Annotated in this window: 49 protein-coding genes; 28 read left to right on the forward strand and 21 right to left on the reverse strand. The window is 37.9% G+C overall.

Annotated features, from left to right (window positions below):
- A partial coding sequence (locus tag ACTBZY_RS06045) for a BamA/TamA family outer membrane protein (RefSeq protein WP_463045448.1) occupies nt 1–753 on the forward strand: 753 nt, incomplete at its 5' end.
- A 21-nt stretch (nt 754–774) separates the two neighbouring features.
- Here ACTBZY_RS06045 and ACTBZY_RS06050 read toward each other — a convergent pair.
- Nucleotides 775–1,641, reverse strand: coding sequence for an AraC family transcriptional regulator (locus tag ACTBZY_RS06050; RefSeq protein WP_463045449.1), 867 nt, complete (start codon nt 1,639–1,641; stop codon nt 775–777).
- 173 nt (nt 1,642–1,814) lie between these two features.
- Between ACTBZY_RS06050 and ACTBZY_RS06055 the strand changes: the two genes are divergently transcribed.
- A complete protein-coding gene (locus ACTBZY_RS06055; RefSeq protein WP_463045450.1) occupies nt 1,815–2,828 on the forward strand; it encodes a zinc-binding alcohol dehydrogenase family protein in 1,014 nt (337 codons plus the stop codon).
- Nucleotides 2,829–3,059: 231 nt separating this feature from the next.
- Here ACTBZY_RS06055 and ACTBZY_RS06060 read toward each other — a convergent pair whose 3' ends face one another.
- Together ACTBZY_RS06060 and ACTBZY_RS06065 are read right to left on the reverse strand one after the other, a co-directional pair.
- The gene (locus tag ACTBZY_RS06060) at nt 3,060–4,127 is read right to left on the reverse strand and encodes a branched-chain amino acid aminotransferase (RefSeq protein WP_463045451.1); all 1,068 of its coding nucleotides are present in this window, start codon (nt 4,125–4,127) and stop codon (nt 3,060–3,062) included.
- 214 nt (nt 4,128–4,341) lie between these two features.
- Complete coding sequence (locus ACTBZY_RS06065; RefSeq protein WP_463045452.1) at nt 4,342–5,796, reverse strand: S41 family peptidase; 1,455 nt, start codon at nt 5,794–5,796, stop codon at nt 4,342–4,344.
- Nucleotides 5,797–6,105: 309 nt separating this feature from the next.
- On the opposite strand from ACTBZY_RS06065, the gene ACTBZY_RS06070 reads away from it, so the two are divergent.
- Genes ACTBZY_RS06070 through ACTBZY_RS06100 form a run of 7 tightly spaced genes read left to right on the forward strand, consistent with a single transcriptional unit; the run spans nt 6,106 to nt 12,921 of the window.
- Entirely contained in the window at nt 6,106–7,434 is a 1,329-nt protein-coding gene (locus ACTBZY_RS06070) for a Na(+)-translocating NADH-quinone reductase subunit A (protein WP_463045453.1), read from the forward strand.
- 20 nt (nt 7,435–7,454) lie between these two features.
- Nucleotides 7,455–8,609 (forward strand): NADH:ubiquinone reductase (Na(+)-transporting) subunit B, encoded by a 1,155-nt coding sequence (locus ACTBZY_RS06075; RefSeq protein ID WP_463045454.1) that lies wholly within the window; start codon nt 7,455–7,457, stop codon nt 8,607–8,609.
- Nucleotides 8,602–9,309, forward strand: a complete 708-nt coding sequence (nqrC, locus tag ACTBZY_RS06080; RefSeq protein ID WP_463045455.1) for an NADH:ubiquinone reductase (Na(+)-transporting) subunit C — start codon at nt 8,602–8,604, stop codon at nt 9,307–9,309. Before ACTBZY_RS06075 ends, nqrC begins: the two co-directional genes overlap by 8 nt.
- A 1-nt stretch (nt 9,310) precedes the next feature.
- On the forward strand, nt 9,311–9,976 hold the full coding sequence (locus tag ACTBZY_RS06085) for an NADH:ubiquinone reductase (Na(+)-transporting) subunit D (protein WP_463045456.1): 666 nt from the start codon (nt 9,311–9,313) through the stop codon (nt 9,974–9,976).
- A gap of 14 nt (nt 9,977–9,990) precedes the next feature.
- Nucleotides 9,991–10,605 carry an NADH:ubiquinone reductase (Na(+)-transporting) subunit E gene (gene nqrE / locus ACTBZY_RS06090; protein WP_463045457.1) on the forward strand — a complete coding sequence of 205 codons (615 nt, stop codon included), beginning with the start codon at nt 9,991–9,993 and terminating at the stop codon, nt 10,603–10,605.
- Nucleotides 10,606–10,616: 11 nt separating this feature from the next.
- Nucleotides 10,617–11,921 (forward strand): NADH:ubiquinone reductase (Na(+)-transporting) subunit F, encoded by a 1,305-nt coding sequence (gene nqrF / locus ACTBZY_RS06095; RefSeq protein ID WP_463045458.1) that lies wholly within the window; start codon nt 10,617–10,619, stop codon nt 11,919–11,921.
- Nucleotides 11,887–12,921, forward strand: a complete 1,035-nt coding sequence (locus ACTBZY_RS06100; protein ID WP_463045459.1) for an FAD:protein FMN transferase — start codon at nt 11,887–11,889, stop codon at nt 12,919–12,921. Before nqrF ends, ACTBZY_RS06100 begins: the two co-directional genes overlap by 35 nt.
- Here the strand turns inward: ACTBZY_RS06100 and ACTBZY_RS06105 are convergent.
- Complete coding sequence (locus ACTBZY_RS06105; RefSeq protein WP_463045460.1) at nt 12,918–13,106, reverse strand: hypothetical protein; 189 nt, start codon at nt 13,104–13,106, stop codon at nt 12,918–12,920. The genes ACTBZY_RS06100 and ACTBZY_RS06105 overlap by 4 nt on opposite strands.
- A gap of 114 nt (nt 13,107–13,220) precedes the next feature.
- Here ACTBZY_RS06105 and ACTBZY_RS06110 point away from each other — a divergent pair, with 114 nt between their 5' ends.
- The 3 genes from ACTBZY_RS06110 to ACTBZY_RS06120 are packed head-to-tail and all read left to right on the forward strand — an operon-like array spanning nt 13,221 to nt 14,316.
- Nucleotides 13,221–13,670 (forward strand): CBS domain-containing protein, encoded by a 450-nt coding sequence (locus tag ACTBZY_RS06110; protein ID WP_463045461.1) that lies wholly within the window; start codon nt 13,221–13,223, stop codon nt 13,668–13,670.
- Between the two features lie 8 nt (nt 13,671–13,678).
- Nucleotides 13,679–14,176 (forward strand): SixA phosphatase family protein, encoded by a 498-nt coding sequence (locus tag ACTBZY_RS06115; RefSeq protein ID WP_463045462.1) that lies wholly within the window; start codon nt 13,679–13,681, stop codon nt 14,174–14,176.
- A 2-nt stretch (nt 14,177–14,178) separates the two neighbouring features.
- The gene (locus ACTBZY_RS06120; protein WP_463045463.1) at nt 14,179–14,316 is read left to right on the forward strand and encodes a hypothetical protein; all 138 of its coding nucleotides are present in this window, start codon (nt 14,179–14,181) and stop codon (nt 14,314–14,316) included.
- Here ACTBZY_RS06120 and ACTBZY_RS06125 read toward each other — a convergent pair whose 3' ends face one another.
- The 4 genes from ACTBZY_RS06125 to tsaD form a co-directional block, all read right to left on the reverse strand.
- A complete protein-coding gene (locus ACTBZY_RS06125) occupies nt 14,317–15,144 on the reverse strand; it encodes an endonuclease/exonuclease/phosphatase family protein (protein ID WP_463045464.1) in 828 nt (275 codons plus the stop codon).
- 56 nt (nt 15,145–15,200) lie between these two features.
- The gene (locus ACTBZY_RS06130) at nt 15,201–15,704 is read right to left on the reverse strand and encodes a GbsR/MarR family transcriptional regulator (protein WP_463045465.1); all 504 of its coding nucleotides are present in this window, start codon (nt 15,702–15,704) and stop codon (nt 15,201–15,203) included.
- Nucleotides 15,705–15,902: 198 nt separating this feature from the next.
- Nucleotides 15,903–18,257, reverse strand: a complete 2,355-nt coding sequence (locus ACTBZY_RS06135; RefSeq protein ID WP_463045466.1) for a transglycosylase domain-containing protein — start codon at nt 18,255–18,257, stop codon at nt 15,903–15,905.
- A 237-nt stretch (nt 18,258–18,494) separates the two neighbouring features.
- Nucleotides 18,495–19,505 carry a tRNA (adenosine(37)-N6)-threonylcarbamoyltransferase complex transferase subunit TsaD gene (gene tsaD, locus ACTBZY_RS06140; protein WP_463045467.1) on the reverse strand — a complete coding sequence of 337 codons (1,011 nt, stop codon included), beginning with the start codon at nt 19,503–19,505 and terminating at the stop codon, nt 18,495–18,497.
- A 47-nt stretch (nt 19,506–19,552) separates the two neighbouring features.
- On the opposite strand from tsaD, the gene ACTBZY_RS06145 reads away from it, so the two are divergent.
- Complete coding sequence (locus ACTBZY_RS06145; RefSeq protein WP_463045468.1) at nt 19,553–24,166, forward strand: translocation/assembly module TamB domain-containing protein; 4,614 nt, start codon at nt 19,553–19,555, stop codon at nt 24,164–24,166.
- Nucleotides 24,167–24,176: 10 nt separating this feature from the next.
- Here ACTBZY_RS06145 and ACTBZY_RS06150 read toward each other — a convergent pair whose 3' ends face one another.
- Together ACTBZY_RS06150 and ACTBZY_RS06155 are read right to left on the reverse strand one after the other, a co-directional pair.
- A complete protein-coding gene (locus ACTBZY_RS06150) occupies nt 24,177–26,381 on the reverse strand; it encodes a carbohydrate binding family 9 domain-containing protein (RefSeq protein ID WP_463045469.1) in 2,205 nt (734 codons plus the stop codon).
- A gap of 121 nt (nt 26,382–26,502) precedes the next feature.
- Nucleotides 26,503–26,859, reverse strand: coding sequence for a hypothetical protein (locus ACTBZY_RS06155; RefSeq protein ID WP_463045470.1), 357 nt, complete (start codon nt 26,857–26,859; stop codon nt 26,503–26,505).
- Between the two features lie 184 nt (nt 26,860–27,043).
- Between ACTBZY_RS06155 and recQ the strand changes: the two genes are divergently transcribed.
- The 4 genes from recQ (at nt 27,044) to ACTBZY_RS06175 (ending at nt 32,782) form a co-directional block, all read left to right on the forward strand.
- Nucleotides 27,044–29,176 (forward strand): DNA helicase RecQ, encoded by a 2,133-nt coding sequence (recQ, locus tag ACTBZY_RS06160; RefSeq protein ID WP_463045471.1) that lies wholly within the window; start codon nt 27,044–27,046, stop codon nt 29,174–29,176.
- Between the two features lie 94 nt (nt 29,177–29,270).
- Nucleotides 29,271–30,464: a PHP domain-containing protein gene (locus tag ACTBZY_RS06165; RefSeq protein ID WP_463045472.1), complete on the forward strand. Its 1,194-nt coding sequence runs from the start codon at nt 29,271–29,273 to the stop codon at nt 30,462–30,464.
- 171 nt (nt 30,465–30,635) lie between these two features.
- Nucleotides 30,636–31,748, forward strand: coding sequence for an acyltransferase family protein (locus ACTBZY_RS06170; protein WP_463045473.1), 1,113 nt, complete (start codon nt 30,636–30,638; stop codon nt 31,746–31,748).
- 11 nt (nt 31,749–31,759) lie between these two features.
- Complete coding sequence (locus ACTBZY_RS06175) at nt 31,760–32,782, forward strand: serine hydrolase domain-containing protein (RefSeq protein WP_463045474.1); 1,023 nt, start codon at nt 31,760–31,762, stop codon at nt 32,780–32,782.
- 7 nt (nt 32,783–32,789) lie between these two features.
- On the opposite strand, the gene ACTBZY_RS06180 is transcribed toward ACTBZY_RS06175, so the two are convergent.
- Nucleotides 32,790–33,314: a hypothetical protein gene (locus tag ACTBZY_RS06180; RefSeq protein ID WP_463045475.1), complete on the reverse strand. Its 525-nt coding sequence runs from the start codon at nt 33,312–33,314 to the stop codon at nt 32,790–32,792.
- 86 nt (nt 33,315–33,400) lie between these two features.
- A complete protein-coding gene (gene rocD, locus ACTBZY_RS06185; protein WP_463045476.1) occupies nt 33,401–34,636 on the reverse strand; it encodes an ornithine--oxo-acid transaminase in 1,236 nt (411 codons plus the stop codon).
- Between the two features lie 134 nt (nt 34,637–34,770).
- Here rocD and ACTBZY_RS06190 point away from each other — a divergent pair, with 134 nt between their 5' ends.
- From ACTBZY_RS06190 to ppk1, 3 genes are all read left to right on the forward strand, one after another.
- Nucleotides 34,771–35,223 (forward strand): Lrp/AsnC family transcriptional regulator, encoded by a 453-nt coding sequence (locus ACTBZY_RS06190; protein ID WP_463045477.1) that lies wholly within the window; start codon nt 34,771–34,773, stop codon nt 35,221–35,223.
- A gap of 104 nt (nt 35,224–35,327) precedes the next feature.
- Nucleotides 35,328–36,467, forward strand: coding sequence for a cysteine desulfurase family protein (locus ACTBZY_RS06195; RefSeq protein WP_463045478.1), 1,140 nt, complete (start codon nt 35,328–35,330; stop codon nt 36,465–36,467).
- Nucleotides 36,468–36,499: 32 nt separating this feature from the next.
- On the forward strand, nt 36,500–38,752 hold the full coding sequence (gene ppk1, locus ACTBZY_RS06200) for a polyphosphate kinase 1 (RefSeq protein ID WP_463045479.1): 2,253 nt from the start codon (nt 36,500–36,502) through the stop codon (nt 38,750–38,752).
- Here the strand turns inward: ppk1 and ACTBZY_RS06205 are convergent.
- A complete protein-coding gene (locus ACTBZY_RS06205) occupies nt 38,735–39,298 on the reverse strand; it encodes a hypothetical protein (RefSeq protein WP_463045480.1) in 564 nt (187 codons plus the stop codon). The two genes, ppk1 and ACTBZY_RS06205, sit on opposite strands and share 18 nt — an antisense overlap.
- 138 nt (nt 39,299–39,436) lie before the next feature.
- Between ACTBZY_RS06205 and ACTBZY_RS06210 the strand changes: the two genes are divergently transcribed.
- The 6 genes from ACTBZY_RS06210 (at nt 39,437) to ACTBZY_RS06235 (ending at nt 45,914) form a co-directional block, all read left to right on the forward strand.
- Nucleotides 39,437–40,654, forward strand: coding sequence for a NupC/NupG family nucleoside CNT transporter (locus tag ACTBZY_RS06210; protein ID WP_463045481.1), 1,218 nt, complete (start codon nt 39,437–39,439; stop codon nt 40,652–40,654).
- Nucleotides 40,655–40,923: 269 nt separating this feature from the next.
- Complete coding sequence (locus tag ACTBZY_RS06215; RefSeq protein ID WP_463045482.1) at nt 40,924–41,418, forward strand: META domain-containing protein; 495 nt, start codon at nt 40,924–40,926, stop codon at nt 41,416–41,418.
- Between the two features lie 68 nt (nt 41,419–41,486).
- The gene (locus ACTBZY_RS06220) at nt 41,487–42,695 is read left to right on the forward strand and encodes a serpin family protein (RefSeq protein ID WP_463045483.1); all 1,209 of its coding nucleotides are present in this window, start codon (nt 41,487–41,489) and stop codon (nt 42,693–42,695) included.
- Nucleotides 42,692–43,114: a hypothetical protein gene (locus ACTBZY_RS06225; RefSeq protein ID WP_463045484.1), complete on the forward strand. Its 423-nt coding sequence runs from the start codon at nt 42,692–42,694 to the stop codon at nt 43,112–43,114. Before ACTBZY_RS06220 ends, ACTBZY_RS06225 begins: the two co-directional genes overlap by 4 nt.
- An 84-nt stretch (nt 43,115–43,198) precedes the next feature.
- Nucleotides 43,199–44,665, forward strand: a complete 1,467-nt coding sequence (gene guaB / locus ACTBZY_RS06230; protein WP_463045485.1) for an IMP dehydrogenase — start codon at nt 43,199–43,201, stop codon at nt 44,663–44,665.
- A 70-nt stretch (nt 44,666–44,735) separates the two neighbouring features.
- Complete coding sequence (locus ACTBZY_RS06235) at nt 44,736–45,914, forward strand: MFS transporter (protein WP_463045486.1); 1,179 nt, start codon at nt 44,736–44,738, stop codon at nt 45,912–45,914.
- Here the strand turns inward: ACTBZY_RS06235 and ACTBZY_RS06240 are convergent.
- The 6 genes from ACTBZY_RS06240 to ACTBZY_RS06265 form a co-directional block, all read right to left on the reverse strand.
- The gene (locus ACTBZY_RS06240; RefSeq protein ID WP_463045487.1) at nt 45,911–46,429 is read right to left on the reverse strand and encodes a DinB family protein; all 519 of its coding nucleotides are present in this window, start codon (nt 46,427–46,429) and stop codon (nt 45,911–45,913) included. The two genes, ACTBZY_RS06235 and ACTBZY_RS06240, sit on opposite strands and share 4 nt — an antisense overlap.
- Nucleotides 46,410–47,303 carry an alpha/beta hydrolase family protein gene (locus ACTBZY_RS06245; RefSeq protein ID WP_463045488.1) on the reverse strand — a complete coding sequence of 298 codons (894 nt, stop codon included), beginning with the start codon at nt 47,301–47,303 and terminating at the stop codon, nt 46,410–46,412. The genes ACTBZY_RS06240 and ACTBZY_RS06245 overlap by 20 nt, the downstream gene beginning before the upstream one ends.
- Before the next feature lie 27 nt (nt 47,304–47,330).
- Complete coding sequence (locus ACTBZY_RS06250) at nt 47,331–47,888, reverse strand: TetR/AcrR family transcriptional regulator (protein WP_463045489.1); 558 nt, start codon at nt 47,886–47,888, stop codon at nt 47,331–47,333.
- Nucleotides 47,889–48,001: 113 nt separating this feature from the next.
- On the reverse strand, nt 48,002–48,670 hold the full coding sequence (locus ACTBZY_RS06255; RefSeq protein ID WP_463045490.1) for an SGNH/GDSL hydrolase family protein: 669 nt from the start codon (nt 48,668–48,670) through the stop codon (nt 48,002–48,004).
- Nucleotides 48,671–48,685: 15 nt separating this feature from the next.
- Complete coding sequence (locus tag ACTBZY_RS06260) at nt 48,686–49,414, reverse strand: DUF6503 family protein (protein ID WP_463045491.1); 729 nt, start codon at nt 49,412–49,414, stop codon at nt 48,686–48,688.
- A 66-nt stretch (nt 49,415–49,480) separates the two neighbouring features.
- Entirely contained in the window at nt 49,481–50,473 is a 993-nt protein-coding gene (locus tag ACTBZY_RS06265) for a c-type cytochrome (RefSeq protein ID WP_463045492.1), read from the reverse strand.
- A 113-nt stretch (nt 50,474–50,586) separates the two neighbouring features.
- On the opposite strand from ACTBZY_RS06265, the gene pnuC reads away from it, so the two are divergent.
- A complete protein-coding gene (pnuC, locus tag ACTBZY_RS06270) occupies nt 50,587–51,255 on the forward strand; it encodes a nicotinamide riboside transporter PnuC (protein ID WP_463045493.1) in 669 nt (222 codons plus the stop codon).
- On the opposite strand, the gene ACTBZY_RS06275 is transcribed toward pnuC, so the two are convergent.
- Nucleotides 51,252–51,992 carry a glycosyltransferase family 2 protein gene (locus ACTBZY_RS06275; RefSeq protein ID WP_463045494.1) on the reverse strand — a complete coding sequence of 247 codons (741 nt, stop codon included), beginning with the start codon at nt 51,990–51,992 and terminating at the stop codon, nt 51,252–51,254. The genes pnuC and ACTBZY_RS06275 overlap by 4 nt on opposite strands.
- 119 nt (nt 51,993–52,111) lie before the next feature.
- Here ACTBZY_RS06275 and ACTBZY_RS06280 point away from each other — a divergent pair, with 119 nt between their 5' ends.
- Nucleotides 52,112–53,188: a TerC/Alx family metal homeostasis membrane protein gene (locus tag ACTBZY_RS06280; protein ID WP_463045495.1), complete on the forward strand. Its 1,077-nt coding sequence runs from the start codon at nt 52,112–52,114 to the stop codon at nt 53,186–53,188.
- On the opposite strand, the gene ACTBZY_RS06285 is transcribed toward ACTBZY_RS06280, so the two are convergent.
- On the reverse strand, nt 53,130–55,370 hold a 2,241-nt coding region (locus ACTBZY_RS06285; protein ID WP_463045496.1), incomplete at its 5' end, for a DEAD/DEAH box helicase. The two genes, ACTBZY_RS06280 and ACTBZY_RS06285, sit on opposite strands and share 59 nt — an antisense overlap.

Genomic DNA, 55,370 nt, shown 5'->3' on the forward strand with positions numbered 1-55,370 from the left:
AATTACTTCTATTATGGTATTGGAGAGCGTCAAATACCTCAAGAAAAGTATGATGTTAAATTTCCTAAGATTAAACTACTGTTTGGCAAACAGGTTAAGCCTAATCTATATTTAGGAGCCCGTATAAATTATGTTGAATATAGCGTAACGGGCACGGAAGAAAATGGAGAATTGGCAACTGGAAAAATTAATGGGAGTGAGTATAGTAGAACTTCTGCCCTAGGACCTGCTATAATGCGAGATACCCGAGATGCCGTTTTTTACCCCAAAAAGGGGATGTTTGGGGAATTTAGTGTCTTGCCCTCTACCAAGGTTTTTGGGGCGAATAAGGAATTTACACAGACTACATTAGATTTGTCTATATATAATTCACTGTCAAAAAAGTTAGTGTTGGCTACTAATTATTATAGTGTTTTTACTTTTGGTGATGATGTACCTTTTAGTGAGTTGGCTCAGCTTGGTGGGCCTAAAAGAATGAGAGGTATCTATCAAGGTTTTTTTAGAGACAAAAACACTGCCCTACTGCAAGCTGAATTAAGGTGGGAGGTATGGAATTTTATCGGGCTGGCAGGTTTTGGCTCAATGGGTTTTTTAGGAGATAACGACAGTATACTAAGATTAAACTTGCCAAAGTATACCTATGGAGCAGGCTTAAGAATAGCTACAAAAAAGCATTTGAACTTAAGATTAGACTACGGCCTTTCTCCTTATGGAGATGGTAACTTTTACGCTACCATAGGAGAAGCTTTTTAGGAAGCTTTTTGTTTTGGTGGGCTAATGACTCGCACATACTTGTACATCGCCTTTTTTGAAATCTTGGATGGTCATATTATAATTCTTCTTGAAGGTCTTTGACAAATGACTGGAATCGGTGAATCCAAGTTTATAGGCAATTTCCTTGATGGAGTATTGACTATGTTTGAAGTAGTTTTCGGCCAGTTTTAATTTTGACTTGATCACATATTCCTGAAAAGAATAATCGGAGTGTTTTTTGAAGTATTCACTAAAATATGTGGGTGAAACATTAAACTCATTGGAGAGGTTTTCCAGCGTAATCTTTTCCTTGTCGTACAGGTTTTGTTGAATATATCTGATAATCTCGCCAAACTTATAGTCTTTAGTATGACCGGCATCTACATAGCCTTTTTCGATATTCCTTGCCAGAATATTTAAGATACTCACCATTAAACTTTCAATGATAGTGTCAGAGTAGTCATCTTTTGATAAGTATTCATGATGAATTTGTTTGATTAAACTCACCAGAAGTTCTTTTTCTGCTGAGGAGCGAGTTATGATGATATCACCAGCTACTTTATTATAATTAGAAAGCACATAGGAGAGTTTTCTAAACCAATCGCTGTAGTTTCCGTTTAAAGCTTCTTTAGAAAAGTAGAGGTCTGTAAATTTTATGAAGTAGAAAGTAGTCTTCTCTTTAATTTGAAAGAAATGGCAGTCTAATGGAGGTAAAAGGAAAATGTTTCCGCTGTTATATGGAAATCGGACTTCGTTTATACATTGAAGGCCCTCACCTTTGTCTATATAAACAAGCTCAAAAAAGTTATGCTGATGAGGCCTTTTCTCCCAGCTTTCTAGTTCTTGGATATGTATTTCAAAAGGCTTAAGTGTTTGTTCAATCTGCATTTTATGAGATTTTTTGCTTTATTGTAGTGTAAAAGTATGTTTTTTGGTATTGTTTTTCCTAGCGGAAGATGGGAAAGCCTTTATTTGTACCTGCATTCCCTTTTTTGTTACTCGTTTTGGTCAAAAGGAAGCCATTACATTTGTATTAAGATTTAGAAACAAAATATAGAAAAATGAAAGCAATAGGATTTAAGCAGTCGTTACCAATTATCGAAAAAGAGAGTTTTATAGCATTTGAAACAGAAATTCCAGTCGCCAAAGGTTTTGACTTATTGGTTAAAATAGCAGCTATTTCTGTTAACCCGGTAGACTTCAAGATTAGAGAAAGTGCTGCAGTGGATAAAGTACTGGATACACCCAAAGTTATTGGCTGGGATGCGGTAGGAGTTGTAGAATCTGTAGGTGATAAAGCTTCCAGGTTTAAGGTAGGAGATGAGGTGTATTATGCAGGAGATCTGACAAGAAACGGGAGTAATGCCGAGTACCAATTGGTTGACGAAAGAATAGTTGGTTTCAAACCGAAGAGTTTGAGTATTGCAGAAGCTGCCGCCTTGCCATTGACAGGTTTAACCGCTTATGAGTCCCTATTTGATCGTATTAAAGTTAATCCAGAAAAGGATAAAGGAAAGACCGTGTTGATTTTAGCAGGAGCGGGTGGAGTAGGTTCGATCGCCATTCAGTTAGCTAAAAAAGTGGCGGGACTTACGGTTATTGCTACGGCATCAAGACCTGATTCTGAAAAGTGGTGTAATGAAATGGGTGCAGACTTTGTGGTTAATCACCGTAACTTGAAAGAGGAGCTGGAAAAGATTGGGCACGGCCAAGTAGATTATATATTGGACTTTGTGGATATCAACGCTTACTGGGAAACGATAGCTGAAGTTATTAAACCTCAGGGGCATATTGTATCTATTACAGGTAGCAGCGAGCCTCTAAACCTATCTCTGCTTAAGGCCAAAAGTGTCTCTTTTTCTTGGGAGTTGATGTATACACGTTCTATGTTTACAACCGACGATATAGAAAAGCAGCATGAAATCCTTAATCATATAGCAGATTTAATGGATGCTGGAACCTTAAAAACCACTTTAACCACCACCTTGAAAGGGTTCACGGTTGAAAACCTTAAAAAGGCTCATGAAATGCAGGAGTCTGGTAAGACGATTGGTAAAACGGTTATTGAGTATTAAGGGAATTACATTTAACCCGGTTTATGCGTTTGGGGAATCGTTATGAGTAGTTTACGAACTGATATGAAGCAATTTAGCTACGGTACCGATAACTATCGGGAGATTGCCTAATACATACATAAAGCGTGTTTCTAAGAATAGCTATTTAGTAAGGTACGCTATACATAAAGAGAGCCTCCAAACGTAGTTTGGAGGCTCTCCGGCATTTAAAAGGATTTCCTTATTATAGCATTAAACTTTCCAAACCCATCCGTGGGTATCTTCAAGTTTACCTTTTCTTATTCCATCTAGTTTTTCTTTAAGAATGCTAGAGATAGATTTCTCATTAATTTCAGGAAGAGCAAAATCATTTCCTTCATGACCGATTCCAGAAAATGGCGAAACCACCACGGCCGTTCCAGCACCAAATACTTCTGTGACAGAACCATTTTGAATACCTTCTACAATGTCTTTAACGTAAACATCTTGCTCGGAAACCTCATATCCGGCATCTCTGGCAATGGTGATTAAAGAGTCTCTGGTAATTCCCTTAAGAATGGTGGTGCTTGTTTTTGGCGTCAACAATTTGCCATCTTGAACAAAAAAGACGTTCATGGTTCCTGATTCCTCAAACTTAGTATGCGTTTGAGCGTCTGTCCATAATAACTGCGTATAACCTTGCTCTTGGGCTAGTTTAGCTGGATAAAGAGATGCTGCATAGTTTCCAGCACACTTAGCATAACCTACGCCACCTGCTGCGGCTCTAATATATTCTGTTTCTATTTTTACCTTAGGTGGAGTAGAATAATACTTTCCAGCAGGACTCATGATTATCATGAATCTGTAATTAAAAGAAGGTCTTACGCCTAAGTAAACATCAGAGGCAAACATAAAAGGGCGTAAGTAAAGAGAATTGTCCTCGCCTTTAGGAACCCATGCTGCATCTAATTTCAATATCTCGTTCAAGCCACCCATGAAAACATCCTCTGGAACCTGTGCCATGCACATTCTTTCAGCAGAGATGTTAAATCTCTTGAAATTTTCTTCAGGTCTAAACATAACCACTTCATTGTCCACATTCCTAAAAGCTTTCATGCCTTCAAAAATAGACTGACCATAATGTAAAGATGCCAAGGCTGGATTATAAGCAATATTTCCGTAAGGTAGAATTTCAGGTGTCTGCCAGACGCCATCAATACAGTCTGCGACCAGCATGTGGTCAGTAAAGAGTGTTCCAAAGACAATGTTTTCTGGATCTAACTGATTAACACGACTTTGCTGTACTTGCGTTACTTTGAACGCTTGAGCTGCTTCTACCATAATTGAAAATTGTTATAAAATGTAATATGCAAACATTGAAACAAAACTAATGATTCGATTTTGTGATACAATTATTGAGAATATATATTAGAGTATCAAGCGTTTTGCTGAAAATAGTTGTCAAGACAACTAAAATCTGTTTTAACGGTCACATTAATGAAAAAAAGCTTCAATGGTCTTCCAAGTTTACTTCCCCTAAAGGATTGTTTTGAAATTATTTTCTATCCCAAGGGAGTTCCGTAACCCACATCTCTTTTCTATCCAGAATTGGATTGCCATAGATGGCTTCTGGGGAAGCCTCTTGGAAGATTGCAGTAGGCGTCTTCTTTAACTTACTGCTTATTCTTACCATGGTATTTGAGCCTAAAATGTCTGAGAGTGCGGCATATAATAAGGTCTCATCTGGGTTGCCAAATTCCTTATATGGAAGAATTCTATCCTGGATAGCTATATCCACAGCAAAGCCATCTTTTGTGCCATAGTCTGATTGGTTTTTGGCATTGAAAGATTTTAAAACGATAGGCTGAAGACCCCAATTCCACCTCTTCGGGCTTTTATCGTCAGAAAGCGTCAGTGAACCCACATTTTTTCCGGTAGTATGTTCGCCCACGAGAATTACATCCATATAGGGTTTAAGATTATTGATCACTAACTCGCTGGCGGATGCGGAACTATTGGATACTAAAAAATAAACTCGATTAATTGTTCCCGGGTTATTTAAGGTAGCATTAATACTTTTTTTAGTCTTTGAAAAGTAAACATCAAAGCTACTTTTCGGCTTTGCGGCCATTTGCTCAGCATTCCAGACTTGCTTTGTCATTAACTTATCCTCACTTAAATCTTTTACAATTAGCGAGCTAATCATTTCTGCAGAGGAGATGTACCCTCCTGGGTTATATCTAAAATCTACGACCAATTCGTCAATAGCCGCATTCTTAAACTCGCCAAACATGTCATTAACAGCCTTATCGCTAGTCGTCAAAAATTGATTGTAAACGAAGTAGCCGATTTTTTTTCCTCCTAATTCTAGTATTTCGTAGTGCTGTAGGGCCTCGGTTTGAGTGAGCTCTTTGGTGATAGCTTTGGTATTTTTGGAGTCCTCTATGGTGCCATTATTGTAGGTACCCATAGTTAATGTAGCACTTTCGTCATTAAGAGCAGTCTGGTAGTTATCTAGTGTTAAATCCTCGCCGTTTACTTTGATGATAAAATGGCCTCGTTTTATTCCTGCCCTTTCCGCGGCACTATTTTTTAAGGTATAGGTTATCGCAAAAGCCATTCTTGTTCTTGCAGGGTTTGCATAAAAAGTTTTGTACTTAAAGCCATAAAGACTCACCACTCCATTTAGTGAATTGGTAAGATTGGTTGTACTGGCGTCAATCCAGGAAAACCTATCAATATCACCTTTGCCAACTAACAAGGAATTAAAGAAGTCGTTAGGCTCCAAAGAAAGATCCGTTTTTTCCAATGCAAGCATATCACTTTCCCAGAGGTAATAGGACTTCATTTTATTATATATCCAGTCGTTTACCTGCAAATTAGCTAGAAGGGGGTTTTCGTCTACGACGATTTCTTCATCTATTGCTTCTACAGGATCAACCGTCTTTTCTTTACATCCGAATAATAAGGCGATGCCAAGAATTGAGAGTTTAAGTAGGCTATTCCTCATAGTGTAGCTATTTTTTATTATGATAATGACTTGCAATTTAATAACGAACATTCTAAGTCAAAACATACGAATGTCATTCCAAATGGTTTTTTATTCGAATTTACAGCTAAGTGTTTGAATGACAATAGATTTGACCTTATAACGGAGGCTTTGAAATATTGTAATTCAAATTTATTCCATCAGAATGACAAGTTTTATCTTCTGTTTCTTGAAACAATGTGCTTAGGATTTTGCTAATTCCACAAAAAAATTAACTTTGTGGTGTACTCTAAAAAATTGTACTTAACCCAAAGAAAATATTAAGATTTCATGGGAAAATCTATCAGCCTAAAAAGGGGCTACGACATTAAATTATTGGGAGAGGCCTTAAAGGAAATTTCAGAAGTTCCTGTAGCCGAAATTTTTGCAGTAAAACCCACAGACTATTTTGCTATTGTTCCAAAGCTCCTTGTAAAAGTAGGTGACGAAGTTTTAGAAGGTGGAGCTTTATTTCAAGACAAACAGAGACCTGAGATTAATTTCCCATCACCAGTAAGTGGTGAAGTGGTGGAAATAGTTAGAGGAGCAAAAAGGAAGGTTCTAGAGATAAGGATTCTAGCAGATAAGGTTTCTAAACATACCACTGTAAATATCCCTTCGGAATTAACAGTTGAAAATGTTAAGGAGACTTTGTTAAACGCCAATCTATGGTCTTTATTAAGGCAGAGACCCTTTTCAATAATTCCAGATGTTCAAGATCTGCCTAAAGCTATTTTTATCTCGACATTTGATACGGCTCCCTTAGCTCCTGACTTATCCTTTATTGTGGCACAGAATAAAACAGGTTTCGATGCCGGTCTAAAGGTATTGGAAGTGCTTTCAAATGGTAATTTAGAGGTTGGTGTAACACCCGCATCTGATTTATCTATTTTGTCAGGAAATAAAAACGAATTTTCCGGTCCCCACCCTTCAGGAAATGTTGGCATTCAGATACACCATACTAACCCTATTAGAGTGGGAGAGAAAGTTTGGTATATGGATGTTCAGGATGTTATAGTTTTGGGGCAGTTATTTCTGACTGGAATGTATGACCCTACCAGAATTTTGGCTTTTACGGGTTCTGAGGTAGATACACCATCTTATTATAAATTAAAGGTGGGGCAGTCGCTGTCAAAGCTATTTTCAGACCATATCTCTAACGATAACGTAAGGTATATTCAGGGGAATGTTCTGACTGGTGAAACTTCCCATAAGGAAGATTACCTTTCTTTCTATACCTCCCAGCTTACGGTAATCCCAGAAGGGAATAAGGCTGAGTTTTTGGGTTGGTTATTGCCTTCGGCAAAAAAGCTCAGTTTATCGAGAACATATTTTTCTTGGTTAATGCCTAGTAAAAAATATGAAATAGATACCAATACCCATGGAGAAGAAAGGGCTTTTGTAATGAGTGGGGAGTATGAAAAGGTATTGCCTATGAATATTATGCCTGTGCAATTATTGAAAGCCATCATGGTTGGAGATATTGAGAAAATGGAAGCTCTTGGGATTTATGAAGTGTCTGAGGAAGACTTAGCTCTATGTGAGTTCGTCTGTACCTCCAAAATAGATGTTCAACAGTTGGTACGTAGAGGTCTTGACCTGATGCGTGCGGAAGGATAAAATTTAAACTAGCATATTTAGTGAAGATATTACACGATTTTCTAGAGACTATTAAGCCAAATTTTCAAAAGGGAGGTAAGTTGGAAAAATGGCACCCAGCTTTCGAAGCCTTTGAAACATTGGCTTTTGTTCCTGCCACTACCACTAAAAATGGCGTGCACATTAAAGATGCGATGGATATGAAGCGTACCATGATTACCGTGGTAATTGCTTTGATACCTTGTCTACTTTTTGGTATGTGGAATGTAGGTCACCAGCATTATTTAGCCTTCGGAATGGAAGAGGACTTACTGACTAAATTCATGTTTGGATTTTGGAAAGTACTGCCTATTGTAGCGGTGTCTTATTCCGTTGGTTTAGGCGTAGAATTTGTTTTTTCAGTGGTGGCAGGGCATCCCGTAAGCGAGGGGTATTTGGTAACAGGAATGCTTATTCCTTTGACCTTGCCTGTTACCGTTCCGCTTTGGATGGTAGCTTTAGGAGCCGTTTTTTGTACACTTTTAGGGAAAGAGATCTTTGGAGGTACAGGCTTTAACTTTATGAATCCAGCTTTATTGGCTAGGGCATTTATGTTTTTTGCCTTTCCAGCCTTTATGTCTGGCGAAGTTTGGACAGACCTTTCGGCAGAAGAAGGGAAAGTAATTCTAGATGGTTATTCTGGTGCTACTAACTTGGTTCCTTTTGATACCGACTTCTCTGCCATGCAGTCTGCATCAGATATGTTTATGGGTTTTGAACAGGGTTCCATTGGGGAAACTTCGGTTATTGCCTGTCTTATAGGAGCGGCCATTTTGGTTATTACGGGCGTAGGGAGTTTTAGGGTCATGTTGTCGGTTTTTGCTGGCGGTTTTTTAATGGGGCTTTTAATGAATGTTCTGGCTCCTGAGGCAGCTAATCATGCCATGCATATGCCAGCTCTTAATCATTTGTTGGTGGGCGGTTTTGCTTTTGGTGCTGTTTTTATGGCAACAGACCCCGTTACTGCTGCTCATACGGCTAAAGGAAAAATAATTTACGGACTGTTAATCGGGGCTTTTACAGTACTCTTGAGAGTGTTTAATCCGGCTTATCCAGAGGGTATGATGTTGAGTATTTTATTGTTCAATGTTTTTGCACCCTTGATTGACCATCTGGTTGTAGAGTCACACATTAAAAAAAGATTGAAACATGCATAGTAATAAATACACGTTTTTATATGCTATTGGGCTATCCATGCTTACGGCGATTATTTTAGTTTTGACTTCGCAGCAGCTCAAACCTTTACAAGAGGCCAATGTGGCTCTGGACAATAAAAGAAGTGTTTTGAAGTCGGTATTGGTACAATCGGACGACGACAAACTGATAGAAAGTTCCTATGACGGTTCGGTAGTAGAGATTGTTGTTGATAGCGACGGAAATATAATAGAAGGCGTAAATGCAAAGGATGTAGATATGAAGAGGGAGGTTGCTAAAGAGCCTTCTGAAAGAAAGCTTCCCCTTTACATTTATTCAGACGAAAGTGGATCAAAGGCATACATAATACCTATGAGAGGTGTAGGACTTTGGGGACCAATCTGGGGTTACCTTTCCATAGATGGCGATTTTAATACCATCAAAGGTGCGTTTTTTGACCACAAAGGAGAAACGCCTGGTTTGGGGGCTGAGATTACAGAATTACCTTTTCAGGTTCAATTTCAAGGAAAGAAAATATTGGACGAAAATGGCGAGTTCGCATCTGTCAATGTTTTAAAATCTACCATGAAATCTTCACTAGATCCAGAAAATAGAGTGGACGGTATTTCTGGCGGAACCATCACCTCAAATGGCGTTGACGAAATGATTAAAAATTGTGTAGCCCCGTATTTGACTTATTTTAACAAGCTAAAATCAAATTAATATGGCAGAAGTAGCAGAAATAAAAGAAAAGAAAGAGCCATTTTTTTCAAAAAAGAATCTTCAGGTTCTAAGAGACCCCCTTGATGACACCAACCCCGTATCTGTTCAGGTACTTGGGATATGTTCTGCTTTGGCAGTAACTGTTCAGGTGAAACCAGCTATAATTATGACGTTAGGAGTACTTTTTGTAAGTGCTTTTTCTAACCTTATTATTAGTATGCTCAGAAAAAGTATTCCAGGTAGGGTTCGTATTATCGTTCAGCTTATTGTAGTGGCTACACTCGTAACGATTGTTGACCAGGTTTTAAAAGCCTACATGTTTGATGTTAGTAAGAAGCTTGCCGTATTTGTAGGCTTAATTATTACTAACTGTATCATTATGGGTCGTTTAGAGGCTTTTGCCTTAGGACAGAAACCTTGGCCGGCCTTTTTAGATGGTGTGGGCAACGGTTTAGGATATGGCCTTATCTTAATAGCAGTTGGTGTTTTTAGAGAACTTTTTGGAGCTGGAAGTATTCTCGGTTTTCAAATTATTCCAGACTGGGCCTATGATCATGGTTATGTAAATAATGGCTTGATGGTTCTGCCCCCTGCAGCATTATTCTTAATAGGAGTTTATATCTGGATACAGCGTAGTAGAAACCAGAAATTAATTAACGTTTCCTAACTGAAATTAGCATTATGGAAAATCTTTTAAGTCTTTTTGTTAAAGCCATTTTTGTTGAAAATGCAGTGTTTGCATTTTTCTTGGGAATGTGCTCTTTCTTGGCCGTTTCAAAGAAATTGAAGACGGCATTTGGATTAGGTTTGGCTGTTATTTTTGTAATGGTTTTAACCACTCCTTTAAATTATGTTATCCTGAAATATATGCTTGGTGAAGGAGCCCTCGCTTGGATTCACCCTTCCTTGGCAGATGTGGATTTAACGTTCTTGTCATTCATATTATTCATTTCCACCATTGCAGGTGCAGTTCAGTTGGTAGAGATGGCCATTGAGAAATTTGCTCCTGCTCTGTATAGTGCACTGGGTATCTTTTTACCTCTTATTACCGTAAACTGTTCCATTCTTGGTGCCTCTCTTTTTATGCAAGAAAGAGAGTACAACTTTTCAGAGACCTTTGTTTTCTCTATGGGGACGGGTATTGGTTTTTTCTTGGCTATCGTGTTGTTGGCGGCTATTAGAGAGCGTTTGCAATATTCTAAGGTTCCTGCAGCTCTTCAAGGCTTAGGAATAGCCATGATGGTGACAGGGCTTATGGCTCTTGCTTTTTTAAGTTTTTCAGGTATTAAATTGTAAACCTTTTTCTTATGCTACCTATCCTACTTAGTAGTATTGTTGTTTTTGTCTTAGTAGTACTGCTGTTTGTGTTTTTAATACTTACGGCTAAAGCTAAGCTTCTACCTCAAAACGATGTAAAAATTACCATCAATGGAGATAAGGATAACCCTATCATAACCAAATCTGGTGATACGCTCTTAAACGTTTTAGGAGCTAATAATCTCTTTCTGGCTTCGGCTTGTGGTGGCGGTGGAACCTGTGCCATGTGCGTTTGTAATGTTTACAGTGGTGGTGGAGAGGTACTACCAACAGAAACTAACCACTTAAATAGACGTCAAGTTGGAGAGAATCTTCGTTTGGCCTGCCAGGTAAAAGTGAAGGAGGATATGAATATCAGAATTCCTGATGAAGTTTTTGGTGTTAAAAAATGGGAGTGTGAAGTGACCTCAAACTATAATGTAGCCTCATTTATAAAAGAGTTTCAAGTTAAATTACCAGAAGGAGAAAACTTGGATTTTGAAGCAGGAGGATATATTCAAATTGACGTGCCTAAAACGACCGTTGAGTTTAAAGATATTGACATTACGGCTCATCCAAAGTATCATGAAACCCCGGATAAGTTTAAAGAGGAGTGGGATAAGTTTAATCTTTGGCCATTAAAAATGGTCAACGACGAAGAGGTATTTAGAGCGTATTCTATGGCGAATCATCCTGCCGAAGGGAATATGGTTAGTTTAACGATTAGGATTGCTACGCCACCTTGGGATAGAGCTAAAAACACATGGATGGATGTAAATCCAGGACTTTGTTCGTCTTATATTTTTGGAAGAAAGCCAGGCGATAAAGTAACGATTTCTGGACCTTATGGTGAGTTCTTCATTAAAGATACCGAGGCAGAAATGCTTTACATAGGAGGAGGAGCTGGTATGGCACCAATGCGTTCCCATTTATACCATCTTTTTCATACTCTTAAAACCAAGCGTAAGGTCACCTTCTTTTATGGAGGAAGAACCAAGCGTGAGCTGTTTTATATTGAGGAGTTCAGGCAAATTGAAAAGGAATTCCCGAATTTCAAGTTTTGTATCGCTTTGGATAATCCTCAACCAGAAGATAATTGGGTATTGAAAAAGGACATTAACGATCCAGAAGGTGACGGATTTAAAGGTTTTGTTCATAATGTGGTGATCGAAGAATTTTTAAACAAGCATGAAGCTCCAGAAGATTTAGAACTTTACTTTTGTGGACCACCTATGATGAATCAGTCTGTTCTAAAAATGGCGGACGATTGGGGAATACCAGATGAAAACGTATCATTCGATGATTTCGGGGGCTAAAAGTAGCCTTCTTTTAATATTAGTCACCATAGGGTTTATGTCCTGCCAAGCAGAGCATAAGCCCTATTCGGTTTTTCAGGGATATGCACAGGGCAGCACCTTTAGGATTGTTTATGAACCAATTTCCGGCAAAGATTATATAAATGCGGTAGATAGCATTCTACTGGTTATAGATAAGAGTATGTCGCTTTGGGATAGCACATCACTAATAAGGAGGGTGAATGAGTCAGATGATCCAGTGGAGATAGATGAGCATTTTGTCAATGTTTTTAAAAGGTCTATGTTCTTTTATGAAATCAGTGAAGGCAGGTTTGATCCAACACTGGGTCCTTTGATTAGTGCTTGGGGTTTTGCTCGAAAACATGAAAAAGAATTACCTAATCAAGTTCAAATTGATAGTTTGTTGACATTGGTAGGCCTAAATAACTTTAGTTTGAAAGGCAATATATTGACTAAGAAATTGAGGCACTCCGAAATTAACTTTAACGCTATAGCTCAGGGATATACCGTAGATGTGCTTGGAGATTACTTGGAGGAACAGGGAATTACGAACTATCTGGTGGAGGTAGGAGGAGAAACAAAAGCTAAAGGTCTCAATCAGTCCGGAGAGAAATGGAAAGTAGGGATAGAAAATCCAGACTTCAATTCCACTAGTGAAAATAATGCCGTTAAAACGGTAGTGGGACTTTCAGACGCTTCGCTGGTTACTTCAGGAAGTTATAGAAAGTTTATTGAGAAAGATGGTAAGAAATATAGCCATACGTTGGATGGCTTAACGGGAAAACCTGTAACCCACAGTCTTTTGAGTGTAGCAGTGGTGGTGCCAGAAGCCATAGATGCAGACGCTTATGCCACCATGTTTATGGTCATGGGTAAAGAGGCCGCACTGTCTTATGCCAATAAAAATGACATTGCGATTCAGTGTATTTTTGATGAAAATGGAGAAATGAGAACGGAATACTCAAAGAGCTTTAAAAAGCTGGTGATACAAGAAAACTAGTCATTTTTACATTCTTCGTCAGGAAGTTTTCCACATACGCCACATACAGCTCCTTCTTTTTGAAGCATAGGATTGTTATTGGCACATGTCCCTTTAAATCTTCCATTCTTTATAAAAAGTATTCTCACACTAAAAAGGAAAAAGGCGAATAGTACAGCAGCAAGAGTGACTAATAATAATTTCATAAAGTAAATTTAAGTATTTATAACTAGAATAAGATTAAGACTATGCTTGATCTTATTGAGGGTTTTATCTAAATTTAGAAAGAAAAATTAATTATCTAAATAACCTGCATTGAAATGATTACTAAAGTTAAAACACTTCTAGAAGGAAAGGAACTAAAGACGATAGTTTCGGTTTTACCAAGCACCACTGTTATTGAAGCATTATCTATTCTAGAAAAATATAAAATAGGAGCTGTTTTGGTCATGGAGGATGGTGAGCTAAAAGGTATATTCTCTGAACGTGATTATGCTAGAAAAGGTATAATTATGGGAAGAAAAGCCAAAAGTACCTCTATGGCGGAAGTGATGACGGCACATGTAATTACGGCAAGCCACACAGCGGGTATTAGAGAGTGTATGGAGATAATGACGAATCACCATTTTAGACATTTACCGGTTTTAGGTGAAGATGGTAAGGTGGTAGGTGTTTTAAGTATTGGGGATATTGTGAATGGTTTGATTTTAGAACAAAGAAATCATATAGACTTTCTAGAAAATTATATATCGGGCTCTATAGCTGGCTAAGGAATTAGATGACGAAGAGATTATATATTGTGAGGCATGCAGAAGCAGAGGATGGTATGCATAGGGATTTTGAAAGAAATTTGACGGGTAAGGGCATCTCGCAGTCTGCTCGTCTCGGAAGACTTCTGTTAAAGGAAAATGTTGAAATAGAACGTTTTATTTCTAGCCCTGCAAACAGGGCTTATCAAACGGCTAAAGTGCTTCTAGAGCAGTTTAATCTAGATGAAGAAAAGATTGTCACAGATGCCGATCTGTACGGTGGTGGACCTAGAGGATATTTGTCTTCCATAAATAATGTTCCAAATCACTTTAATTCAGTAGCCATTTTTGGTCATAATCCTGATATTACTTTTTTTGCTGAATATTTAACCAGAGACGATGTAGGCGGAAATATGAAAAAGGCCTCCATTGTAGAACTTGAGTTTAAAAACCTTAACTGGAATGAGATTTCCAGCAAATCTGGCGAATTCATAAGAAGAGTTGACGTTAAGAATATTGAGATTTAGTGATGAAAAAGAAAAATATTTTCAAAATAGCCTTCTTGGCTTTTTTAGCTTTGATTTTGCTTCTTTTAGCAGACATGGCAAGGCATACCACTGCCCCGTGGAATAAGAACAAACAAATAGAAAGAGCGATTAAACCTTAATTAGAACTTGACTTTTGCGAGTATTGCGTGATGGTCAGAGGCATATCTGCCATTCCAACTTTCAGAGATGGTGGCATGCTTCAGTACTTGAATTCCTTTATTGACAAAAATGTGGTCTATTTGACTATTCTTTCTTTCTAATGATTCAAAGCCTGTAAAGCTATCCGTTGGCCCAAAATGACCCGTTTTAGAGATGTTATGCGTGTTAAACATGCCGCCGTTGGTTATGGTTAGTATGGGCTCGTCTGTCGGGGTTACATTAAAGTCACCCATAAGAATAACAGGCAATCCTTTTTTCTCAAAGCCCTTGACTATTTCAAGGATGAGCTTTGAACTCTCCACCCTCGCTATTTTACCCATATGATCATAATGGGTATTAATGGTCACAAACTCCTTTTTGTCCTTTTTTCTTTTAAAAACGGCTACGGTAGCTATTCTAGGCAGTGCCGCATCCCAGTCCTTAGAGGGCACAGTAGGGGTGGTAGAAAGCCATGTATTATACCAAGATTTAAGTTCTAATTTATTTGTGTTATAGAATATAGGAGAAAACTCTCCAGCAGATTTTCCATCGTCTCTGCCTACACCTACCCATTTAAGGTTGGATAAACTGTTGGCTAAATATAACACCTGTGGTTCTGTGGCTTCTTGAAGCCCAAGGAGATCGGCTTCGAAATAACTAATGGTTTCTGCTACGTGCTCTTTTCTATTTTCCCATTGGTTTTCGCCATCATTCGGCGTGGCGTACCTAATGTTGAATGTCATCACATTTAAGGATGATTGAGCTATACCCTGTAAGGGCAATAGGATAATAAGTAATCTAAGAAGCATAAAAAAACTGTAAATTGATAGGACAATTTACAGCAAGGAATGGGGCTACGAAACTTTTACTTGAATAATTTTAAGAAATTATTTATCAACCAGGATTCTTCAGCCTTAAGGACGGATTGTACGGTGTTGTTAGTGAAGTTAGTAACCTTGTTTATATCGTCAATTATTTTTAGAACTTCTTTCTTTTCATCGGTATCTGGTTCTAATTGAGCCTGAATTTCTTCCATGGTTTCAATGATAGGCTCTATCTCTCTTCGCTTTCTTTCTTTGGCAATTTGGCGAGCGACTTTCCAGATATCTTTCTCCGCAAGAAAATACTCTTTCCTTTCACCAGGAAGAAGTTGCTTGTTTATCAATCCCCAACTCATTAAATCACGCAAGTTCATATTTACATTACCTCTGGAGATTTTTAATTCTTCCATGATCTGGTCTGCATTCAATGATTTGGGCGAAAGCAATAAAAGGGCGTGAATCTGCGACATGGTTCGGTTTATTCCCCATTGCGTAGCTAGGGTACCCCACGTATGGATAAATTTATCCTTCGCTTCTTGTAATTCCATAAATTGGCTTTAACTGAAAAACTTATAGGTTGCACGTAATACTGAGATTCAAAGTAAGTCAACCTTATTGAATTTTCAAAATTTTCTGAAAATTATTTCGAGTTCCAATTAAAGCTTTTTTAATTCTATTTTAAAACCAAATTCATTTACCCATAAAATGATGATACTTCTGAGGATCAGCGTGTACCGTAAATGGTATTAAAGCATTTCTTCATCATCATCTGCCTTTACTCTTCCTGGTGTGGCAATGCCCGATGAATCCGTAGATCTTCTGAAGGTTTCTCCAGGACTTAAAATACAGTCTCCAGAAATCCTTACGCCCGGTGGAATATTGAAACTGCTCCTCTGGAAGTCCAAGTCTTTATCTGCATATACTTTCTGCATAAAAAGACCCCAAGCCGGAAGTGCCATACGAGCACCCTGGCCATAGGTGATAGACCTAAAGTGAATTGCCCTATCCGAAGCCCCAGACCAAACACCAGCAATAAGATTAGATGTAAGCCCCATAAACCAACCATCAGAGTAATTTGATGTGGTACCTGTTTTACCAGCCACTTCGTTATCATTTAAGACACCATATCTTCCTAATCCAGCAGAGGTTCCTCCGCTCATGGTGGAGCCTTTCATAAGGTGAATCATTTTATAAGCTGATTCAGCACTTAAGACTTCCTTTTGGTCAGGTAAATACTCTCTTATCAGTTCACCATGTTTGTCTTCAATTCTGGTAACAAATAAAGGCTCTGTATACTTACCACCATTGGCGAATACGGCATAGCCGCTAAGCATTTCGTATAAGCTTACTTCACTTACGCCTAAGCATAGAGAAGGGCTGTTGGCTAGTTCGCTTTTTATCCCGAGCTGATGTGCCATCTGTATAACACTAGAAGGTTTAAACTGCTTAATTAACCTTGCACTAACCGAGTTTATAGACTCCCCTAAAGCTCTTCTAAGTGTAACAGAACGGTAAGAGTATTTGCCATCAGAGTTTTTAGGCGTGTAGGTTGTTCCTACGAGGCCATCTTCTGCTCCGAAAGTAACCGGTTCGTCAACCACCTCTTCACAAGTGGAAAATCCATTATCTATGGCTGTTACATAAACAAAGGGTTTAAAGGTTGAACCAGGTTGTCTTTTACTTTGCTCTACGTGATCGTATTTGAAGTGTTTAAAATTAATACCACCAACCCAAGCTTTGATATTTCCGTTTCTTGGATCCATGGCCATAAGTCCCATGTTAAGAAAACGTTTATAATAACGGATGGAGTCCATGTGAGACATGGTAGTGTCTTTTTCCCCTTGCCATGTGAAAAGGGTCATTTCCGTTTTCTTATTCATATCTGCAAAGATCTTGTCTTCGTCTTTGCCATATTTCTTTTTAAGGTCATGGTATATCTGAGTTCTTCTTGCCACGCTTTCAATGAAACCTGGTATCTCCTCATAACCTACCGACGATTCCGCATTTCTACGCTGTACCCAAGGATTTTTCCCTTTCCAGTGGTCGTCAAATAGCTTCTGCTGACTCTCCATATGCTCTTCCATGGCTTCCTCTGCATATTTCTGCATTCTGGAGTCTATGGTCGTATAAATTTTAAACCCTTTGGTATATAGGTCTTCTGGTTTATAGCCGTATTTCTGGATTTCTTTTTTCGCCCAATCCTTCAAGAACTGGCGGAAATAAGGAGCCAGACCGTTATTATGAGAATCTGGAGAGTATTTTAAAACGATTTCTTCTTCTTTTAATTGGTCAAAGTCATCTTTGGCTAATTTGCCATATTTTACCATCTGTGCCAAAACTGTATTTCTTCTTGGTTTAGCATATTCTGGCCTAAACTTAGGGTTGAATCGAGATGGATTCTGAATCATTCCTATGAGTAAGGCAGATTCATTCACTGATAATTCAGAAGGAAGTTTTTGAAAGTATGTTTTAGCTGCAGACTTAATACCATGAGCACCACTACTAAACTCGATGGTGTCAAGATACATTTTCATGATTTCCTTTTTAGTATATCTTCTTTCTAGTTTTACACAGGTAATCCATTCTTTTGTTTTAATGATAAGGGTACGCAAGCCAGGTACGTTATAAAGTATACCTTGGTAAGATTCATCCATTCTTAATCTAAAGAGATTTTTAGCTAGCTGCTGTGTAATGGTACTTCCACCACCTTTGTGGTTCATGGTGAGTACTCCAGTAATTACACGTAACATAGCACGGGCGTCAATACCGCCATGTTTGGTGAATCGCACATCTTCTGTAGAAATAAGAGCGTCAATAATATGTGGAGAAAGCTCTTCAAAGTCTGCAGGGCTTCTATTTTCATAGAAAAATTTACCCAAAACTTTACCATCAGAAGATATAACCTCGGTGGCTATTTCACTTTTTGGGTTATCTAGATCATCTACTGTTGCCATTTTTCCAAAAAGCCAGAATAGATTGAAATTAACGGCTAGAAGGTAAAAAACAAATAAACCTACTGCCCCAAAGAAAGACAGGTAAAAGAGATTAATAAGTTTTTTGAATTTGCCTGCGGCTAAAAAACCGACCTTGGGAATCTTCATATAAGGAAAACGAGTTTAATCGAAAATCAAATTTAATGGTTTATGGCTAAGAACGAATTCTTTTATTCCAAATTTCAAACGAAAACCTTTTACTTCTGTTTCTAGTGCTAAAAAATGAGCTGTAGAGGCTTGATAAACTGTAATTGATTTTTATAAACAAATTAGAACTAGTGGTTTAGCTCAGTAGAATTTAATTTAGCGGTCAGTTTCTTAAATTGATGAATAAATATTAAGTTTTCAGAGTTTGTATCTAGGAAGCGGACTTACAGATTGATCAGAGAATTCTTTCGCTAGAAATTTATAATAAGTGGAAATACTTATCATGGCGGCATTGTCTGTACAGTATTGAAATTGAGGAATAAAAACTTCCCATTTTTCTTTTTTTGCCACTTCTTGAATGTAATTTCTAAGCCCTGAATTTGCGGCTACGCCCCCAGCTATGGCCACCTGATTTACTTTATGAAGCCTAGTTGCTTTTTTTAGTTTTTGAATCAACGTTTTAATAAGAATATGCTGATAGCTAGCACAGATATCGTCAATGTTTTGATCAATAAAGTCTGGGTTTTCTTTTACTTTTTTCTGCAAAAAGTAGAGTAAAGCTGTTTTTACTCCTGAAAATGAAAAATTTAATCCTTTCATTTCTGAAATAGGAAATTCAAAAGCAAGGGGATTTCCTTTGGCGGCATGTTTATCAATCATCGGCCCACCGGGATAGTCAAGCCCCATCATTTTTGCTCCCTTATCAAACGCTTCTCCTACGGCGTCGTCTTGGGTCTCACCTATAACTTCCATTTCCAAGTGACTTTTGACTAAAACAAGTTGTGTATGACCACCACTTACGGTCAAACATATGAACGGAAATGTGGGTTTTGGGTCATCAATAAAATGGGCCAAAATATGAGCTTGCATGTGATTGACTTCTATTAAAGGAATGTCATTTGCCAATGCAAATCCCTTTGCAAATGAGGCTCCGACTAAAAGCGAACCTAAAAGGCCTGGGCCACGTGTAAAACCAACAGCTTTGATGTCATTTTTTGTTACCTTTGCTTGATTTAAGGCTTCATCCACTACAGGTACAATGTGTTGTTGATGAGCACGAGAAGCAAGTTCTGGAACAACTCCACCATATTTTTCATGGATTATCTGTGTAGAAACAATGTTGGATTTAACCACACCGTTAATAATAACCGACGCCGATGTTTCATCACAGGAAGATTCGATGGCTAAAAGAGCAATGTTTTCGGGCATAAGATATTTTTAAGTGTTCAAAATTAGCAAGAACAAACGAAAGGAATTTGATAAAAGGTCTGAAAATAGGATTTAAGGCTCTAATGCTTTCCATTTTACTGCTTCTAGGAGTGGTAGGGTTGTTTTTCTATGCCATACAATATTCCGAAATTCAGACTGATTTGAGTCAGAAAGCTGCGGTGTGGCTTTCTGAAAAGCTGGGGTCAAAGGTTACCGTAGGCAATGTTCAGATTAAATGGTTTGATGAAATTCGTCTCGAAGATGTAAATATCAAAGACTTGGAAGGCAGAGATATGATTTACGTTAGAGAGGTGTACGTGAATTGTAAAACTAACTTCAAGTTTACGAGAGAAGACATCGTTAATTTTGATAATAATCTGGACTTTGTGATGTTAAAAGAGCCAGATGTAAAATTAATTAGAGAAAAGGACGGCTCTTTAAATATTGATGCTTGGATTAGTAAAGCGGTTTCTTTAGGTGCTACCAGAGACAGTTTGAAAAAGAGGGTTAGCAAACCTTTTACGATAGACGAGGCCGTCATACAGAACGGAACCTTCCAGTTGATCGACGATGATAAGGAGCGTTTCCCAGAAGAGCTTTTTGACTACTCAAACTTTCAAATCAATAAAATAACTGGAAACGTTAAGGATTTCTATGTTCATAGAGACACCATAACTTTTCAAGGAACGAATATAAAAGGTATAGAGCCACGGAGTAACCTTACCATAAAGAAAATTGATACCGATTTTTTTTACTCCAAAAAACAAATATTGCTTAAGAACTTGGAAGCCAGGATAAATAATTCTGTCATCAAAGATTTCTTAGGAATGTATTATAATAAGCCGTCAGATTTAAACAGGTTTTTTACAGATGTAAGATTAAAGGCGAACCTTAGGAATTCCGTTTTTGATGCTCAGGATTTAGGGAGATTTGCGACGGCCATGTATGCATATAATGAGCGTTATAGCGTAGATGCGGATGTCACTGGTCTTGTTTCAGATTTATATTTTCAAAATGCTAAAGTGGGTTTTGGAGCGGAGAGCTTTATTGCGGGGAAAGGTCACTTTAAAGGCTTGCCGAATGTCAATAGTACTTTTTATCATATGGAGGTGGCTCCTTCTTATGTAAATGCTCCAGATGCAAAGCAGTATGCAGGAGCAGAGAATTATGAAGCCTATGTGAAGCAGTTTCAAAAAGTGAACTTTGAAGGGCTTTTCAAAGGAACATTTGATGATTTTTTCACAGATGCTAATATTGTATCTTCCAACATTGGTTCTGTAAAAGGGAAGTTGCTTTATAAAGAGGAAAAAGGAACCAAGCTACCCATTTACAACGCAGATATTAAGCATAGTCAAATTTCTCTGACCAAGCTCACAGGAAGTGATAAGGTAAAAGATATCTCTTTTAACGGTAAGCTCATGGGAGCTGGTTCTTCATTAAAGGATGCCTCTTTTGATCTAGATGGTAAGGTACTGCAAGTATGGTTTAATAATTATAATTTTAAAAACTTGACCGTCGTAGGCCTTTATAGGCAATCGGTATTTGATGGAAAAGTAGTGGTCAATGATCCAAACTTGAATGCGACCGTGAATGGTAAAGTTGATTTTAATCCAGAACAAAATCAGTTTAGAATAAACGGTAGTGTGACCAAGGGTAATTTGATGCCTTTGGGCTTTACAGATGAACCGATTCAGTTGGTTACCAATTTCAACTTTGATTTTGATGGTAATAAACTAGACAATTGGATTGGCCAGGCCGATTTCAGAGACACTTTTGTCAATAGAGAAAACAGAAATTTGGTTATAGATAAGCTGAGTTTTGTGAGTAAAAAGAGGCAAAATCTCCGAAGTATGGGAATAAGAACGGAGTATTTCGATGGGGATATTACTGGGGAGTTTGTTCCTAGCGAGCTAATAGAAGACCTTATACAGTTGAAAGATGAGTATGGTTTGTTCTTTTCGGGTACAGAAAAGGACAGGATAGATTACTATGACCAAAAGAAACGAGATTCATTAAAGAATAATTATGCTGCTCATTACGAAGTCAAGGTAAAAGACACGGATGACTTTTTCGCTTTCTTTAACCCGGAGATTTCCGTATCTCAGGGGATGCAGGTCACAGGTGATATTAGGATTCAATCCACTTCCCAAGTGTCGTTGTATACCACTATAGATACCTTGGTGTATAAAGGAAATACCTTTTTTAATAATGAGTTGGATTTCTATTCTTCAAAGAATGCGTTTTCGCCAGATGTTTTAACTTCACTTATTCTATCTTCTAAAGAACAGAAGCTATCAAGCGAAGTAGAAACAGAAAATTTACAGTTGAATGGCTCTTGGGGAGGCACCAGAAAAATAAGTTTTGATGGCGGTGTAAAACAAAAAAATAGTAAAAACCGAGCCTCGCTTTTTGGAGATCTTTCTTTTTTGCAAAATGGATTTGCTATTAGTATCAACCCCAAAAATAGTTATATAGACCTTTTAGACTTCAAATGGGAATTTGACCCTGAGAATTTAGTAAGTGTATTCGGTTCAGAAGTGCAGTTTGAAGACTTCAGAGTTTCTAATAGAAACCAAAGCTTGGCTTTAAGTGGGTTTATCTCTGAAGATTCTACGAAACAGCTTTTTGCTGCCATTAATAAGTTTGATTTAAGAGCATTGGAGCCTTTGGCGGCTTTAAGGATTGAAGGTATTGCAGACGGAGATCTCTCAGTAAGTAACTTTTACAGAAACCCTATTTTACTAAGTAACGTGGTAGTGAATGAGCTTGTTTACAAAGACATTCTGGTGGGAGATGTGAATGCTGTAATTGACTGGGACAGGTTCTTAGGAAAGGTTAAGATAGATTCAAAAATTGAAAGGAAGGGCGTAAAAATACTGGATGTGATTGGTACCTATGACCCGAATTCAAAAAAAGGGATGAAGCTTACTGCAAATTTAGACAATGCCAATCTGGTGATTTTGGGGACTTTTGTAGACAATATTTTCTCGAATTTAGGGGGCTATGTCAATGGTCAATTATCCATAACTGGTGAGCCACGGGATCCGATAGTAAGAGGAGAAGTGCAGATAGAAGAGGGGCAGTTGAGAATAAATGCCACAGGCGGATATTTATACTTTTCTGATGTCATAAGGTTTACGGAGGAAGGTTTTGTGGCGAAGAAAGGTGGTTTTAAAGTTTACGACGCCAAAAATAATGGGAATGAGGCTTATCTAGAAGGCGGAATTTTTAATGGAGGTGGAGGTAACTTTATGATGGGTCTTCATGCCTATATTAAAGATCCCGATGGTTTTAAATTGCTTAATACAAGGCAAGATGAGAATGATTATTTCTACGGGACGGCATATGCTGCAGGTGATATTCATTTAACCGGTGACTTTTCAGATGTTTTGATAGCCGGAAACTTGGTAAGTAAACCCAAAAGTAAAGTTACGGTACCTCTGGATGCAGCGGAAAGTGTAAATACTGAAGTGGAAGCCATTCCTTTTGCCTCCAAACCGGAGGGTGATTCGGATGAGTCAGATGGAGAGAAAAAGGCCAGAATAATAAGGTCTAATATAAATGGATTGAGGCTGTCTTTAAATCTTACACTTAACCCAGACGCGGAGGTGGAAATCATAATGGACAGAACCAATAACGACAAGATAAATGCTTTTGGAAATGCCCGATTAAGTTTTGATTACGATTCGCGAGACGAGAAGTTTACCATGAGTGGGCCGTATGAGGTGGTTTCAGGAAAATACGATTTTAGTTTTCAGAATTTGGCCTCGCTTAGGAAATTTGAAATATTGGAAGGGAGTAGAATAACGTGGTCTGGAGACCCATATAATGCCCTCGTAGGAATTAAAGCGGCTTATCAGTCCAGCATAGATTTGAGTGGTATCTGGACTTCTGAAACTACGGACTCAGAAACGGATAATACCAGATATCCTGTAAATGTAACGGTCACTATTTCCGACGAACTTCAGGCTCCAGAAATAAGCTATGAATTAACGTTTGATAAAAATCAAATTCCAAGCAGACACCAAACAGATTTGTTGGCATTTGAGCAAAGATTAAGAGATAATGAACAGCTGCTAAGTAGAAATGTGAGTAGTGTTATTGCCTTCAATAAGTTATTCCCAGAAAACAATATTAGAGATGCTTTTGACCAGCAGTTTTTGATAGACAATATCAATAGTATGCTTTCAAATCAGATAGGCAACTTGGCCAATAAACTGGATCCAAATTTACAAGTTGGCGTATTGTTGGGCGATTTTAGACAAAACTTGCTCAATAACATGCAGCTTAACTTTAGCTATAAGTTTTTAAACAATAGAGTAAAGTTAAGTGGAAGGAGTTCTTATTCTAATGGCTTAGAAAATGCGGCCACTTTTGCAGCTACGCAAGGTCAGCTGTCTGTGGGAGGGGAATTGGAGTATTTGCTTTCTGAAGATGGTATATGGAGGCTTAAGGTTCACTCTAGAAGTGTACCGAATTCAAATTATTCGTTTCTAAACGCCACTACAGGCAATGTCACGGTTTCGGGAGCTAGTATTCTATTCTCAAGAAACTTTAATTCTTTTTTTAACAAAAAACCGACTAAAGTGCCTTTGGGCGTTGGGAAAAAAGAAGAGGATGACGACGAAAATTTTGTCCCCGAGGTTTCTTATTTGAAATAATGTCTTAAGCTTATAAGTTCCACCAGTATGTGAACTTCATAACAATGGATCTGTTTCTTACGTTAAAGTTTTCTGCCAAATAATTATCTGTGTACACTAGGAATAAATCAGAAGCTGGGCTATAACGCCACTGCAATCTTGTGTTAAGGTTGACGTTATTGCTTTGTTGATTATATTGAAAGAAGTTGGTAAAGAATAGCTTATTGGAAAGCGTAACGTCTACTTTGGGGCCAAAAAGCCAGAGTTTATGTTGGGTGTTTTTTAAACCCTCTGGTAGTCGATAATCATCTTGGAAAGTTATTTGGTTATAATTTGCTCTCATAAGTATGGCCACAAAGGGTTGAAATCTATACCCAAGCTCTGCTTCAAGTCTTATTCTGTTGCTATTGGCATAATAACCGCCAAATCTACTGCTCACGGCATAGGTGAAAACGCTTTGGGGTTTTGAGTCGAACTCCGCTCCGTAAGCTTTCCAGTAGTGCTCTGTGCCTGCCAATATTCTTTCATTGGCATAATTAGTAGGGTCAAAATCTCTTTGAGGTTTTACGTAATCAATGGCTCCCCAAAGTCTTAGAACGCTTCGATCTTTAAAGTTAATACCATAATTAAGCATGTGGAGGTATTCAAATGTTTGCTGGGTTTCTCTAGAGAAATATTGACTCAAAATGAGATCTGGTCCATGACTAAGGATTGGACCCTTTTTTGGGAAAAACAAATAAGCCACGTGTGGGTTGGCTCTTAGATAATCTATTCTTTTTACATATCCTACTTCATTGGCTTCAACTCCTTTTCCTACGCTCTCCATGGCTACTTCGATTTGCCAGTTTTTGGTAGTTCTTGTGAGCTTACCTGCTAGGATACCATTGTCTTCTAATTTGTTCGGTGAAAAGGTCTTAATAAAAAAGGTTTTACCACTCCATTTGTTATTCTGAGAGGCTAGGTTGAATTCTAAGCCAGCCGTTCTGTTAAAAGCGGATATTGGAGATTCAGCGTTTATCGTATTATGACCAACGAGGTCTCTATTTACAAAAATAGCAGAAATGTACGAGCGTTTTAGCACCTGTCTTTGTACCGAAACTACATTAAAAAAGGAACCTGGACCATCGTCTGATTTGTCTCTGCCGGTTTGCATCCCCATGGCACCTATACGCCATTTTTTATTTATTTTCCCGCTTAATTTTCCGCCAAAAAAAATGGGAGCATTTAAGCCTATCCTCCGAGAGAAGAAAGGTCTTAAGCTTTCAAAACCGAAGTTATTAAAGATGTCTCCATTTTCTAGAAAGAATTGACGCCTTTCTGGGAAAAGTAGCTCAAACCTGTCAAGGTTAGTAACTTGATTGTCGACATCTACTTGAGAAAAGTCTGGATTTACTGTTAAGTCTAAGTTTAAAGAGGAGGTAAGTCCAATTTTGGCATCAAAGCCAACGTTTTTTTTGAGTTGTGCTGAAGTGTTTGCTTCTTTATTAACGCTTCCTCCGACGTTAATATAAGGAATGAGAGAGATGTTAAGACCTGGTGAAGGTGGCGGGTTTTCCCATATTAAATCACCAGTATAAGCCAGAGACGCCGTAGGGAATTGTCTCGGAATGGGCGTCCATGAAGATTTTTCAGTCGATTTTAAGTCGTTTCGTGAAAAGTTTATACCCCAAGAAGTAACGTTCTTTTTATAGCGAATGGTTTTAAAAGGAATGGCGGCTTCCCAAATCCAATAGTCGCCATAATATTTTGCTTCAGACTGCCATTTGTTGTCCCAGCTGACGTCAATTTGGCTCCCGTTAGACATTAGCCCATCCCATTGACCTCCTTTAGCATTTGAGCCAAAAGAGTAGCCGGTGGTAAGGTCATTGAAGGTATCTAAAAATAGAAGGTTGTTATCGTTTTTTGAAAAAGCAAAATCTCTTTTCATAGACTCCACCATGTAAGAGCCATCTAGGGTGTCGTGGTTTATAAAAAGAATGTAAATGTTTTTATCATCGAAGGTCAACTTCACATCTGTTCTAACGGCTGCCATACTGGTATCCATGGGTAGCACTTGATAAAAATCGCCAGCGACTTTGGCATCTTTCCAAGCTTGTTCATCAGCCAGGCCGTCCACCCTAATTTCAGAGGTTGCCTTTTTAATCGCGTATTGAAACTGAGCATTCGGTTTCTGCGAATAACAGAGAGCTGTAGTCAAGAAGAAGAGTACTGAAATTTTCAGGTAAGGTAATGGCATAAAAAAAGCATCTTAGATTTGAGAGTGCAAAAGTAGGCTATTGTACTCGTCTAAGATGCTTTTAAATACTACGTATATCTACGGATGTGTTTTATTTGTCTATTCTCAGATAGGCGGTCTATCAGATTCTAACTACCTCTGCTTGAGTCAAATGTGCCGACTCTACTAATTCTTTGGCATATTTCAAGTTTCCCGTAGGAGCCATTAAATAAAGTCTGCTATTTTTCATTTTAGCCAACTCATTGAATAGCGTCAATTTAGAGATAGACTCTTGACCATCCAAAGCTTTTAGAGTAACTTCGAAAAAACATCTTTTAGAGTAACTAACACCTGTTACGTCCGGAACGAATTTTAATTGATCAGCGGCTCTTTCGTAAGAAAAAGGAATTTCAAAGCCATCCATATTAGCCTTGATTTTGTCAAATCCATTTTTCTTTGCCCAAGCAATAGTCTTTTCTATATGTTTGCTCTTATCCATTTTGGTAAATTATTCTGTATTATTCGGAAAGGTTTTTCTCGCTCCCGTAGTGTTAGTCCAAGCTACAAATGTAACTATTCTAATGACTCAACGCAATTTTAAAATGGCAATCGCTTTAATTCTGAGTAATTTCGCCTAGATTTTCTACCTTTTATAGAAATATGAATACTTTTTCTCGTTTTATATGAACCCACAGCAAGCACTTAAAAAATATTTTGGCTACGATAATTTTAGACCACTACAAGCTGAAATTATTCAACATGTTTTGGACAAAAAAGACGCATTGGTTTTGATGCCCACCGGTGGTGGGAAATCCATATGCTTTCAGATTCCAGCCATAATTAATTCCGGAATTACCATTGTTATATCTCCGCTCATTGCTTTAATGAAAGACCAGGTAGAGGCTTTAAAAGCCAATGGTGTAGAGGCGGGGTATTTAAATTCCACTTTGGATTATACGGAGCAAGAAATTGTCCTAAAAAAAGCAAGAAATGGGGTACTCAAATTACTTTATATAGCCCCTGAGAAATTATTTTCTGCAGACAGTTCTCATCTCCTGGAAAGCTTAAACATTAGTCTTTTTGCCATTGACGAGTCTCATTGTATTTCTTCTTGGGGACATGATTTTAGACCGGAATATAGAAAGTTAAAACATCTGAAAGATTCGTATCCTGAAGTTCCTGTGGTGGCATTGACCGCTACAGCGGATAAGGTAACCAGGAAAGATATTTGTAATCAATTGGGGATTAACCAGAAAAATGAGTTTATCAGCAGTTTTGACCGGCCAAACATTGGACTGAAGGTTTTGCCCGGAAGGAAAAAGTTAAAACAAATCGAAGATTTTTTAACGGAGTCTAAAGGTCAGGCAGGTATTATTTATTGTCTGAGCAGAAAGGGAACAGAAACGGTGACCACGAGTTTGCTAAATATGGGCTTTAAAGCTGCATTCTACCATGCAGGCTGCCCAGCGGATGTTAGAAGCCAAAGACAAGAAGATTTTATCAATGATGATATTCAGATAATGGTAGCTACTGTGGCATTTGGAATGGGCATTGACAAGTCAAATGTTCGGTGGGTGATGCATTATAATTTACCAGGGAATGTTGAGAGTTTTTATCAAGAGATAGGTAGAGGCGGGAGAGATGGAGAAGCCGCAAAAAGTGTGTTGTTTTATAGTTATGCTGATATTATTCAGCGTAAAAGAATGATTGACGACTCGGAGTTACCGGATGAACAAAAGCTTCTTATGGATGCAAAGCTAGAACGTATGCGTCATTATGCCGAGGCTAATATTTGTAGAAGAAGGATCTTGCTGAGTTACTTTAATGAAGATTTGGCAGAAGACTGTGGCAACTGTGATGTTTGTAAAAATCCAAGAAAACGGTTTGATGGTACTGTGCTTACGCAAAAGGCTCTTTCTGGTATAGCAAGAACCGGGGAAAAAATAGGAATGGGAATGCTCATTGACATTTTAAGGGGCAGTAGGAATCAAAACTTAATGGGTTTAGGCTACGACAAACTAACGACTTTTGGTGTAGGAAGGGATTTGAAATGGGAGATTTGGGCAGACTATCTCATGCAAATGTTGAATTCTGGAGCGATGGAAATAGCGTACGACGAAGGTCATACTTATAAGTTAAGTGAGGTGAGCTGGCAGATTTTAAAAGGGCAGCGGGCTTTAGAGTTATCGGAGTTTGTGACTTTTGAAGAAAGGAAAGCCCTGCAGGATGAGGAAGTGCCTACGGCAAAATCTAAACGTGAGTTTATAAAGAATGATCTTTTTGAAAAGTTGAGGTTGTTGAGAAAGAAAATTGCAGATAAGGCTGGGATACCCCCTTATGTGGTTTTTCATGATACTTCTTTAATGGAAATGGCAACAGATAAACCCATCATCAAAAGTCAAATGTTGGCAGTAAGTGGCGTGGGTCAGGAGAAAATGAAGAAGTATGGAGATGTATTTCTTAAAGAGATTGTAGCTTATGTGAATGAAAATAAGGTAGTGCTAAAAAAAGGTATGACCTATACACAGACTTTGGAGTTATTTAAAGACGGCCATGATATAGAAGAGATAGCAAAGATGAGGAATATGGCCACCGGAACCATAGCGGTGCATTTGGTAAAATTGAAAGAAGGAGGGGAGGATATTGATTTGAAAAGATTAGTAGATAATTGGTCTTATGATACCATAATCAAAGCTGCTAAAGAATTAAATATGAAGACCAGTGACCCCATAAGACCCTTGTTTGACCACCTTGGTGGAGATATTGGTTATGAGAAAATAAGAATATCTATGGCCCTTTGGGAGGAATCTGCTTAACAGTTACCAAGCATAATAATATTTTAAAAGGGACTTCTGTGAGCGTCTGTCTAAATTGATTAGCTTCGGAGCATAAAAACCCAGAATGAAAATCATGAAACGTTTAGCCCATTTTGTTTTAATATCCTTTATTGTTTCCTGTTTTGCTTGTACTGTCCCAGAGAAAGAAAAGACATGGTATAAAGGAAATCTTCATACACACTCTTACTGGTCAGACGGTGACGAATTTCCCGAAATGGTGATGGATTGGTACAAAAATGAAGGTTATCATTTCGTGGCTCTTTCTGATCACAATACATTGGTAGAGGGAGAGAAGTGGAAAACCATTCCTCAAGATTCGGTTTTTCAGGCTGGATTTGAAAAATACTTGGAGAAATATGGTGTGGAATGGGTCAATTATAAAAATGATTCTGGAAGAACCGTTGTGAAATTAAAAATGCTGACGGAGTATAAGGAGCTCTTTGAAGAGAAAGAGAAGTTCTTAATTATCCCTTCCGAAGAAATATCAGATGGTTTTGAGGGCAAACCCTTACACATGAACGCTACTAATATTCAGAAAAAGATAGAGCCTCAGGGAGGAAAAAGTGTGGTGGAGGTGCTTCAGAATAATATTAATGCGGTGCTCCAGCAGCGAAAGGAACTAGGGGTGCCAATTATGCCTCATGTAAATCACCCAAATTTTGGGTTTGCGATTAATCTAAATGATATGATTGCCCTAAAGGGCGAAAGGTTTTTTGAAGTGTATAATGGACATCCAACAGTTCACAATTCTGGCGACTCTCTACGTATCTCTACAGAAGAGATGTGGGATAAAATCAATGTATCATATATAAATAATAGAAAGCCCATTATGCATGGCTTGGCTACAGACGATACACATCATTATCATGTAAAAGGGAAGACTTGGAGTAATGCGGGTAGGGGCTGGGTTATGGTTCGATCAGATTCTTTGCATGCCGGATCGTTGATTCATGCGATGGAGGCGGGTGACTTTTATTCTTCTACGGGAGTAAGTTTGAAAGAAATGAAGTTTTCTAAGAACCTTCTGGAGGTAGAGGTTTTAGAAGAAGAAGGTGTGTCTTATAAAATTGATTTTATTGGCGTTAGAAAGGGGAAGGAGAATTCAGAGGTTTTAAAATCTCAGAATGGGCCTAAGGCTTCCATTGAAGTTTCTGAAAATATGCTCTTTGTGAGATGTAAAGTGACCTCATCAAAACGTCAAAAGAATCCAATAGAAAACTTAATTTATGAAATGGCATGGATCCAGCCAGTACAAAGAACTCCCTGATTTTAAGCAGATAAAAAATGGTTTAGGGAAATCGTTTTGGTGGCTTGGCTTAATCCTTTTTATAAAGATTTGGATCTTATAAAATTTGAATATAAAAAAGATTAGATTAGTGGCGATTTAATGCAAAAAATCAAATTTAACCACTATTAAGAAAGGTATTGCCATTTAAGAATGAAGCAAATTATAAATAGCGAGCGTCTCTATTCGCTCGATGCCCTCAGAGGTTTTGACATGTTCTGGATCATGGGAGCAGATAGGATTTTCCATAGAATGGCGGATATAACGCATTCGTCATCGTGGGAGGCTTTGAGTCATCAGTTTCATCATCCCGTTTGGCATGGTTTTGCAGCCTACGATTTGATTTTCCCACTTTTTCTTTTCTTGGCTGGCGTGGCTACGCCTTATTCCGTAGGAAAACAGTTAGATAAAGGTGTCAGTAAAAAAAGTTTGTTGTTTACGGTGATAAGGAGGGGCATAGTCTTAGTGCTTCTTGGAATAGTTTATAATAATGGCTTAGAGTTAAAGCCACTCTCCGAAATTAGGTTTGGTAGTGTTTTGGGTAGAATAGGTCTGGCTTATATGTTTGCCAATATCATCTACATATACGTAAAGGAAAGAGGACAAATGATATGGTTTGTGTGCTTGCTTTTTGGTTATTGGTTTTTGTTAATGTTTAATTCAGCTCCTGGGTATCCTATGGGCGATTTGACCATGGAAGGGAATTTTGCTTCTTATTTGGATACCATTTTAATGCCTGGGAGACTTTATTTAGGAGTTCACGACCCAGAAGGTTTGGTTTCTACTATGCCAGCTATTGGGACAGCGTTGTTGGGCATTTATACCGGAAATATTCTTAAAAGAACCCTGCCAGAGCAGAAAAGGGCAACGGTACTACGTTTACTTATCATTGGTTTTGCACTTTTGGTGCTTGCCCAAATTTGGAATTTAGTTTTTCCAATAAATAAAAATATTTGGTCCAGTTCCTTCGTGCTTTGGTGTGGCGGTATAAGTATGATCCTCATGGCTGCTTTTTATTATGTGATAGATATTTTAGGTTATCATAAGTGGGCTTTCTTTTTTAAAGTAATAGGAATGAACTCCATTCTTATTTACCTGTCTTCAGCTTTTTTAGATTGGTCATACACCACAAAAGCGTTCTTTGAGTGGTTGTTGCAGTTAGTTGGTCAGCCTTATGATGCAGTTGTGGCCGTCATTTGTTTGCTAGCAGTAAAATGGGTCTTTTTATATATTCTTTACAGGCAAAAACTCTTTTTAAGGGTGTAATTTAATTTTCTATGGTTAGGGTAATCACTATATTAGTGGGGATGATTTTTGTTGGGTGTAATACAGAATCATCAACAGAGGTTTCACATCATCCTCTTTCTATCAAAATAGATGCTCTTCTCAATTCGGAGAAATTCAATGGCGTAGTTTTGGTCTCCGAGAGGGACAGCATCATTTATATTAAAGCTAAAGGGTATGCAGACCTTGAAACCAAAAGAAAGCTAGAGGTTTCAGATTTGTTCGTGATAGGTTCTATCAGCAAGCAAATAGCAGCGGTTCTGGTTTTAAAAGCCTATGAAAATGGAGACTTAAAATTAGAAGATCCGGTTTCTAAATATTTGCCAGAGGTAAACCAAGAATGGTCAAAAGAGGTCACCATTCATCATTTATTAACCCATACGCATGGCATTTCGGCTATAGATGAGCCTTTAGCCTATCCTGTGGGTACAGCATTTAAATATTCACAGTTGGGTTATCAGTTGCTGGCTGATGTTTTGGAAAAAATAGAAGGGAAATCTTTCAAAGATATTTCAACTGCTTATTTTAAAGAAATAGGTTTGACCCATACTTTTCATCCAGAGGATACCACGTATAGTAATCTGGTGAAAGGTTATATAGAGGAGGCTAATGGAAAACTGACTTATGAGGTCAATAGTTTGGAGAATTATGTTCCTGCGGGAGCATTTATATCCAATGTTTTTGATTTACAAAAATGGAATATGCTTTTGCATTCTGGTCGTTTAGTTAAGAAGGAAACGTTGGCACTGATGAAAACTAGATATGCCACCAGAGAGCATCCTATTTTTGACAAGGTAGAATATGGTTACGGTTTACTATTCAAGCTTGGAGAAGAAAATTTGGAGATAGGAGCTTTGGGCTATGCCCCCGCTTTTGTGTCTGCCAGTTATTATTACCCCAAATCAGACAGAACTATAGTCGTCTTGGAAAACGTAGCCTACAACCTTGAAGATTTTAAGAAAACTTTCAAGGTGCATACCGCAATTATGGGTCTGGCAAAGGGAGTTAATCAGTAAGACGACCTTATTTCCTGAGCCACCAGCCGAGCCATTGACCTACCAAAGCCCATGACACCAGAGCATCAATAAGGTCTCCAATAGTTTTAGTTTCAAACCATATGGAATAGGTATAGGTAGTGGTTAAATAACCTATAACACCTACAGCCACCGTAGACAGAACAATGGTTATGTAGCTGGGGTTACCCATTTTTAACAAAAGCCAAGCTAAAAGACCTACCGCAAGGATATTTACCAAAAGCCCTCGGGCCATGTTCATGCCCATATTGGCAGAGTAGGCGTTGTGATAATAAATTTGAGCCCAAGGCTTATCGATATATTCTTCCATTGGATTGGCAGATTTCCCTGGAGGAACATTTGGCATGTAATAAAAACCCTCTTCCAAGTTCTCTCCGAGGTATTCTAAAATAGCATCTTGGTTTGGAGAATAGGTTTGCATTTCATGGTGGAGGTCAAAGGCGGTCCATGATAAGGTCTGCCATATCAGTAGAATTACGCCACCTACTAAGGCAGCTATTGTGATTTTTTTCATTAGATATTAAGGTTAGTGTATGTAATTTACAGCAAAAAATAATCTAAAGAAATATTAACACTCAATTTAAAGTGAACCTCAAAAAGCTATTTTTCAAATGCTAAGATGGTTTCACTGATTATGGCTGTAGTTTCCAATATTTGTTCTTCAGTAATTACCAAAGGTGGAGCAAATCTGATTTTGTTTCCATGGGTGGGTTTGGCAAGCAAGCCGTTATCTCGCAGTTTTATGCAAATATCCCAAGCTATCGGAGCGTTTTCGTCGGTGTTTATTTCTATGGCATTTAAAAGACCCTTTCCTCTTACCAGTTTTACTAAATCGGATTGATCTATTAGCTTACTCATTTCGCTTCTGAATAGTTGACCTAGCTTTTCTGATTTTTCAGCTAAGTTTTCTCTAAGTACCACTTCTAAAGACTCCATAGCCACGGCACATGCCAGTGGGTTTCCGCCGTAGGTAGAGCCATGCTCGCCTGGTTTTATGGTAAGCATAATATGATCATCTGCGAGCACTGCAGAAACAGGTAGAACACCGCCAGAAAGAGCCTTTCCCAAAATTACAATATCTGGCCTCACCTCGGAATGATCGGTACATAGCATTTTCCCTGTTCGAGCTATGCCTGTTTGGATTTCATCTGCTATAAAGAGTACATTGGTCCGTTTACATATTTGGGCTACTTCTTTTAAATAGTTCTCGTCTGGCACCATTACGCCAGCCTCGCCTTGGATGGGCTCCACTATAAATCCTGCTACAAAAGGGTCTTCTAAAATGGCAGTTTCAAGTGATTTTGAATCATTATAAGGAATAACTTCAAATCCTGGCAAATAAGGTCCGTAACCCTTTTTACTGACAGGGTCAGTGGACGCGGAGATAATACCTAGTGTTCTTCCATGAAAGTTTTCGCTAGCAAATAATATTTTAGCCTTGCCTTCGGGAATTCCTTTGACTTCATAAGCCCATTTCCGGCATAATTTCAGTGCTGTTTCCACGGCTTCGGCTCCAGAGTTCATCATTAGAACTTTTTGATATCCAAAAAGCTTACTCATATACTCTTCAAATTCCCCAAGTTTAGAAGAATAAAATGCTCTGGAGGTTAATGTCAGTTTCTGAGCTTGGCTTGTTAAGGCTTTAATAATGTCGGGGTGGCAGTGTCCTTGATTCACGGCAGAGTACGCAGAAAGAAAGTCATAATACTTTTTGCCCTCTACATCCCATACAAAAACGCCTTCGCCTCTATCTAAAACCACTGGTAAGGGGTTATAGTTGTGAGCACCGTATTTGTCTTCTAGGGCTATTAGATTTTCTGAGCTTCTCTTTTGCATATTGACTGTTTTTTTAATAATCGCAAAGGTACTGTATTGACGCTTATTTAATACAAAATGAGTCTAATCAATTATATATGGTTCAGATAAGTGAAATATGACTTATTTTTGTCTGAAATTGTTAATTAGAAATTATGTTGGATAGTACAGATAGGTCCATTCTTAAACAGCTCAGCATTGATGGCCGTAAGCCGTATGCCGAGATTGCGAAATCACTTGGTATTTCAAATACCATGGTGCATCAGAGAATAACCAAAATGAAAAAAAATGGCTGCTTAAAAGGCATCGGTATTGTACTGGATGATAGAAAAATGGGATACGAATGGAGTGCCTTTACAGGGATTGTTCTTAAAGAAGACTCGGATTCTGAGGATATTATTAAAGCATTAGAGGCTATTCCTGAGGTTACGGAGTGTTACTATATAACAGGTCAGTATACGCTTTATATAAGACTAGTTGCTAGAAATAGCGAACATATGAGAAAAGTGCTTTATGGAGAAATTGACCATATTCCTGGAGTTCTAAAAACCGAATCTTTGATTGACTTTGGTACAGCTTTTAAAAGAGGAGTTCCTATTTTGGATTAAGCTTCTTTCCTAATTAAAATTGTTGTTTTTGATATTCATTTCTTATAACGGAAGATGCATTCTGGATAGCGATTTTCGTAAATTGCAGGCAGAATTTAGAATTTATGAGAGAAACAATATATTTAGATAACGCCGCCACTACTTCTTTAGATCCGCAAGTGTTGGAAGCGATGATACCCTATTTTACAGATGTTTTTGGCAATGGCTCTTCCATCCATGGTATGGGCAGAAAAGCGAAGTCTGCCATAGAAAATGCAAGAAAGAAAGTGGCGGAGTTGTTACATACTTCTCCTTCAGAGTTGTTTTTTACTTCTGGTGGTACTGAGGCAAATAATACAGTTATCAGGGGAGCGGTGGAATCGCTGAATGTTAAGACTATTATTTCTTCTTCTATTGAGCATCATGCCATTTTGCACCCTTTGGAGTATTTGAAAAGTAAAGAACTTGTCGACTTTAAGTTGGTTTGTTTGGATCAAAATGGCATGGTCGATTATGCAGATTTAGAACGTTTGCTTAAGGAGTCTCCCAATGCCCTTGTTAGTTTAATGCATGGCAATAATGAGGTAGCTAATGTTTTAGATTTAAAAAGAGTTTCTTCGCTATGTAGGACACATAAGGCCTTGTTCCATTCAGATATGGTACAGACAATTGGTAAGTTGCCAGTTAACCTACAGGAAATTGACATTGATTTTGTTTCGGGTTCTGGTCATAAATTTCACGGTCCAAAGGGGGTAGGTTTTTTATATATCAATGCCAACAATAAGATTAACCCTTACGTTATTGGTGGAGCTCAGGAGAGGAATATGCGTGGAGGTACGGAAAATGTGGCAGGCGTAGTGGGTCTGGCGAGGGCCCTGGAAATAGCGGTTGTTAGTATGGAAAGCAGGAAGGAATATATAGGTTCTTTGAAAAGGCATCTTAAAGAGTGTTTGCTTAATGAGTTTCCAGGAATTTTGTTTAATGGAACCTCTGGAGTATTAGGAGAAAGTATGTATCATATTTTAAACGTAAGTTTTCCAGCTCATAAAGATAACGATATGCTGCTTTTTAGCTTGGATATTGAAGGTGTTTGTGTTTCGGGAGGTTCGGCATGTAGTAGCGGAACAGATATTGGGTCACATGTTTTAGAGGCACTGAAAATACAAGAAGACAGGGCTAATGTGCGTTTCTCTATGAGTAAGCACAATACGCTTGCGGAGATTGACAAAACCATAACAGTATTAAAAAAGATTTTAAAGAAATAATTCTGTATTTGCTCAGGCACTAAAAGTATGCTATGAAAGATTTTGTAAATTATTTAAAGACAGTTTTAAAGCCATTGACAAACAGGGAGGAGGAAACGCTGAGGCCAGTATTTAGCAGTAAGCTAGATAAGCGTGCTGAGAGTATTAGTAATTCACCGCTTTTGAGTAGAGATTTAAGCTGGATGACTTTCAATAATAGAGTACTTGATCAGGCTAGAAAGAAAGAGTTGTCCATTTTTGAGAAACTGAAGTTTTTAGCCATTACCGAGTCTAATCTTGATGAATTTTTCACGGTAAGGGTGGGTAGTTTATATAATTATCTGGACTACGGTAAACCAAGAATTGACTATTCAGGCTTAAGAGAAAGACCATTTAAAGATCATCTTTTGGGTTTAACCAATGATTTCTACCAGGAAAGAAATCGGATATTTAAGGAGGATTTGGCTCCTCATTTTTTGGAGAATGGTTTTAAGCTGATTGGCTTTGAAGATTTAAGTCTGACGCAACAAAAGGAAGCGGTTGATTTTTTTGACCAGAACATCTTTCCCATGCTCACGCCAATGGTTTTTGATCAAACACATGCATTTCCTGTGCTTTTGGCAAAAAACCTCATCCTTGGCGTTGTAACCAATACCAAGAAAAAGTTTTATAGGAACAGCGATGATGAGCCACGGAAGCTGTCTTTTGTTCAGATTCCAAGAAACCTTCCTAAGTTTTACACTTTTATAGAAAATGATATTGTTCATTTTTTACCGCTAGAACGGATTATCATGAGTCAAATCCAGAAGCTATATAGGAATGTCAATATAGAGTCGGTGGATTTATTTAGAATTTTAAGAAACGGAGACTTCACTTTAGAAGAGAGTGACGATATTGAAGCTGATTTTGTAGACGAGATAAAACAGAAAATCAAAGAAAGAAAAGTAGGTAGATTAGTAAGTATATGCATAGAAAATGAGCCATCTAAATGGATGATGGATGTTCTGATGAAGAAATGGGAGATAGATGAGACTAACATCTTTCAGAATAATGAGCTTATGGATTATACCCGTTTGTGGGAATTGATAGGCCATCCAGAGTTTAAAGATGACCTTCCTGAAACTAAGGCGGCAGTTCCTGCCTTTAATTTTGGAAGAGATAAAATGCACAGCATTTTTGATACACTTAAAGATCAGGATGTTCTATTACATCACCCTTATAATAACTTTGAGCCCGTACTACAATTGGTAGAAAAGGCAGCCAAAGACCCGAAGGTTTTGGCTATAAAACTGACCATTTATAGACTAGCTAAAAATTCTAGAATTACCGCAGCTTTATTAAAAGCGGCTGAAAATGGAAAGCACGTATCAGTTTTGTTTGAAATTAAAGCCCGATTTGACGAAGAAAATAACATTAAAGAGGCGGCTAAACTTCAAAAGGCTGGCTGTTTTGTCATTTATGGAATTGGCGGTTTGAAAACCCATACTAAACTTATGCTTATTGTGAGGAAAGAGGGTGACAAAGTGGTCCAATATGCTCATATGGCTTCCGGTAATTATAATGAAGATACGGCCAAGCTATACACGGATATTGGTATTATGACTTCAAAGCCAGAGTATACACATGATATTGCTGAGTTTTTCAATGTTATAACAGGGCATTCTTTGCCAAATAGCTATAAGAATTTAATCACCTCGCCTGGAGATATGCGAAATAACCTTATAGCGATGATTAGGAATGAGGCAGAAAACGCAAGGAAGGGATTGTCGGCAGGAATCTGCATTAAAATGAACTCCTTGGAGGACAAAGAGATTATTGAGGAGTTTTATGCCGCTTCGCAGGCAGGTGTAAAAATAGAGCTAATAGTAAGAGGGATATGCTGCCTTAAACCTGGTAGACAAGGTTTAAGTGAAAATATCCATGTTAAATCTATTATTGGGCATTATTTGGAGCATTCTAGAATATTCTATTTCCATAATAATGGTGAACCAAAAGTGATTGGAAGTAGTGCAGACGCCATGGTTAGAAGCTTTGATAGAAGAATAGAATCCATGTTCCAAATAGTGGATGAAGGCATAAAAAAGAAGCTTATTCTAATGCTTAAGAATAATTTAATGGATACGGTGAATTCTTATAACCTATTGGAGACAGGAGAATATATAAAAACAGATTTTTCTGTGAATCCGTTTAATATTCACGAGGAGTTTTATCAGCTTAAAGACGAAGATATAGAAAAGGCTAATCTGAACTACTTGTTTAATACAAATGCAGAATCAGAAGTATTAGTCTTAAATGGAGACGCCTAAAGCAAAGCCTCCGAAAAAGTTTTGCCCACCGTTTAAAGAAGCTTGGTAAAACACCAAGCCTGATCTATTTATTCTCGGGTTGACGCTTAATTTTAGGTAGAAAACTTTGGGTTTTGGTGGTGTATCTATAACCAATTGAGTTCTAAGAGCCAGAAGCACATTAAAATAGTCACGGTTCTGAGAAGTCGGATAAATGATTTTAGAGTAGCCTCCACCCATTTCTACAAAATATTCTAGGTCAAATTTTGGAGGTTTTGTTCTACATTTATTCATTACTCTAGAAGAAATTCCTTTCTTGAGATTATTTATCAAAACGTTATAAGAAGCCCCTGCCGGAATGGAAAATCCAGCTCCCTGGCCAAAACCTGCTGGTAAATATCCAAAGCCCAATCTGGCTGTAGCAAAGCTTTTATGGTACCTTAAAGGAGCGACTTCATAATTCACGGACATAATTGGGCTAAGACCAAACCCTTCAAAAAGAATAGCTGATTTATACCTTGAGCGATACATGAGTTGCGAGTAAGCAGCCTGTACCATCAAGGTCATGAGAATTGACAATATTATTTTCCTGGAATTAATTTTCAAGGTTAGAAAGCTATTTTAAGCACGTAAAGTGAAACGAAAGTAAACTATATAGGTTTAATTCCCTTATTTTGGAACAATTTTCAAACCAAAATCCTTTTAATGGAACGTTTCACAGGCCTTTTAGGTATAATTGTCTTACTTGGAATTGCTTTTTTAATGAGTAATAACAAGAGAAAAATTAATATTAAGCTGGTTTTGTGGGGTTTAGGTCTGCAGCTGAGCTTTGCTCTTTTAATACTCAAGACCCCTATAGGTTTACCTTTCTTTAAATTTTTCGATGTACTAATAGGGAAGCTTCTTTCTTATTCCGACGCTGGCGGCGATTTTTTGTTTAAATCTTTTGTCAGTGGTATTGTAGATTCTCCGAATATAAATTTTGCCATTCGAGTATTGCCAACCGTTATCTTTTTCTCGGCTCTAGTGTCTCTTTTTTATCATTTAGGTATTATGCAAAGAGTAGTGAAAGCTATTGCTTGGGTGGTACAAAAAACCATGGGTACTAGTGGTTCAGAGACGTTAAGTGTGGCGGGAAGTATTTTTGTGGGTCAAACGGAAGCCCCTCTTTTGGTAAAACCCTTTATAAAAGGTATGACGAAGTCGGAGCTGATGACAATCATGGTGGCAGGCTTTGCTACTATTGCAGGAGGGGTAATGGCCATTTATGTAAAAATGTTAGAAGACATTCCGGGTATAGCAGGCCACTTAATGGCGGCTTCTATTATGAATGCTCCTGCGGCATTAATTGTTGCAAAAATAATGTTTCCAGAAACGGAAGAGTCGGAAACAAAAAACTCATTAGATATTAATGTAGAGACCAGTGCCGGTAATGTGGTAGAGGCGGTAGGAGATGGTGCTGTAGATGGCCTTAAATTGGCTGCAAACATAGGTGCGATGCTGATTGCCGTGGTAGCTATTGTAGCAATGTTAGATGGTATGTTGGGTTATGCCAATACTTCATTGGCAGAAATTCTTGGAGTTGCATTTAAGCCTTTAGCGTGGACTATGGGTGTGCCATGGTCTGAAGCCAGTACGGTGGGGGGTCTTTTAGGAGAAAAAATTGTTTTGACTGAGCTGATAGCCTATGCAGACTTAAGAACAATCATGGCAGATGGACAACTTTCTCAGCGTTCTTCCATTATAGCGAGTTATGCACTTTGTGGTTTTGCCAATTTTGCATCTATTGGCATCCAGTTGGGTGGTATTGGTGGGATTGCCCCAGAAAGAAAGAAAGATATAGCCAAATTGGCAACCAAGGCTATGATAGGCGGAGCCATTGCTTCTAACCTTACAGCATGTATTGCGGGAATTTTGATTTAACACGAACGAGGTATTAGAAAACCTGTTAATGATTGTCGGGGATGCTTTTAGTAACTGACTGATTTGCTGTCATTTAGAGTCTCATTACGATGCTCTAATACATCCTTACGGATTTAACAATAACGAAAGTATTTTACGTTTTCCAACCTTTTTGTATATAAAGAGGTCTATATCAGTGAAAAGGGTTTTAGGGTTAAAAAGGTTGAGGGAACGCTTCACAGCAATTCCGTTCAACCTTTTTTCTTTGTCGGGTTAAATAGTTTTATTCAGTGAAAAATGTTGTGTTAGCTTTTATGCTTACCGCTCTAATGGTAGGATGTAAAAAGAATGAGGAGGAAGTTGGACCATTTAGTTTTTTAAAAGGAAGTTCAGACGGAGCTAGTTTTGCATCTTCTGCCAGTTTCCCTTTAGGCAAGTATCGTTTATTGCATTACCATACTGGCCAGGTTGTGCCTTATGAGGTTAATTTTGAGATAAGAACTAAAAATAGTGATATAAGGGAGTATACCATTAGTGGTAAGAGTTGTCTCAATTTTTACTTTGCCACGGTAGTGGTAAGTGCTTCGCTAAATAAAATTGAATTTACGGAACTGATTAGTACCAAAATTAATGGGGAACACAGTAAAGAAAAATTCGAAAAGGACTATTTTAAAAGATTGCTTTCTGTTAGAAGCTATGAATACAGAGTAGCAGGTCAAAACTTAATTTTGTATACTTCAGAAGACTTCAAAGAGTATTTAGTTTTCACTTTAGAAAGTAATTAGCCAACCTTTTAAGGCTTTCGTTCATTAGTTTAATGTTAATTAACTCTTGATTTTAAATAATAACGATTATGAAACTTACGTCAATCGCCATTTTGCTTAGCCTTAGTTTTTTTATGTGTAACTGCGAAGTGAGCAAATCGGCAGCTCCCAAAGTAGCCAATATAGAAGTGGATGCTGCTTTCTCAGAAAGAACCAATGTTTTTGCTTTCGATTTCCTAAAGACTTTGGAAGAAGAGGAGGTCAATGAAACTTTTTTTGTTTCTCCGTTAAGTCTTCATATGGCCCTAGGGATGCTATTGAACGGAGCGGATGGCACCTCTAAAGACGAATTAATAAAAACACTAAAACTCGAAGGATTTGATATGAATCTTATCAATTCAAGTTATTTAGAATTGATAGATAAACTTCCCGTTATAGATCCTAAGGTGACCAATTCCTTGGCGAATTCTATGTGGCAAAGACAGGGTTTTAATGTCGAGCAAGATTTCAAAACTGTTTTGAAAGATTATTTTAAGGCACAGCTTTATGAGGAAGCTTTTGATGCTTCCACGCTAAAAAAAATCAATCAATGGGCAAGCGATAATACCAATGCTAAAATTAAAAAGGTTTTAGATGATATTTCTGGAGACCAAGTAATGTTCTTGATGAATGCCCTTTATTTCAAAGGAGATTGGGCGAGCCAATTTGATAAGGATAATACTTATAAGGAAAACTTCAACGGCAAAAATGGAATAGTGAAAGTTGATATGATGTCTAATCTAGACACCTTTGCTTTTGCGGACATGGGTACCTACCAAGTGGCAGATTTACCTTACGGAAGTGGGAAGTACGGCATGAGGGTGCTCTTACCTAAAGAGGGTGATGTCTCTGTGTTACTCAAAAGCCTTAACCAAGAAACTTGGAGCGAGATAAACCACAAATTACAGGTTCAGAAAATTGATTTAAAACTACCCAAATTCAAAATGGAGTATGAGAAAAAGCTGAACACCATTTTGGTGAAAATGGGAATGCCGAGCTTATTTGGTCCATCTGCAGATTTATCTAAAATCTCTGGACCTGCAGGGAAAATCCAAGTCAGTTTTGTAAAACAGAATTCTTTTGTCGCAGTTGATGAAGAAGGGACTGAAGCCGCAGCAGTGACTACCATTGGGATTGAGGTCACTTCAGCACCCTTTTATCAGCCATTTACGGTCGACAAACCATTTTTGTTTTTTATATATGAAAAGGGTTCTAATACCATTCAGTTTGCCGGAAAAATACTGGATATAGAAGAATGAAAAATCTTTTAATTCTATTAAGTACCATCTTTCTCTTTGCATCATGCACGGAGGAAGATTGTTGTGTTCTTCCGCCAGATTTATCAGAATTTCATGGCGAGTGGAAGCTCATGAAGGTAGTCAACGGGTTTGCTCAGCTGGAGTTAGAAGGCGATGAGATTGGCTTTGAGGAGACTATTATTATTGATGCCGTTACAAAAACTTTTACTAGAAAAAGGAGTGACACTCCTGAAGAAAAATCAAGATTGGAAAAGGGGAAGCAAGGAGAATTGGATGCTTTGATTTTATTAGATGAGCATATGTACCACTGGTATCATTTTGAAGAAATGGACGGGAAATATCATTTAGTCTTATATGAAAAAAGTTATGTTGATACTTATTTGGCAGATGGTTCTTCCTATTATTATTTAAAGCAATAATATAAAGTTTCTGCACGAAGTATTTTATTTCAACTTTTCTCTATAGCTTTGCGTGGCAAATAAGAGATATTTAATTATTTGCTGATGATGAACTCCTCCAAGCTTCTTTTCGAAGCACTTACCTACGACGACGTACTACTTGTTCCTGCTTATTCTGAGGTTCTTCCAAGGGATACCAGCACAGTAACCAAACTTTCAAGAAACATTTCTCTCAATATTCCTTTGCTTTCTGCAGCCATGGACACGGTTACAGAATTTGAGATGGCAGTGGCCGTAGCTCAAGAAGGCGGAATGGGAATTATTCACAAAAATATGAGCATAGCTGCCCAAGCTGAGCAAGTAAGAAAAGTGAAGCGTTCAGAAAGTGGGATGATTATTGACCCAATTACTGTAAAGAAAGGAGCTCTTTTGGGAGATGCCCTTAAACTAATGCAGGATTTTAAAGTAGGTGGCATTCCTGTAATCACCGAAGACAATACCCTTTATGGGATTGTGACTAACAGAGATTTAAGATTTCAGACGGATATGTACAAGCCGATAGAATCTGTGATGACAAAGGATAACCTTATCACGGCTTCTTTAGGTGCTTCTTTAGAAGAGGCAGAGCAAATCTTAATGGAGTATAAGATTGAGAAGCTTCCTATTGTAGACAAAGATTACAAACTGGTTGGGCTTATAACTTATAAAGATATTCTAAAGAAAAAAGACAGGCCAAATGCCGCCAAAGACAGTTTTGGAAGATTACTAGTGGGTGCTGCCGTTGGTGTTACAGCCGATATTGAAGATAGAGTGGCTGCTTTAGTAAAAGCCGGTGTAGACTGTGTGAGTATTGATACAGCTCATGGCCATTCTAAAGGTGTTATTGAAACACTTTCTAGGGTTAAGAAAGCTTTTCCTTCTATTGATGTTATTTGTGGAAACATAGCCACTGGCGAAGCCGCAAAAGCTTTGGTAGATGCAGGAGCTGACGCCATAAAGGTAGGCGTAGGTCCAGGAAGTATCTGTACCACTAGAATTATTGCAGGAATAGGAATGCCGCAACTAACGGCCGTTTATGAGTCTGCTAAAGCCATTGCTGGCTCTGGTGTACCAATCATTGCTGATGGAGGAATAAGGTTCTCTGGAGATGTGGTAAAAGCCTTAGCTGGTGGAGCAAGTTCTGTGATGATAGGTTCGCTTTTAGCAGGAACTGACGAAGCCCCTGGCGAAATGGTTATCTTCGAGGGACGTAAGTTCAAAACATACCGTGGTATGGGTTCTGTAGAAGCTATGGAAGATGGGTCTAAAGACCGTTATTTCCAAGACGCGGAAGCGGATGTTAAAAAATTGGTACCTGAAGGAATAGTAGGAAGAGTAGCTTACAAAGGAAAAGCTGGTGAAGTGCTTTATCAAATGGCTGGAGGATTGAAAGCTGGAATGGGTTATGTGGGAGCAAGTAATATAGAGGAATTGCAGGAAGCCAAATTTGTCAAAATTACGTCATCAGGAATGGCAGAGAGTCATCCACATGATGTACAAGTAACTAGAGAGGCTCCGAATTACTCGAGATAGATAATGAAGTATAAGATTTGATAAATCAGGGGGTAGCTTTCGAGTTACCCCCTGTTTGTTTTTAAAAGAAATGATAGCAGAACAGACTAAAATATTTACGCCGCAATACATATTGCTTTGCTTGAGCTCGTTTCTGTTTTTCGCCAGCTTTAATATGCTAATTCCAGAGTTGCCAGATTATTTGAGCAGCATGGGTGGCGAAGATTATAAAGGTTTAATTATTGGTGTGTTTACTATCACGGCGGCTCTTTCCAGGCCATTTAGCGGTAAATTGACTGACAAATGGGGTAGAATACCCGTTATGGTGGTTGGGGCTTCAGTCTGTGTCATTTGTGGTTTTATATACCCTTGGGCCAATACTATCTTTTTTTTCTTATTACTTAGATTAATTCATGGTTTTTCTACCGGTTTCAAACCTACGGGAACAGCCGCTTTTATTGCCGATATAGTACCTACCACAAGGAGAGGTGAAGCCATGGGTATTTACGGTTTTGTTACCAGCACAGGCATGGCTTTCGGTCCTTATTTGGGGAGTATAGTGGCTGCAGAGTTTTCATTAAATACCCTTTTTTATACCTCTTCCGTTTTTGCATTTATGTCTGTGGCCATTCTTTTTTCTATGAAAGAAACACTACCTGAAGAGAAAAGAGAGCCTTTCTCATTTAAGCTATTTAAAATAAAGCGGACTGATATATTTCATCCAGATTTATGGCCAGTGGCGATAACAGTGTTTTTGACATCCTTTGCCTTTGGAACCATTATTACCCTTACACCAGATTTAAGCAAAATTGTGGGTGTTGATAATAAAGGTCTTTTCTTTTTGATATTCACCTTGGCATCCCTGTTTACAAGAATCTTGGGTGGCAAGATTTCCGATAAAAAAGGAAGGGTTAACGTGTTGATTTTTGGAGCTGTAGTTTTGGTGATAGCCATGGGTGTGACTTCCATAACCTCGCATTATTATTACTTTATAGCAGGAGGTATTCTGTTTGGTACATCTTGGGGTTTGATTTCTCCTTCTTATCAAGCCTGGACCATCGATTTATGTTCCGAAGAAACGCGTGGCAGGGCAGTGGCCACCATGTATATTTCGTTAGAAACTGGTATAGGTCTAGGGGCAGTATTGCCAATGTTTTTATATGATAATAAACCAGAGCAAATAGGCTATGCTTTCCAGCTTTGTATGTTTATGGCTGCTTTGGCGGTGGCGTTCTTGGTTTGGTACAAAAGAAAATACAAGGTGGCTTAAACTTTGTCTATTGACTTTCTAATAGCTTTTTGATGATGCTTGATATGGAAAATGAAGAAAAGACACATTTCTCTAATCGATAATTTCCCAAGAATGAGCTGCGGTAAACGCAATGTATTTAATTGCCATTCTGTCCAATTATCTAATAGCTGTATTAACTCAGCATGTACTTTTAGAAATTGTTCTTTTTCAAACTCAAGGGAGCTGTTTTCATGCATTCTAGGTTCAAAACCTGTTACGGCTGGGAATTCAGAAGTGCCATATGTTTTAGCGATCCACTCGCCGTTTCTTTGAGCCTTTAGGTTTATTCCAAATCTAAAAGCTAGGACGAGTTTAGGAGCTCGCAAAGCTTTCCTGAACACTTTGGCACCAAGCGTCAAATGAGCCATGTTTTGAGCTACAGACCATTTGTTGTTTTTCTGAAGATAGAATTCTTCTTTGCTTAAATTATCTAAGTCTGCAATGACGGAATTCACAATTTCCTGAAGAGCCTGCTTAATTTCTTTTTTGGTCATAATAATCTTCAATTTGATTAAAAGCTATGGGCCATAGCGTGTTTAGTTTTCTTCTGCGGAAAAAATTGAAATGTCCAATACCTTTCAATCCAAAGTCTTCCGGTTTAAGCCATTTAAAATCAACGGGCGTTTTGGTTTTTACATTTCTCCATAGGTTCTGCACATTTTCACGTGTGCAAATCTCATCATCGGTGGCTGTTATAACTGTAATAGGAAAACCAAAGACTTTAGGGTTATTTAGCTCAGGAATATCCATAACATTATCTGGATGATAGAAGTAGTCTGGGTATTTACACCAGCGTTTCCAAGTGTTAGTTACATTTTTCGGCATATCTTCCATGACGCCCAGAAACTTTAGTTTTGAAAATCCATAAAGCACATGAACAAGGGGTGCTATGAGGTCAAAAAATAAATGGGAGCTTAATCTTTGCCTTAAGGGCATTTCACCTCTATATCCAGAGGAGGTGGCTATACAAACCATGCCATCGACCTCGTCAATATTTGGAACGAATGGGATTAGTTGACCACCCACGCTATGGGAGATGAAGAATAAAGGTAAATTTGGGTATTTGCTTTTTAGATAGATGATGCCAGCAGACATGTCTTTTCTACCCCAATCTAGGATGTCATAGTTACAATTTTTTAAACCTTCTTTTGGCTGAGAGGCACATACCCCTCGGTAATCATATAGTAGGCAAGCATAGTTCTTTTCTCCAAAGTATGTAGCCAAAGCCCTATAAAATTCTTTAGGTACCGCTGTGGCGGAATTGAACTGAATTATGGCTTTCGGATGCTCAGGAGCTAGTAGAATAGCGGAAAGCTCAATGCCATCAGAAGTAATAATGCTTATGTTTTGTTTTTCTATATAAACCAAACGTTCGTTATTTATAAGGTTAAAGTTTTATTTCATTTTTGATAGCGTACGCACAAACACGTCCTTGAGATACTGGTCGGTTTGATAAAGCTGGCTAAACATAACAGCTCCTTCAAATTCCATAACAGATTGTTCAGCGAGCCTTTCAGAAGTCCCTTCTGGGTATTCTTCCATATAAATGGTTTTCATGGCATTTCGCCAGGAATCAAAAATGTCTTTTAATGTGTCTTTGAAAATTACCGTTTGAGCGGCGACTTCAAGTGTTGTGTTTCCAACAATGCAACCTCCTTCTTGGGAGAGTAAAGCCTTACCGAGCTTTAAGAGCATCTTTTCCATTCTGTCTCTTGGTGATAAATTAGTATCCGTGGCCATGGAGAAAACAGCGTGATCAAGATAGCTTTGAACCGTTTTTAAAACCTCTCCCATCAAAATTTCTTTAGAGGCGAAGTAATGATAGAAGCTGCCCTTTTGTAAATCACAGGCGGTCGCCAAATCACTCATAGAAGTGTTGTAATATCCGTTCTTTCTAAAAACTTGAAGAGCGGTAGCAATGATTTCTTCTTTGTTCGTTTTTACTAAGGGCATATTTAAAGTTAGCCTTTATTTTTGTATACCAAACGAACGTTCGACAAATATTTAAAAACAAAAAAAGACCAACAGCATTGAAGCTATTGATCTTTTAAAGGTTTTTATTTGGGTTATTTAATAACTGCCGCCCACATTTTATCTGCTACAAATCTATTTCCTAAAGCATTTAAGTGAACTCTATCCGTCGTTAAGATGCCTCGGTCTTTATTTTCGGCATTATTTTTTAAATTATAAGCCAAGAAATCTTTTCTTAAATCTATCACTTGGCAGTTGTTCTTTTCTGCTAATTCTCTTATGATTTTCGAGTATTCATTGAGGTCTCCATCCTGCTGATTACTATGGTCTGTTTTTTCTCCAATAGCCGCAGGGGTACATAGTAGCACTTTAATATTTTGTTTTTGAAGCTTTTGAATGACAGCTTGATAAAACTTTTCAAACTTATCGGCGTCTGTTCCTGTACCATGGCTTGCTTTATGCCAAACATCGTTTACGCCAACAAAGAGTACGACCACATCAGGGTTTTTCGACAGCACGTCATCTTCCATTCTAAGGTATAGGTCATAGATTTTGTTGCCACCAATTCCAGCTCCCTCCAGTTCGTATTTGTCGGTCAAGTTTTTACTTTTAAGGTCTTGCTGCATTAGCGTAATATAGCCGCCTTCTCTCACACCAGCTTGAGTAATGGAGTCGCCGAAAAATATAATTTTTACGGGTTTAGACTGGAAAGAAGATGCCATGAAGAACAGTAGAGAAAGACCTAGCGTTGTAACTAATTTCATCTGGTTTGATTTGGTTTAGGGTATTAAAGTTATGCTTTCATTTTCAATTTTAGAAAGGAAAGGTAGACTACCATTTTCAAAATCAATCGGAAGTTGGTCTAAACTTATGTTTAAGTCTTCGTAACCGTAGTTCTTGTAGTCTTGGAAATACAAGTTTCCCACTTTCCTACGGTTTATGGCTTCTCTAAACCTGACACCTCCTCCATCGGTTTCGTATGAATAAGCGAGGTAATCTACAAGATTATTATCTGTATTAATCCAATATAAAAACAGATCTTGATGGTCTTCTCCACCATGGTCTTCATTAAACCATACTTTAATTTGAGCGTAGTTTTGATCTTTGATTTTGAAAAGACCTTGGTATTCCATATTAACCGCTTCGTCATTTAATCCGTATGGAAGAAAGAAGAAGTAGGCCACAGAGTTCACAGAACGCTCATATTTACCTGCTATAGAATCCGGAAGGCTAATTTCAGTATTGTTTACCAGCCTTTTAAAGCCATCGTTGCTGAGAATGTCTCTGATTTCGTTGTTTAGTGAATCCTTTTGTATTCGCTGATAGGTGAAAAGGCCAGTATTATTTTCTAAATCATAATGCATTCCTCTGAAGTCAAAGCTAACATGCACATTTTTATAAGCCTGACCACCATGAGCATTGATAGCTTTTGAAATCGTTTGTTTGGCTTGGTCTGCACATGAAGAAAGAATGCCTGTAAGTACTATAAGTATATATTTCAGTTTCATTTTTATTAATTAAAAATCCCGTTTGCTAAAAATAACAAACGGGATTTTTGCAAAGATGGTTCTCGCTTATTTTAAAGCTATTTCCTCCGGCTTGAATTTAATGACCTGATTGTTAATCGGCTTTAATGAATGTAAATAGGTATAAATAGCACCAAGGTCTTCTTTTGTCATACCAGAATACATTATCCAAGGCATTACGGTCTGGAGGTCTCCTTTTTTAATATCATGAGGTACGTAAGAACTATCCGCGTAGGCCTTGAATTTTTGAATAAAGGCTTCTTCTCCTATGTTTAAACCTGTGGTAGCGTGGGGTGTAAGATTGGCAGAGTAAACAGTTCCAATATTCGGTAACTGGAAAGGCATACCTCCTCCAAACTCGGTTCCTGGGATGTTATTCCCTTTGTCATCTTTCTGGCTATGGCATTCCACGCAGGCAGCGGCATTCGTTAAATATGCCCCATATGAAATTCTATTAGTCTTAGGAGGAATCGTTTGAGGGTCTGCTGGTTTTGGGAAAGTGTTTTTTATGAGGCTAACTGGAAACACTGCACTGGATATCTTGTTTTCTACATTAACAGGTTTCAAACTTCTTAAATATGCAATGATGGAATAAATATCTTCAGAAGCCATTTTGCTGTACGCTGGCCAAGGCATCACCGGGAATATTACGTCGTTTGACTTTGTTACTCCCGAAGTTATAGCCCGATATATTTCCCCATCTGTCCAATCTCCAATGCCATGTGGACTGATATTTCGAGAAATAAAAGTGCCAGGGAACCCCATTTTTTCATCAAAGACTTCACCGCCTCCAGCAAAAGTTCCAGGGGTGATGGGGCCTGAAAACTTGGAGAAATCTCTCTCTGAATGACAATCCATGCAAAGATTAACATGGTTGGCTAGATATCTTCCACGTTCTACCCGCTCTGGGGTAATCTCAACGCTTAACTTATCGGGGACATCTATGTTTGGCAATCCAAATTTTAAATATGAAATGCCGGCTGCTGCAATAACAATGATTGTAATAACAATCCACTTTAAAGTTTTGAGTAAGGTTTTCATGAGTTTTAGAGTTAATTTCTCAATGAAAATACAAAAAGGGCATCATTTATTTTAAATTATTTTATTTAGCGGGAAATTCTAAGATTTATTAAAATGAAATGCATCTTTGAGCCATGGGAGATTTTTTTAATGTTGACAATACGCTTTTTACGGTTTTAGGTTACAACATGAGCCTTATTGAGCTTATCGCTACCATTTCGGGCGGAATAGCTGTTTGGCTTTCTGCCAGAGAGAATGTTTGGAGCTGGATAATTGGTCTAATAAACGTGGTATTGGCTTTTTTTATGTTCTTCCAAATTCAGCTATATCCAGATATGTTTTTGCAGGTGTTTTTCTTTGTGACCAACATAATAGGATTCTGGCAATGGAAGTTTCCTAAGGCTAGTGAGGCCAATGCCATTAATCAGTTAAAAATTACGAAACTAAGTGTCAGAAATTTCTCTATTCTTAGTGGTTTGGGCGTTTTTGGTACATTGCTGATGGGGACTTTCTCTCGTAACCTTCATGAAATAGCACCTCAAATTTTCAGTATCCCTAGTGCTTTTCCGTATATGGACTCTTTTACAACGGTCATGAGCATTGTAGCTACTTTTATGCTGATTAAAAAGAAAGTAGAAGCTTGGTGGATTTGGCTAGTGGTTGACGTAATAGCTACTTATATGTATTACATCAAAGACGTTAAGTTATATTCTTTGTTATACTTTGTGTTTGTTATTATCGCAGCTTTTGGAGCAATGGAGTGGACCAAAAGGTATTTAAAACAAGAAGCTGCAGTTGCCTAGTTTACTATATGCCATTTAAGTAAGCCCAGTTTGGCTAAAAAGTAACGAACAGAAACGCCTAAAACGCCTAAGCCGTACTTGGAGCTTCTTGCAAAGTTTATAGATGAAGCTTCGTCGAAGTATTTGGTAGGGCAGGTGACCTCTGCAATCTCGTGGCCTTTCCAGAAAATCTGAGCAATGATTTCATTGTCGAAAATGAAGTCGTCATCACACTTTTCAAAATCAATGCTTCTTAAAACCTTGGCAGAATATGCTCTGTATCCTGTATGATATTCAGAGAGTTTCTGCCCTAAGAACAAGTTCTGCGTAAAAGTAAGGAATCTATTAGCGATATATTTGTATACGGGCATTCCCCCGTTTAACGCTCCTTTTCCTAAGATTCTTGAACCAAAAACAACGGGATATAAATCTTCGCCAATGATAGACGTCATGGCCTTGATTAGTTTTGGAGTGTATTGATAATCAGGGTGTACCATGATGATGATTTCACCGCCAAGTTCTAAAGCTTTTTTATAGCAAGTCTTCTGATTGCCGCCGTATCCTTTGTTTTTTTCGTGGCTTATAACGTGCGTTATACCCAGTTTTTTGGCAACAGCCACGGTTTCGTCTGGACTGGCATCATCTACCAAAATAACTTCATCCACCACGTCCATAGGTATTTCATTAAAAGTTTTTTCTATGGTTTGTGCAGCTTTATAGGCAGGCATGACCACTATTACTTTTTTATCATTATACATTTTGGAAGGTCTCTTTGAGTTATAGTGACAAACCCATATTTCATGCCAAAGTAGTATATTTTTGAAGATAAAGATGCATTTTTGCAGCCGTAATCCGGGTAAAAATTTAATTTTTAAGAATGGAGTTATCTAACGAAATATTGTTTTTTGGTGGTTTTGCTGTTTTTGTGATTTTTGTGATGCTTTTAGATTTAGGAGCTTTTTCTAAAGGAGAATCCCACACAGTTAAGTTTAAAGAAGCGGCTAGCTGGAGTGCGGTTTGGGTAGCTTTGGCAGTTGGATTTTATTTTTTCTTACGTCACTACGGATATCTTATTCATGATATTAGTACACCCGAAAACTTGGAAGGTGTAGTGGGTCATTTTTATCAAAACTTGGATCTATCCTCCTTCTCTTATGAGGTAGCTACCCAGAAGTTCCAGAACAATATGGCCTTAGAATATATTACTGGCTATTTGGTAGAGTATTCACTTTCAGTGGATAATATTTTTGTTTTTATTTTAATTTTCAATTCCTTCGGTGTTCGCCCTAAGTATTATAAGAAAGTGTTGGTATGGGGTATTTTAGGCTCCATTGTATTGAGGTTTGTCTTTATATTCTTGGGAGCGGCTCTTATTCAGCAGTTTGAATGGATACTTTATATATTTGGTGCGTTTTTGGTTTATACTGGTATAAACATACTCTTCACAAAAGACGAAGAAGAAGAAATTGATACTAAAAAACATCCTGCGGTAAGATTGACTTCTAAGTATTTTAATGTTTACGAGAAGTTTGTTTCTGATAGATTCTTCATAAAAAATAAGTATAAAGGGAATAGAATTTTTCTTACACCACTTTTTGTAGTGATAATCGTTATTGCTTTCACGGATGTTATCTTCGCAGTGGACTCTATACCAGCTATTTTTTCAATCACTAAAGACCCTTACATCGTATTCTTTTCTAACGTTTTTGCCATTATGGGGCTTAGGTCCATGTTCTTTTTCTTAGTTAACATTATCGATATGTTCTCCTATTTGAAATATGGCTTAGGGGTTTTATTAACCTTTATAGGCGTGAAGATGTTGATTCATCATTGGCTTACAGATTGGGGTTTTAGTAACCAACATTCTTTACTGGTAATTGTAGGTATTTTAGTTGTCAGTATTGTGGCTTCTCTACTTTTTCCTCCAAAAGATGAAGCTGAGGTAAAGGTCTAACCCACCAGTTTCGGCTCCATATTTTTTGGAAAAACCATCCTTTGTGCTTCAGCATAATGGGTAAGTAGGCAAAAGATTCTTTGATAGATTCGGCAGCATAAAATTGCTCGTCGTCTGTCAGAATGAGTTTTTCATATTTGCCGTCTTGAATCATGGTTAGATCGGCAAATGGAAGTTCAGTCGCAAAATCCTTATTGGAATTTATGATTTCATTTTTAAGCATTCTTGTCCAAGAAACATTTGAAGAGCTTGGAAGGCTAGCCTTAAAAGAGCCATTAGCTACTAGCTGTGCATATTCCAGATAGGCTTTTAACAGTTTGGGGCCTTCATGAGCACTATTTTCTACTTTTAGTTCTGCAGGATTAATACTGCATACTATTTTGATCTTCTCACGGGCTCTGGTAATGGCCACATTCAACCTGTTTTCTCCACCTTGCTGGTTTAAACTTCCAAAGTTCATTAATAACTTACCGTCTAGATTTGGGGCATAGCCAATGGAGAATATGACAATGTCAAATTCGTCTCCTTGTATGTTTTCAATGTTTTTGACCGTAAGATTTTTCACTTTTTGTGTTAAATCCTGAATTAGATCCGCTTGAAGAAAGTTGAAGGTGACCACGCCAATGGTCTTCTTTTGGCTGTATTCTCTTATACCTTCTACCAATTCCAATACTTTATTGGCTTCTATTAGATTCTGATTATTTTGCCAAACGCCTGATACTTTTATAAAGTCAATAGCTGCATGACCATCATTTAATTCTAAGAAATTGGGAAGTAATTTGAGTTTACTGTCATAGAAATGTTTGTTAGAAAAGTCAATTAAATCTAAGGACTTACTTCTGTAGTGTCCTCTAAGGATAGTTTGCGGAAGGAAATGAGCTGAAAAGTCCAATAAAGATTCTACTTCCATGAGAGCGTCATCTTCCGTTTCTTCATCCATTTTTATTCTATAGAGGTCGTTAGGTTGCAGCTGCTTGCTGTCACCTGCTACCACCACTTGTTTCCCCCTGAGCATTCCCGGAATCCCCTTTTCAGCAAAACATTGAGAAGCTTCATCGAAAATGATTAAGTCAAACTGCTCTTTCGAAAATAAGGGAAATATAGCGGACACCGTTTCAGGAGAAGCCATCCAGCATGGCACCAAATCAAAAAGCTCGGTTTTGAAATTAGAGAGTAACTTTCTCACGGGCCATATTTGACGTTTTTTGGTGGTTTGGTGATAAAGTTCTCTGTAGGTAGTGTAGTTGCCTAGTCTATTTTTTTCAATGTTTTTATACGTGTTTTCTCTAAGTTTAATGAGAAGGTACTCGTTGCTATATTTTTGCTTTTTTAGAATTAGGCTTTGCAGCTCTTCCTCCCATAATTCCATTTGCAATGAGCTGACACTACGAAGAATGGGTGATTTTTGCTCCAAATCTTCAATGAAATGTATATAGAGACATTGTCTGAAATGAAAGCTATAATCTTCTCTAAAATGATCTTTGCAGAGTAAATAGCACTTTTTCTCTATAGCAGATAATTCTGCAAAAACCTTGTCTCTTCCACAAATGTTGTCAAAATGTGTATCTAGATAAGTTTCATTTTTCTTATGATTAGCAGGTATAATGTCTTCTATCTGTTCTAAGGAAAGATATTTCTGCCAAATAGACTTATTGGTTTCAATACCCTTAATTAGATTTCTCCAATTGGACATTTCAGATTCTAGACTTTTTTTATCCGTGAGCTTGATATCTCTCTTGGCTTTGGATTTTAATTGTTCTAGGAAAGTATGACAGCTCTGCTGAAATGCTAGTTCCTGCTTTAATTCTACCGCATCAAAACATTCTCTTTCAAGGTTTATTTCTTTCCCAATTTCATTGATGCGAATAAGTTCATCTAGGTTTTGAAGGAGGACTCCGAAATTTCTTGGATTGGGCTCAAAATTAAATTCTTCTAAATAACCAAAAGCCACTTGTTTGTTTTTGGAGAATGTATTCCACAGAAAGCGAGAAAGAACATTTGAACTAGCCAATTTTACCTCACTAATAAACGCTCTTAATTCCGTAATCTTTTGGGACGAATGGTATGACTCGGGCAAAGCAATGGTATTAAGTGCTTCAACCTCCGTTATTAAGCTGCTAAGCTTTTTCTTAAGGTTTCCATTTTGCGTGGCAGCGAGTAAAATTTTAAAAGATTTTTCAGA

This window comes from Arcticibacterium sp. (genome assembly GCF_055134445.1).

Excerpts from the sequence above, each read along its gene's own strand:
- ACTBZY_RS06050 (WP_463045449.1), bottom strand. The coding sequence starts at position 1,641 with ATGCAGATTGAACAAACACTTAAGCCTTTTGAAATACATATCCAAGAA.
- ACTBZY_RS06055 (WP_463045450.1), top strand. The coding sequence starts at position 1,815 with ATGAAAGCAATAGGATTTAAGCAGTCGTTACCAATTATCGAAAAAGAG.
- ACTBZY_RS06060 (WP_463045451.1), bottom strand. The coding sequence starts at position 4,127 with ATGGTAGAAGCAGCTCAAGCGTTCAAAGTAACGCAAGTACAGCAAAGT.
- ACTBZY_RS06065 (WP_463045452.1), bottom strand. The coding sequence starts at position 5,796 with ATGAGGAATAGCCTACTTAAACTCTCAATTCTTGGCATCGCCTTATTA.
- ACTBZY_RS06070 (WP_463045453.1), top strand. The coding sequence starts at position 6,106 with ATGGGAAAATCTATCAGCCTAAAAAGGGGCTACGACATTAAATTATTG.
- nqrC (WP_463045455.1), top strand. The coding sequence starts at position 8,602 with ATGCATAGTAATAAATACACGTTTTTATATGCTATTGGGCTATCCATG.
- ACTBZY_RS06085 (WP_463045456.1), top strand. The coding sequence starts at position 9,311 with ATGGCAGAAGTAGCAGAAATAAAAGAAAAGAAAGAGCCATTTTTTTCA.
- nqrE (WP_463045457.1), top strand. The coding sequence starts at position 9,991 with ATGGAAAATCTTTTAAGTCTTTTTGTTAAAGCCATTTTTGTTGAAAAT.
- nqrF (WP_463045458.1), top strand. The coding sequence starts at position 10,617 with ATGCTACCTATCCTACTTAGTAGTATTGTTGTTTTTGTCTTAGTAGTA.
- ACTBZY_RS06100 (WP_463045459.1), top strand. The coding sequence starts at position 11,887 with ATGAAAACGTATCATTCGATGATTTCGGGGGCTAAAAGTAGCCTTCTT.
- ACTBZY_RS06105 (WP_463045460.1), bottom strand. The coding sequence starts at position 13,106 with ATGAAATTATTATTAGTCACTCTTGCTGCTGTACTATTCGCCTTTTTC.
- ACTBZY_RS06110 (WP_463045461.1), top strand. The coding sequence starts at position 13,221 with ATGATTACTAAAGTTAAAACACTTCTAGAAGGAAAGGAACTAAAGACG.
- ACTBZY_RS06115 (WP_463045462.1), top strand. The coding sequence starts at position 13,679 with ATGACGAAGAGATTATATATTGTGAGGCATGCAGAAGCAGAGGATGGT.
- ACTBZY_RS06120 (WP_463045463.1), top strand. The coding sequence starts at position 14,179 with ATGAAAAAGAAAAATATTTTCAAAATAGCCTTCTTGGCTTTTTTAGCT.
- ACTBZY_RS06125 (WP_463045464.1), bottom strand. The coding sequence starts at position 15,144 with ATGCTTCTTAGATTACTTATTATCCTATTGCCCTTACAGGGTATAGCT.
- ACTBZY_RS06130 (WP_463045465.1), bottom strand. The coding sequence starts at position 15,704 with ATGGAATTACAAGAAGCGAAGGATAAATTTATCCATACGTGGGGTACC.
- ACTBZY_RS06135 (WP_463045466.1), bottom strand. The coding sequence starts at position 18,257 with ATGAAGATTCCCAAGGTCGGTTTTTTAGCCGCAGGCAAATTCAAAAAA.
- tsaD (WP_463045467.1), bottom strand. The coding sequence starts at position 19,505 with ATGCCCGAAAACATTGCTCTTTTAGCCATCGAATCTTCCTGTGATGAA.
- ACTBZY_RS06150 (WP_463045469.1), bottom strand. The coding sequence starts at position 26,381 with ATGCCATTACCTTACCTGAAAATTTCAGTACTCTTCTTCTTGACTACA.
- ACTBZY_RS06155 (WP_463045470.1), bottom strand. The coding sequence starts at position 26,859 with ATGGATAAGAGCAAACATATAGAAAAGACTATTGCTTGGGCAAAGAAA.
- recQ (WP_463045471.1), top strand. The coding sequence starts at position 27,044 with ATGAACCCACAGCAAGCACTTAAAAAATATTTTGGCTACGATAATTTT.
- ACTBZY_RS06165 (WP_463045472.1), top strand. The coding sequence starts at position 29,271 with ATGAAACGTTTAGCCCATTTTGTTTTAATATCCTTTATTGTTTCCTGT.
- ACTBZY_RS06170 (WP_463045473.1), top strand. The coding sequence starts at position 30,636 with ATGAAGCAAATTATAAATAGCGAGCGTCTCTATTCGCTCGATGCCCTC.
- ACTBZY_RS06175 (WP_463045474.1), top strand. The coding sequence starts at position 31,760 with ATGGTTAGGGTAATCACTATATTAGTGGGGATGATTTTTGTTGGGTGT.
- ACTBZY_RS06180 (WP_463045475.1), bottom strand. The coding sequence starts at position 33,314 with ATGAAAAAAATCACAATAGCTGCCTTAGTAGGTGGCGTAATTCTACTG.
- rocD (WP_463045476.1), bottom strand. The coding sequence starts at position 34,636 with ATGCAAAAGAGAAGCTCAGAAAATCTAATAGCCCTAGAAGACAAATAC.
- ACTBZY_RS06190 (WP_463045477.1), top strand. The coding sequence starts at position 34,771 with ATGTTGGATAGTACAGATAGGTCCATTCTTAAACAGCTCAGCATTGAT.
- ACTBZY_RS06195 (WP_463045478.1), top strand. The coding sequence starts at position 35,328 with ATGAGAGAAACAATATATTTAGATAACGCCGCCACTACTTCTTTAGAT.
- ppk1 (WP_463045479.1), top strand. The coding sequence starts at position 36,500 with ATGAAAGATTTTGTAAATTATTTAAAGACAGTTTTAAAGCCATTGACA.
- ACTBZY_RS06205 (WP_463045480.1), bottom strand. The coding sequence starts at position 39,298 with ATGACCTTGATGGTACAGGCTGCTTACTCGCAACTCATGTATCGCTCA.
- ACTBZY_RS06210 (WP_463045481.1), top strand. The coding sequence starts at position 39,437 with ATGGAACGTTTCACAGGCCTTTTAGGTATAATTGTCTTACTTGGAATT.
- ACTBZY_RS06220 (WP_463045483.1), top strand. The coding sequence starts at position 41,487 with ATGAAACTTACGTCAATCGCCATTTTGCTTAGCCTTAGTTTTTTTATG.
- ACTBZY_RS06225 (WP_463045484.1), top strand. The coding sequence starts at position 42,692 with ATGAAAAATCTTTTAATTCTATTAAGTACCATCTTTCTCTTTGCATCA.
- guaB (WP_463045485.1), top strand. The coding sequence starts at position 43,199 with ATGATGAACTCCTCCAAGCTTCTTTTCGAAGCACTTACCTACGACGAC.
- ACTBZY_RS06235 (WP_463045486.1), top strand. The coding sequence starts at position 44,736 with ATGATAGCAGAACAGACTAAAATATTTACGCCGCAATACATATTGCTT.
- ACTBZY_RS06240 (WP_463045487.1), bottom strand. The coding sequence starts at position 46,429 with ATGACCAAAAAAGAAATTAAGCAGGCTCTTCAGGAAATTGTGAATTCC.
- ACTBZY_RS06250 (WP_463045489.1), bottom strand. The coding sequence starts at position 47,888 with ATGCCCTTAGTAAAAACGAACAAAGAAGAAATCATTGCTACCGCTCTT.
- ACTBZY_RS06255 (WP_463045490.1), bottom strand. The coding sequence starts at position 48,670 with ATGAAATTAGTTACAACGCTAGGTCTTTCTCTACTGTTCTTCATGGCA.
- ACTBZY_RS06260 (WP_463045491.1), bottom strand. The coding sequence starts at position 49,414 with ATGAAACTGAAATATATACTTATAGTACTTACAGGCATTCTTTCTTCA.
- ACTBZY_RS06265 (WP_463045492.1), bottom strand. The coding sequence starts at position 50,473 with ATGAAAACCTTACTCAAAACTTTAAAGTGGATTGTTATTACAATCATT.
- pnuC (WP_463045493.1), top strand. The coding sequence starts at position 50,587 with ATGGGAGATTTTTTTAATGTTGACAATACGCTTTTTACGGTTTTAGGT.
- ACTBZY_RS06275 (WP_463045494.1), bottom strand. The coding sequence starts at position 51,992 with ATGTATAATGATAAAAAAGTAATAGTGGTCATGCCTGCCTATAAAGCT.
- ACTBZY_RS06280 (WP_463045495.1), top strand. The coding sequence starts at position 52,112 with ATGGAGTTATCTAACGAAATATTGTTTTTTGGTGGTTTTGCTGTTTTT.